We start from the raw sequence: 57,671 nt of genomic DNA, 5'->3' as shown, positions 1-57,671 counted from the left end.
CAGCGGTAAATCATTTTCCTGCAAGCCAAAAGGCTCTTCTAGCTCTGCACTTAACGCATCCAAACCTAAAAATAAATATGCAATCAAAGCCACAATAACAGGTGTCCAAATCCCTAAACTGGCCTCTAGGCTAAACGGCAAAATCAGACAAAATGAATACACCGCGCGATGTAAAAGCACCGAATAGGAAAATGGTAGTGGCGTGGTCATAATACGGTCACAGCCTGCATGGATATCACCCATTGCTACAGTATGACGTGTAAGCGTGCTGTAAATAATATCTGTAATCTGACCTTGTTTATAAGTTTTGACTAAATCTTTTTGAATAATTTCAAGTAAATACTGTGGCGCATTGATATTGTCTCGACATTGCTGCCATTGCTGATCCGTCAAAGCTGCACCATCTTTAAAATGTGCAATATCTTGTGATTCATGGCGTAAGCGATCACGTAACAAATTGCAAAACAGCATGATGCGGTAAATCAACACGGTTCTTTGCTCATCTTCAAGGACATGGCTATCACGAATCATGTGGCGTGTATTGGCAATCAATGAGCCCCAAAGCTTGCGACCTTCCCACCAACGGTCATAACAGGCAGTATTTCGAAAGCTCAAAAAAATCGACAGTATCACCCCAAAGATGGTAAATCCGATGGCAGGAACTTCGGGGGTATTCAGGTAGTGCGCAGCACTTAGATACACCAAAATCGCCGACAAACTCACCACGACGGCTAAAGCAGGCATAACTTTTGGGAGTATCGTGCCATGCCATGCAAATAAAAGTTTAAAGCTATTATTTTTATTTCGAATGATCACTTATTTTCCCTCTGTACTGCCTTAATGAACCATCTCAACCATGAAAAAAGCCCAACCGAAGTTGAGCTTAATTTTAACCTACTTGATCTTAATCTATATAGGATTCAAAGATGAATCCCTTTAAAAATCTAAGATTTTATTTACCCGGTTTGAAACTGTCTTTCAAATCTAGGATGCGGTTAAACACCGGTTTTTCTGCTGTATGATCAAACTGATCTGCAACAAAGTAACCCTCACGTTCAAATTGGAAACGGTCTTCAGGTTTAACTTCTGCCAATGCAGGCTCAATCACCGCTTGAACCACTTTCAGCGATTCAGGGTTTAAGTTAGCAAGGAAGTCATCACCCACTTCAGGGTCTGACTCAGTAAATAAACGGTCGTAGATACGAACTTCCGCAGCAATACCTTTGCTTGCAGAAACCCAATGTACAACGCCCTTCACCTTACGGCCTTCGGGGTTTTTACCTAAAGTTTCAGGGTCAATTGAACATTTCAATTCAACCACTTCACCGTTCTCGTCTTTAATCACTTCATCGCACTTAATCACATACGCATGACGTAAACGCACTTCACCGCCCGGAATCAGACGTTTAAAGCCTTTAGGTGCAACTTCTTCAAAGTCTTTACGATCAATGTAAATGTCTTGAGTTAACGGAATGATACGGTCACCCATGTCTACGTTTGGATGACGTGCATGCACCAAATCCATCGCTTCAGGCAAGTTAGTTAAAGTCACTTTGAGTGGATTCAACACAGCCATGCCACGCGAAGCAGTATTTTCTAAAGACTGACGGATGCAGTATTCAAGCATTGCAACATCTACGATACTGCCATCAACTTTCGTTACACCTACACGTTTGCAGAAGTCACGTAGACCTTCTGGAGTAAAGCCGCGACGGCGCATACCCACAACGGTCGGCATACGTGGGTCATCCCAACCATTCACAAATCCACCTTCAACCAATTTACGTAATTTACGTTTAGAGGTAATGGTGTAATCTACATTTAGGCGGCTTGATTCGTACTGACGTGGTACAGATGGTGATTTAACTTTCTCTACAACCCAGTCATAGAATGGACGATGATCAACAAACTCTAGTGTACACAGTGAATGCGTAACTCCTTCAATGGCATCTGATAATGGATGCGCATAATCGTACATTGGGTACATTTTCCATTTATCACCAGTTTGGTGATGTTCAGAATGCAAAATACGATACAAAATAGGATCACGCATATGGATGTTAGGTGAAGTCATATCAATTTTGGCACGTAGTACTGCCTGACCTTCTCCTAACTCACCATTACGCATTTGTTCAAAACGCGCTAAGTTTTCTTCTACGCTAGCATCACGTTGTGGCGAGTTTTTACCCGGCTCCACAAAATTACCACGGTTTAGTTTGATTTCTTCAGGGCTTTGCAAATCCACATAGGCATCACCTTGTTCAATCAATTGGACTGCCCAAGTGTAAAGCTGATCAAAATAGCTCGATGCATAACGTGGCTCGCCGTTCCACTCAAAACCTAGCCATTTCACGTCATTGGCAATACCGTCTACATACTCTTGTTCTTCGGCATCTGGGTTTGTATCGTCAAAACGGAGGTTACATAGACCCGCGAATTCTTGAGCAATACCAAAGTTCAGACAAATAGCTTTTACATGACCAATATGTAGGTAGCCATTTGGCTCTGGTGGAAAACGTGTTACAACTTGTTCTGTACGACCTGCAGATAAATCATCGGTAATGACCTGACGTACAAAATCTAAGCCTGGCTGTTGTTCCTGCTGCGCAGCTTCGACAGGGGCATTGTTCTTGGTTGTCGGATTGTTAGGCAGGGATGAAACAACATCGTTTGGCTTCATGGTAATAAAATCACTTCTATAAAGATAAAATTAGGATAATTAAAACGCTTTTCTTCATTTTTAACAAAGAAAGTAACGTTTTTACTTGCCTTGTAGTTTACAGTTTGCTTATGCTTCTCACAACCAAAAAACCCATGGCTTTCATGTCCATGTACAGGAGATTACACAATGAGTTTTCCTCAAGTCGAATTAAACACCAATAAAGGTCGTATTGTTCTTGAGCTTAACACTGAAAAAGCACCTAAAACTGCTGAAAACTTCTTACAGTATGTTCGCGATGGTTTCTATGACGGCGTGATTTTCCACCGTGTTATTGATGGTTTCATGATCCAAGGCGGCGGCATGGATGAAAACTTCAAAGAAAAAACAACTCGTGATTCTATTGAAAACGAAGCTGACAACGGTTTAAGCAATGATGTTGGTACGATCGCTATGGCACGTACTCAAGCACCTCACTCTGCTTCAGCTCAATTCTTCATTAACGTGAAAAACAACTCTTTCCTTAACCACACTGGTAAAACAGCGCAAGGTTGGGGCTATGCAGTATTCGGTAAAGTAACTGAAGGTCTTGACGTTGTTGACGCAATCAAAAGCGTTCGCACTGGTAACCGTGGTTACCACGCTGACGTTCCTCTAGAGAACGTTGTAATCGAATCAGCTAAAATCATTTCTGAATAAGAATCCCTCCTAACCTCCCTTTATAAAAGGGAGGAAAAGTCCCTCTTTTTTAAAGAGGGATTTAGGGAGATTCAAAGGAAAAGATTCGTGACCTATCTGTTTATCGCTGATTTACATTTGTCACCTGAACACCCTCGACTCGTTCGGGGGTTTTTAGCTTTGTTAGAACAATACAAAACTCAAAATACCCAGCTGTATATTTTAGGTGATTGGTTTAATGCTTGGATTGGTGATGACTTCACTGCCCCTTGGTTAGATGAAATCATTGCAGTGCTAAAAGATTTTACTGCTTTGGGAAATCAAATTTATTTCCAAGTGGGTAATCGTGACTTTGCATTGGGTCAAAAGTTTTTAAATAAATTTCACGGTCAATTATTACAAGACGTTGATTATCTCCACATTGGCAACTATAAAATTCGCCTCGAACATGGCGATTTACTTTGCACCGATGATGTGTCTTACCAAAAGTTTCGTAAAGTGATTCGTAATCCTTTGCTTTTAGGTTTCTTAAAGAGCTTACCGCTTAGCATTCGACAAAAAATCGCCAATGGCTTCCGCAAAAAAAGTACAGAAACCAAGCAAGTTAAATCCTATGACATTATGGATGTAAATGCCGAAGCTGTAGAAAAAGCTTTAGAGCATGCCGATCTACTGATTCATGGACATACCCACCGCCCCCAAATACACGATGTGCATGGCAAACCTCGTATCGTTTTAGGGGACTGGCGTACAGAACAAGCTCAAATATTAGAGATTGGTGAAAACCCATCTGTGAGTGATTTAAAATTAAAAATTTGGTCTTACTAGTCCATAGCTTTCTAATCGTTAGACTTTAGAAAAACTTACCATCATATCTGATTAATGTACGTATCCAGACCATGCAAACGTAGACTTTTAATTAAGCAAAAAAAAAACAGCAGATGATCTGCTGTTTTTTGCTTTTAGGCTAAGCGATATAGCTGGTTTGGGCCAGTATAGAAGCTTTTTCCATCTAGATTCAGGTTAAAGGTCTCGCCTGTTTCTAATTCAATCATTTGCCCAACATCAACCCAAATTAAACCAGCATTGGTATTTTGTTGACGTTTCAAAGGCACCAGTTTTACATTAATTTCGTCGCCATTTACGGCTTTGGCAGTTTGCCAAGTATTTAAAATATTCAAAAGATTTACTCAACATGTGAGCTTTTTGTGACAGAACAAAGAGATTAATCAATCGGGTTTGGAATAATAATTCTGTAGTTACAAAGATATGATTCAAGTCAGAAGCTTGAATACAGATAAATCACAATCAGCTAAATAAAAAAAGATAAGCAGGAACATTATTCGCTTCGAGTTAAGCAGAAGTATACAATATTGCGCTTTGATTAGCAAAAGTAGGGCTTATATATACTCTAAGCCACTACTTTTGCTAAAATTATTGAATTAATTTTTTTAACCAACGAGTAAATTAATTACCCACACAGTAAATAATATAACCAAGGCTGTACCACTTAGTAACCACCTTCTGTTTTCATTACTTGGGTATCGGTTTTATACTTCGATAAAAGCTCTCGTAACGAATTCATGAGCACACTGGTATCGACACCCACGGCAACAAATTCTGTGCCTAACTCGATATATTTCTGAGTCACATCATGTTGTGTCGACAAAATACCTGCGGCTTTACCCGCCTTACGTATGCGCTGAATCGCATCAATCACGGTTTTTTGTACTTCAGGATGGTTCGGATTCCCTTGATAACCCATGGTCGCCGACAAATCCACTGCACCAATAAACACCCCATCGATGCCATCAATTTTCAGTATTTCATCTAAGTTTTTAATCCCTTCAACCGACTCAATCTGAATCAGTAAACAGATATTTTCATGTGCCGTTGCATAGTAGTCAGGGATACTGTTCCAACGTGTTGCACGAGCTAAAGCTGCACCAACGCCTCGAATACCTTCAGGTGGATAACGTACTGCCTTAACCATAAGTTGAGCTTGTTCAACAGTTTCGACCATAGGTATCAGCAAGGTTTGCGCACCGATATCCAAGAGTTGTTTAATCAGTTGCACACTCCCAATTGGAGGTCGAACTACGGCTTGCGAAGGATATGCTGCAATACTTTGCAATTGCGACAATGTCGTCCGCAAGTCACTTGGCGCATGCTCACCATCAATTAGCAACCAGTCATAACCTGCATTTGCAGCTATTTCAGTCCCATAAGCATCGGCTAAACCGACCCACAAACCAATCTGCTGTTCGGTTTTTAATTTTTTCTTGAAATGATTGGTGTAATCCATCGCTGCTGTCTCATGCTTAAACTATGATTAACTACAATTGATTAAACGCCTTTTGGCAAAAACTACCAATAGCATTTATCTATCTTATGATTTTATATAACTCTAATTCGCACTTCATACAGCTTAAATCTGTTAATTTTTAGCCAATGTGTACAGCATATACGACTAAGATCTATCTTTGGAAAATTTTCTCCTTAGACCATTCGGCCGTTTATCCGCTAAACTACAGCAAACTATATCTGGAGATATTCGATGGATCTGTTAAACGTATCAAAACAACGCTATACCACGAAAGCTTATGATCCTGCTAAAAAAATTCCGCAGGAACAATTTGAGCGTTTATTACAAATACTCCGTTTAGCACCATCTTCTATTAATATTCAGCCTTGGCATTTTTTTATTGCAGATAATAATGCAGCCAAACAACGCATTGCTAAAGCCTTAGTGGGTAAATATGCCTACAATGCCCCAAAAGTTTTAGATTCATCACATACGATTTTATTCTGTACCAAAGCAGACATCACCACAGAGCATTTAGATAATCTTTTAAGTCAGGATGATCGTAGTGGTCGCTTTAAAGATGACAAAGCCAAACAAGGTCAAAAAGACAGCCGTACAGGTTATGTCGATTATTATCGTAATGAAAAAGGTGATATTCAACGTTGGGCTGAAAACCAAACATTTATTGCTTTAGGTCAAATGCTTTTGGCAGCAGGCATTGAAGGTGTGGATGCAACACCGATTGGTGGATTTGACGAAGCGATCATCACTGAAGAATTGGGCTTAGTTGAACAAAACTTGATTCCTTCTGTACTGATGACTTTAGGCTATCGTAGCGAAAATGATTTCAATGCGAAATTACCTAAATCACGTCTGAATGCTGAAGAAATTTTTACACACCTCTAAGCTTTCCATAAAACCGACGAAAGGGGCAATTTTGCCTCTTTTTTGTCATTTCGGGACTTATTATTTAAACAATTATCGAGTATATTCTGCTCAAAATATACTCAGGTCTCTCCCTATGCCTACAGCTATAAAATTACCCATGAAATTTCATTGCGAAGCGTGCAATACGGTTTATTTACAAAAATATGCGGGCGATATGCTCCATAGCTATCCAAACTGCCCAAATTGTAAACAACCGGGTCAATTACAAGGCACCATTGAAACTCAAGATTTTCTGAAGCACCCTGTTGCTGTGGGTAAATGTTATTTTGAAAATACCTTACAACGGTTTCAACAACTTACGCGTTAACTAAGCATCTAAAACTAAAAGCCCTCAAATCGAGAGCTTTTTTATAACGACATATTTAGCAACAATGTGAAAATAGAAAATTTATAAATTGGTCTGAACTTTGCTGAATAATTTGAATCAAAACAACAAATCAAGCAGAGGTGGGACATGTCATATTTACTACAAATGCCGATGAAGTTTGAATGCGGTCATTGCCATCAAATGTATCTGCATACTTATCAATATACTGATCATCACTGCCCTGAGTGTCCGACATGTCGAGATCAAGGACTGCTCATGGGCGTGGCTGAGTGGGATGATTTGCTACAACACCCGATCGTTTTTGCTAAAACTTATCTTAGACAGACATGGCATATGCTAAGCAAACCACACTCATGATCCCTGCAATCAAACCAAATACGGTTGCGACTCTCAATTTTTCTTTAAAGATGATAAGGCCCGCAACCACACCTAAAACTACAACCAAAATATTCATGCCAGCAAAGACGATTGCAGGTGTGTCTTTAAGCAACATGTGGGCTTTCACATACAGTGCAATATTGGCAAAGTTTAAGAGACCTAAGCCCAATCCAGCGAGGATATTTTTGGTCTGCCCCAAACTGCCGTGCTGTACGATGTTATAAATACTCGAAAGTAAAAATGCACAAATAAACACCAGATTTAAAGTCACTGCAAACTGCATGCCCAAACCTGAGGCAAATTTTAATAACACATCAATCAGTGCATAGCCTGCCCAAACGCTTAATAAAAATAAAATCCCCTGCTTTCCATCAATGTTTCCCTTACGCTGTGAAAATAAAATCAGTAATACCGCAAGTACACCAAGTGCAATACCAAGGAGCTTAATGGCATTAAAATATTCGCTAAAAATAAAATATGCTGCGCTAAGAGAAAGCACAACAGACAAACGCTGAGCCAATTCGGTTTTTAAAATACCCGCTGTTTGCAGTGAGCGTGCTAAGCAATAAAAAATCGTCGGCAGTAATACACCCAAAGCCGCAATTAAAACCCACGGCGTTTTATTAATCGAAATATGCGCTAGATCCGGCTTAAACCATAGAAAACATAAAATACTCGCTGATGCATAATTCCATGTGATCATTTGTGCAGGGTTAAAACCCCGATCACGACATAGTTTTAGAATTACTGAAACGAGAACACTGCAAATCGCGGCAGCAAAGATCAATTCCATGACACGCTCTTATTCTTGAGTTGTATTTAAAGCAATTTTTCTAAGTTCAAATCAAAGAAAAGCCCACTTAATTGTGGGCTTTTCCTCAAAAATAATCTATCTCAAGACAAATTATTTATAGTGACTCACCATTTTCTCTAAAGAAATTGGACGAATCTTGTCAGCATTACCCGCTGTACCAAAAGCTTCATAACGATCGATACAAATTTGTTTCATTGCATCAACAGTTGCAGAGAAGAATTTACGTGGGTCAAATTCAGCTGGTTTTTCAGCCATCATACGGCGCATAGCACCTGTAGATGCAAGACGTAAGTCAGTATCGATGTTAATTTTACGAACACCGTGTTTGATTGCGTCTACAAGTTGGTCTACTGGAACACCATAAGTTTCGCCGATGTTACCACCGAATTCATTAATTACAGCTAACCATTCTTGTGGCACAGAGCTTGAACCGTGCATTACAAGATGCGTATTTGGTAACGCAGCATGAATTTCTTTAATACGGTCAATCGCTAAGATGTCACCTGTAGGTGGGCGAGTAAATTTGTACGCACCGTGTGAAGTACCCACTGCAATTGCAAGTGCGTCAACATTGGTATCAGCTACAAATGAACGCGCTTCTTCAACTGAAGTTAAAAGCTGAGAATGATCAAGTACGCCTTCAGCGCCTACACCATCTTCTTCACCAGCCATACCAGTTTCAAGGCTACCTAAACAACCGATTTCGCCTTCTACTGAAACGCCACACGCATGTGCCATTTGAACAGTACGACGAGTCACGTCTACGTTGTATTCGTATGAAGTTGGCGTTTTACCGTCTTCACCTAAAGAACCGTCCATCATCACTGATGAGAAGCCAAGTTGAATAGAACGTTGACATACATCAGGGCTAGTACCATGGTCTTGGTGCATAACCACAGGAATATGTGGCCATTCTTCGATTGCTGCCAAAATCAAATGACGCAAGAACGGAGCGCCTGCATACTTACGTGCACCTGCAGATGCTTGTACGATTACAGGTGAATTTGTTGCATCTGCTGCAAGCATAATTGCACGCATTTGTTCTAAGTTGTTTACGTTGAATGCTGGTACGCCGTAAGCATGTTCGCCGGCGTGATCCAAGAGCTGGCGCAATGAAATAAGAGCCATAATATCCTCCCAGGTAATGCCGCATATTCTACATGCTCAATCATTTCAATTCAGCAACAAATAACACTATTTAAAAAAAAATCCCTGCATTTGCAGGGACTTTTTAAATAAAGACAACAATCTTAGTGAGCTGCTGCTGCTGAAGCGGCTGTTTCAGCGTCAGCTGTTGCTTCGTCTGCAGGTGCATTTGCAATTTCAGCAGGAACATCTTGGTTCTTTTCATCCAATACTGGCTTATCAAGTTCATCAATGGCTTTTTGTTGTTCTGGCGTTGTTTGAGCATTATCTACGGCAACAGCAGATGCTTCTGATTCCGTTGGTGCAGACTCTTTTTTAGCACAAGCTGTCAAAGTTAATGGTGCGATTAAAAGTACAGCAAGTGCAAGTTTTAAGTTCATCGTTGTTTCCTACTACTGCGAATTAGGTGTTGCGATGAATTTTATTGCAGAAATATTGCACTTTGATGACGGCAAAATGAATAGACCATAAAAAAAGGCTGACCGAAGCCAACCTTTTTTAATACTGTATTATCTTATTGATAATGCTTCATTAAGCACGTTCGATAAGCGCTGCTACAGCAGGAAGAGTTTTACCTTCAACGAATTCAAGGAAAGCACCACCACCAGTCGAGATGTAACCAATATTGTCTGCAACTTCATATTTATCAATTGCAGCAAGCGTGTCACCACCACCCGCGATCGAGAAGCCTTCAGATTCTGCAATCGCTAAAGACAATGCTTTGGTGCCTTCGCCGAATTGATCAACTTCAAACACACCTACTGGACCATTCCATAGAATAGTTTTTGAAGTTTTCAAGATTTCTGCAAATGCTTTTGCAGTTTCAGGGCCCACATCCAAAATCATGTCGTTGTCTGTTACATCTTCAACTTTTTTCACGACAGCTTTAGCAGCAGCTAATGAGCCGAGGAAGTCTGCAAAATCAATTTCAGCAGCATCAGCAACAACAACATCTGTTGGGAGTGGTACAGATACTTTTGCAGCAATGGCTTTTGCTGTGTCGATCAGGTCATTTTCACAAAGTGATTTACCAACATTAAAGCCCGCAGCAGCTAAGAATGTATTGGCAATACCGCCACCCACGATCAATTGATCACAGATGTCAGATAGTGAAGTTAATACATCTAATTTAGTAGAAACTTTTGAGCCTGCAACAATCGCAACCATTGGTTTTGCAGGAGTTTTAAGTGCACGACCTAGCGCATCAAGCTCAGCAGCAAGTAAAGGACCTGCAGCAGCCACTTTTGCACAACGTGCTACGCCTTCAGTCGATGCTTCTGCACGGTGAGCCGTACCAAATGCATCCATAACGTAGACATCACAAAGTGCTGCATATTTAGCAGATAATTCAGGATTGTTTTTCTTTTCACCTACGTTGAAACGGCAGTTTTCAAGTAAAACCACTTGACCTGGCGCAACGTCAACACCATCCAAATAGTCAGTGATCAGTTGAACGTCTTGACCCAAAGCTTCTGTTAAATAAGCGGCTACAGGTGCTAGAGACTGTTCTGCTTTAGGCTCACCTTCAACAGGACGACCTAAGTGTGAATACACCATTACAGCAGCACCTTTTTCTACAGCTGCTTTAATTGTTGGCAACGCCGCACGTAACCGTGCATCGCTTGTAATCACGCCATTTTTAACTGGTACGTTAAGATCTTCACGGATCAGAACACGTTTACCCGCCAAATCTAGGTCAGTCATACGCTGAAAGTTCATGCATTACTCTCTTTTATTGATATCAAAACGCGACGATTTTAAATGATTATGCAGAAAAACGTTAGCTTCTTTTGCAGAAAAGCTATGTAGAGCCAAAGTTTTGTTATGATAGCGAAAAGCCTTATAAAGATTCAGCGCTTATGTCGATTCATCCAGACCCAAATATTAATCGTTTAAATGTTTTAGGCGAACCCTTGGCAAGCTGTTGTTTTGATCCGATTACCGGATATTTTAGAAATGGCTTTTGCCATACAGCAACAACAGACCTTGGTCAGCATACGATGTGTGCACAAATGACATCTGAATTTTTAAACTTTTCCCAAAAAGTTGGCAATGACCTAATCACACCCTTACCCGAAGTTGGTTTTCCAGGACTACAACCTGGTGACTTCTGGTGTATCTGTGTGACTCGCTGGGTGGAAGCGTATCAAGAAGGATTTGCCCCACCTATTAAAATACAAGCGTGTCACCAAGCGGCGCTGTCTTATGTGCCGCTTGATGTACTTATGGAATATGCAGTGTAATGAGTACTCCCAAAATCATTTTGGCTTCTAGCAGCCAAACCCGTAAAGACCTGATGGACCGTTTACGGATTGATTACCACTCAATCGTACCAGATATAGACGAAACACCTCGCGGTGAAAACCACGCCGATGAGTTAGCAAAGCGACTGGCATTTGAAAAAGCTTCTGCGATTGCAAACCAACACCCAGACGCAATTGTGATTGGTTCTGACCAAGTCGCATGGCGCGAAGGCGCACCAGATATTTTTATTGGTAAACCGCTTTGCGATGAAAAAGCCGTTAAGCAGCTTCAAGCCAATTCAGACAAAATCGTTTATTTCAGTACTGCACTCAGTGTCCAACAAAAATCAACAGGTTTTGAACAAACCCTTGTCGAGCACTATAAAGTGAAGTTTCGCAAACTTAGCTTGCCTGAAATTGAACGTTATGTTCAGGTTGAACAGCCGCTACACTGCGCTGGCAGTTTTAAGTGTGAAAGTTTAGGGATTAGCTTATTTGAAGAAATGATCGGGCAAGACCAAACCACACTCATGGGTATGCCGATGATTAAACTCTGCAATATTTTGCGTGAGCTTAAGATTTTAGTCCCATAATTTTAAAATTATTATCTGTTACAGCATAATAAACACATCATTAGCTCTTTATGGGCTAATGATTAAAAAGTCACTTACTTATTTATTACAACCAAGAACTGAAAACATGAAAACGTTTAATTTAATTTCATCTAGCCTCATTAGCATTAGCCTTCTATTTTGTTCGACAAACGGTCATACCAATACAGTGAATCAAACTGTGACCAACTCTCAGCAATACAATAAAAACTTAGTCAATGAATGGGTTCAATATAAATTTATCTATGCTGAATTAGAACAACAAGGCGCTGCAATGCAGGAGCAAATCATTCAACAGCTAGGGACTAAAACCAAAACCGGTGGTAGTAGCACGCCAGAACAACAAATCAATAAACTGGTTGCTCTAGGCAAACAAAAATTTGAAAGCATTCAACCACAAACAGTTGAAGTAAAAAAACTTCTAAAACTACAAACCGAAAATGTTGAAATGATGGCAAAAGTCATGCCGAATCATTTCAAATTAATGTCGGACAAAGAAAATACTAAAATTGACACCAATGCACATTTTGAGCAATTCATGAAATTTTCAGCGACAACGGCTGCTGCCAATAGCTATGATTTGGAGGTTGAAAAATTAGTCATGCAATATCTCAAAGACAATCCTTTAAGATAGTCTCAAGTTAATCGAAATAATTTAATGAAATAGAGCCTTGCTAAAAACAGGAATCTCAAGGGACAATATATCCATTGAAATTGTATGTATTTAGCTATGGCTCATTCTCTTAACATCCTCGGCGGCATCAGCGCTGAACAATTCCTTGCCGAATATTGGCAAAAAAAACCATTATTGGTTCGTAATGCACTCCCTGAAATTGCCCAAATACTTGAACCGAAAGACGTTCTTGAATTGGCTTTAGAAGATAACGTCACTGCACGTCTCATCAAACAAAAAGATCGTGATCCTAACCAATGGACAGTGAAATCTTCTCCACTACTTAAAGCCGATTTTCAAAAAATGCCGAAACTGTGGACTTTATTGGTTCAAGCTGTCGATCATTATTCTTTTGACCTAGCCGAGCTATGGAAGCAGTTTTCATTTATTCCGCAATGGCGTCGTGATGACATCATGGTGTCGTATGCACAAAAAGGTGGCTCTGTCGGACAACATTTTGATTTTTACGATGTATTCCTTGTTCAAGGCTATGGTCACCGTCGTTGGCAATTGGGTCAGATGTGTGATGCAGATACTTCATTTGTCGAAGGTCAACCGCTTCGCTTACTACCAGAAATGGATGTTCATTTTGATGAAGTGCTTGCTCCCGGCGACTTACTTTATGTGCCACCAGGCCTATCACACTATGGTGTAGCTGAAGATGAGTGTCTGACGTATTCATTTGGCTTCCGCATGCCAAATGTCACTGAAATGATGGATCGAGTGACAGACAAATTCACAGACAATCCCCTACTTAAAAATCCATTAACTGATATTTTACGTGATCAAATCAGTGCGATTGGCCAAGTGACTGAAAATGAACTTGAGTATTTAAAAGAAAAGTTATTTGAACAATTGCAAAATTCAACCGTACTTGAAGATGCAATCATGAGCTTAATGTCAGAACCTAAATATCCTGACAATATTCCTGAAGCCGAAGAAATCGGCACTGGTGATCTTGAAGAGGCCTTAGATCAAGGCTATCAACTCATGTTAGAACCGGCTTCACGCTTACTATATACAGAGCAAGACGGTGATATTTTGTTTTGGGCAAATGGCGAAGGAATCTGTATCTCAGACGAATTTGCAGTGCATTTAAAAACCATTGCCGATGGCCAAAGTCTAGCGCTAGACGAATCTTTATATGATGCTGATATCTTAGAAAATATTGCCATGCTATTAAATGAATCTGTGCTGATGCTCGTCCCAACGGAAGCTGAATAAACTCAATAAAAAGGGAGCGTCATGCTCCCTTTTTATACTGCTGAATAGCATTATTTTCGCTTTCTACGATTTAAAAAATCTTCGACTTGATCGGCTTTTTTCTCCACGATGACGCGATAAACCCATACAATCAATAACACCAATCCAATAAACCAAAGATAACGCATTACGCCGTATTGACTACCTTTGCCTTGCCAAATTTGTAATTCAATACTTTGAAACTCCACATTCCTTGACTCTAACAAACTCAGTTGACTGGTCATACTATTTGGATCATTGGCAGCATTGACTGAGAAAGGCGCACCGTCCATAACAAAGTTAAAATCTTGTCCTGCATCTAATGTTTCTAATCGTTCAATCTGATCAACACCTGCGTCCATTTGCATGAGATTGCTTGAGGTTTGTTGAATAGCGGCATTGTAGTTATCAATTTGAAATTTAACGGATACCTCACCACTGGTCATTGCCCTACCTTTGACCAACAAGACTGCACGATATGGGTTTTGATTGGATGTCGCCGTGTAATCCACTGCAAAATTTTTAGTGTTTAATGTATTTGTATCGCTTTGACTTTCACTGAGTAATTGTTGAATTTCTTCGGTACTTAACACCGCATGCTGGAACAAAATCTGCCCATACTCACCTGGTTTAGGCGCATGATCCTGCGAACCACAAGCTGCTATAAAAGTGACACAGCAGAACAATGCAATGCGCTTTAGATGACTTAATATCGAATTGATCATCATTTTTATTATTTCAACATATTATTTTATGCAGCTGATTTTAAATTAATTTCTGTTTGAATAATGGTACAGCCTTGCTGAGAATGAATTTTGAAATTTCCGCCTATCCGTTCTACACGCATTTTCATACTTCGCATCCCAATACTCATGCCATGATTTGAAACACTCTCAACATCGAAACCGACACCATCATCTTCAATGGTTAATAGCAATGCGCCATTTTCGAACTGTGACAGCGTGACATTGACATGATTTGCTTGGCTATGTTTCACAATATTGGTCAGGCTTTCTTCAATCACTCGTATTAAAGTCAGACACTGAATTGCCGTTGGTTTGATCGCCCACTGCGAAGGAATACACCATTTGGCATTCATTTCCACTTCATCCATCAACTGACTAAAGCGATGTCGAACAGGTGCGATCCAGAGCAAAGGTGAATTTGGCACTTTACTGTCTAAAGATGATCCACTATCAATAATTTGCCTTAAATCATCGCGCAATAATTTCAACATCGACAAGAACTGTCTATTTGGAATATTACTTTCACACTGATCAACCAAGATCATCGAGCGCACAATGGATGCGCCCAGACCATCATGCAGATCATGTGATAATTTAATCCGTTCCTGCAGGCGTACATTACTCAGTTCAAGCTGATGTTTATCATTCAAGCTACTACATAGTTCATCACTGACTTTCTGAACTTCAAATGCCAAATCATCATTATATTTTTCAATCTTCTGTATATTTCGATTAAGTCTCGCCCCCAAGATCACCACTATAAATAAGGTGATAATCGGTGAAGTAAAGGGTGATAAAGGTGTAAAATTTTCTTTTGGAAAGAGCACCAAGACTGTGATATCACCTATGACTATCACAATTATCGCAGTCAAACAGATTGCTAATAAAATATAGTCTCTTCTTCGTTCTTTGAAACTAATTTTACACAGATAGAGGTAAGTGATAAAAAAGAATGCACAATATAAAAAGAAAATAAGGCTCGAAATATCTGCATTTTGTTCGAATGGCCAGATACACACCACACCAATCAGTGCAGCAGTCAACATAGTAAATGACAGCTCAATGCGAGGAAATTTACGCCCAAGAAAGCGCAAAATATAGATGCTAAAACACTGAAAGTACAGCATTGCAAAAATCAGATTGGCTTTGGTGGAAAATATTGAATCTGGGTACGGAAAGGTTTCAGTGGTCAGTGCATTACTGAGAAATAAAATCCATAACACCGTTGAAAGCGCAAACCAGCCAAAACTAGTATCCCGACGTCGCATCAACCAAATAATGAAGCAAATTAGACCCAAGACCCCAGAAAGAAAAATATTTAATTGTAATATGGTTCGACGAGTCCAAGTGGCTTCTTCGGCCTGCTCTATTGTTGCCATGACATTGTTAAATTTCACCGGACCCAAGCCAGCATTTAGACTCGAGTAGCCATAAACATAGATCAAGGTTTCATTATGATCATGCTTGATTCCACTTATCGGTAAAATCCAATAGCGTGCAACATTCCAACTTTTAGAGACCGGTTCTTGAAGATTTTTATTGGTCCACAGCAAGTCGCCATTCAGAAAGACTGAACCCGTATTAATAATGTAATCAACATATAGTGCGATGGGTTCTGCCAAACGCGCATTATTTTTACAGTACCAAGACCAGTCTAATTTATACCAAGCACCACCTTGATAACCCTCCCAGTCTTTATCTTCTTTCCAACGGTCAGGTAATTGCGTGGTTTTCCATCCAGTTCTGGGTAATTCTTGATTGGATGGTGTCTTCACCCGTGAAATGCTATTCACAGTTACATTACATTGATCATTTACAGGGAAAACTTGCTCTGCATGACTCAAGCTCCCCCATACTAAACAGAGGATAAATAAGAAAAAATATCCTCCTTTACGCATTATAGAATACCCATAGATCTTGCTGTACTCACGGCTTTGGTTCGTTTCGTTACGGCTAATTTGCGATAAATATGTTTAATATGGCTTTCTACCGTATAGCGAGAAACAAAAAGCTGTTCAGCAATCTCACGGTTACTCAAACCTTGAGCAACCAAACATAAAATTTCTTTTTCACGACTGGTCAAGAGGTTCAGGTCTGCTTCATCGGCGACTGTTTGTTCTGGACTTGGCGCTTCGGCTTCGGATATTTGTTTAAGGATTTCTCGTGCAATAAATGGGTCAATCGGCGCCCCACCACGTAAAATACTCCGAATAGATAAAAGTACTTCAGCATCATCACGTTCTTTTAATACATAGCCCGTTGCACCTGCTTTAATTGCGGCAAATAAGCTTTCTTGTGTACTCCATGCAGAGACAACCAAGATCATGGTATTACTTTCGAGGGAACGTATTTTTTCAATAATTTCGATACCACTACCATCAGGCAAACCTAAGTCAACTAAGGCTAAGGATATCGGTTGGGTCTCTACGGCTTGAATAGATTCTTTAACATTTTTGGTGAAGATAAGCTCTTCACGCTTATAACCCAGCTCTGTCAAAATTTGACGTAAACGTAATTGAATAATTTCCTCATCTTCAACGACGAGCACCGGTACGGGTAGTATGACTTCTTGTGGTGACATGATTTACTTCCCCCGAAAAAATGAAATGTCTTTTACATTAATCAGTTTAATCCTTTTAGGATATCCCTATAATTAAGTAAATTTCTTATTTTTTAACAATTTATTCTAATTCAATTGATGCAGCTATGATGCATTTTTCTTCTAATTTTAAATCCATTTAACATTACAATATGTGTATAGCCATCAGTCTGACTATACACTGTACTTAGCTTAAACTTGAGTGAGATTAGCTCAAATATTGCTTCTTCAGATATTTTACAATTTTTTCAGATTCGAAAAGTTCAACACCAGTATTAGGATCTTTCAAATATGGCACTTGAATATTGTTCCCCATGATTTTTAACACTTGTTCACGCTTACCGCCTTTCAGGGGTACATATTTACCAGGTTTTAGGCGCATTACCGCTAATCCCTGATCTTGCCAACGCTCCTTAGCCACATTATGAAAGGTATATGCCAACTCCATTTCAGACAATGCACTACGTACGATGCGTGTATATGGACTCGCTTCAAAACCCCATAGTTCTAAGAGTTGACTTGGAGCATCACGATGAATGACTTTACGGTGCACCCACACGCCTTGAGCCCCATTAATTAAGGTTCCAACATAGGCAACATACGGAATTTTAGGATAATTGGCATATTTCCTAGGAGTCTGACCTGTTTTGCCATAATGTTTAAATAGATGATGAATTATTTGCTGAGATTCGTACAAACGATCCCCAGTATTGTCATCCACCAAGAAAGGGAATTGCTGTTTTCCACCTAATTTCTGTACCTCTAAAGGTACTTTTTAGCCCCTTTGGGACATGGGTAAACCTCATAATCCAAATTAAGTGTGGTCAAAACTTCACGCACACGACGGCAATACGGAGAACCTTCAAATTCGTACAGTTTAAGGGCTTTATCAGGTTGTTTGGGATAAGACGTCCCATTTGTACCTCGTCCGCCCTCTGCTACGCCTGAGAGCAACGCTTGCGCCACTTTTAATTGATGCAACAACATATATTCTTCCTTTCTTCTTTTATTTCGTATTTTTATACAACAGCCGAGAGTCCTCAGCTGAAGTTTGTATTTTTTCCAGATTTATATCGTCGTATATAAGTAAGCAATGCCAACTGATTCCATGACTAAAAACTCAAACCCACTTAAAGAACAACCAATTGCTCTTTTGAAACAACAATGCCGTTATTGTCAGCATAAATAAAATCACCAGACTGAATGTTTACACCACCAAAACTTAATGGAATATCTGTTTCACCCACGCCTTTGCGGTTACTTTTTTGTGGAATCGCAGCCAAAGCATGCACACCTAAATCAAGTTCGGCAATCGCATCAACATCACGCACGCAGCCGTAAATAATGACGCCATTCCAATGATTGTTAACTGCAGATTCAGCAATCATATCACCCATCAAGGCACAGCGCATCGACGCACCACCATCCACAACCAATACTTTACCCGTACCATCGGTTGCCAATAATTCTTTAACACGAGAGTTATCTTCAAAACATTTGACCGTCATCACCTGACCGCCAAAACTTTTTCGTGCACCATAACTTTGAAAGAATTTACCATCCAACGACGGGATCACCACTTGTAATTCTTTATCTGGATGATCATCAAGTAAATCACAGGTGACGAATGGAACTGTAGACACGGTATTTCCCTCATTTAATTGTTAGTATGCGTAAATTATCATAAATCTCGAACTTTTCAGTCTGAGTTTGTGCTGCATCGACCATAGTATGAGCCACTTGCTGTGCTGTCACTGGCTTAAATTTGAAACGGTCTGGTACAAAATGCGAAAAGCGCATATAAAGTTTCTGTGTCGCATCTTCTAAACGTCGAGATTCATGACGCTCGCCAAGTAACAGCGAAGGCTTTAATATCGAAAGTTGATTTAACTTTAAGGTTTTTAAATAATATTCTAATAATTCAGCAAAATGCGCATTGATGCTAAAATCGATCTGATAAAAATGATCTTTAGACCCTGCTTTTTTAATGGTCGAGCCTAAACAACTAAAGGCATGACTATAATCTCTCACATCATCCTGAGTCAGAGAAAGAAAGTCACTGATCACCATTTGTTGAACTTTTGCCAGTCCATTCAGTTCATGGTCACGCTGACGTACCACAGCCGTAATATTCTTACATCTTGCATTTTGACTGAGCTGACGAACCAGCTCCCGCCCGACCAATCCTGTTGCTCCGATGACAATCGCATTCTCTATACTTTTAGTCATTTTTCATACAATCTCAATCACTTTAGACTAATCTAACGTTTTCTTTAAAATTTTTCTGCATCTAAAATGTTGTCAAAGCATGTCAAGACTTGACTTAAGCGCTTAGTTTAATCACAATATGGCACTTGTTTACGGGCTGGTGATAGTTCTTCTGATGTTGGTTTTCAGATGTAATTTCAGCCCGCCCAGACCAATCTATTTCAAGGAGTGCACGAGTGGCAAACTCTGCTCAAGCAAAAAAACGTGCTCGTCAAAACGTTAAAGCACGTCAACACAACGCAAGCTTACGTTCTATGGTTCGTACTTATCTTAAACGCACAGTAGCTGCTATTGCTGCTGGTGATTATGCTGTCGCTACAGAAGCTTACAAAAAAGCTGTTCCTGTTATCGATCGTATGGCTGATAAAGGCATCATCCATAAAAACAAAGCTGCTCGTCATAAGAGCCGTTTAAATGCACAAGTTAAAGCTTTAGCTAACTAATTTGTTGCGATAAAAAAAGCCCTTTTTAGGGCTTTTTTTGTACCTATAGGTTTTTAAAAGCAAAAAAATAAGGTCCTCGATGGACCTTATTTTTTTAATTATAGGCTATTTATTAATCAGTTTCATATTCGTCGCTGATAAATATGTCCATAATAAGTTTTGGCTTGCTGTCAAATTTGTCCAACGTTGATTGCCACCATTGGTACAGCTATATCGAATTAAATCCGCACGGTTATTTTGCAAACGTCCCGTATTTAAATCCATACATTGACCACTTTGACGAATCGTTGTAGTCGCAGGGTCCATGGTCCAAATTTGATTGGTTTGGTTTAACACGCAACGTTCTAGCGTCACTTTAGCTGAACCACCGTTGCCTGTTACGCATTGATCTGGATTTGACTTACTGTGTATACGACCAATGGCATCATATACCCACTGTTCAGTATCATCCGCAGTACATCCGCTTGGACCACTGATGTACAAATTTAATGCTCCATCAGTTAAGGTTTCAGATTTCAAACAGTTGTTTCCATTTTTGATCAATGTCGCCTGCTCGAACAGACCTTCTTGAGTGACTGAAAGCTTTTTCATAAATGCTTCGAGTGCGCTTTGCGCCTCAGGTATTTGATTGGTTAGGTCTTGTGCATACACATTCATCCAACGATTTAGTCGGTATGCTGTGTTTTGTTGCGACTCATAACGGGTTAATTGCTGACGCGCCACACTATTCATCAATGACATGTCATTTTTATATGACTCATACAGCATTTTTTCAGTTGGATTAAGAGCAACAACAGCATTTGCAGCTTGCGCTTCCAAAGCACTTTCTAATTGAGGAAGTTCGATAGCACGCAAAGCACTATAACCATGCTGACGTCCAATTTTGACGGCCGGCTTGATCGCTGTGCTGTAAACTGGAATATCAATATTTGCTAATAACTTGGCTTCTTCACCTGCTTTTTTACAATACAAATCAACTTTCTGTGGTTGATCTGCCAAAGCTAAATTGACATGCAGTTTATTGGCATTACTACCTAGTCGTACAGGTGCTAAAGCAATATTGTTGACTTTATTCGTGTATTGCACATTCAACCAACATGCAGCTTGGTCTAAGGCCGTATTGGCCGCCGTTAAATCATAAACATTACCCCAGTTTGAACGTGCAGCAGGATACAACAAACCGACTTGATTGACAGGATCATAGCCCCCTAAAATGGTAATTACGGGCTGACCAAAGACCCGTGGTCGTGGATAATTTTGATCTGCGTTATACCAAACCGGAGCCGTAGAATTTGGCATCTTCGGTTGAGCGACTTCCATTTCACGAGTGGTTTTATTCCACTTTTTGTAGCCGGTAGGTGATGTTTCATCCCAGACATAACGGTCAAAGTGCGGTTGAATTTTCAGGAATGTGCTGTAACCCGTATAGTGTGTGTAGCGTGATACATTACTATCAGGATACCCGCCGGACATGGCATCTTTTCCGTACGGGAACAAATTTTTAAAATTTGGGATACCATTCGCTCCATCCCACTTCCATGTCGCCGTCCATGATAGATTTCCGCGCATCATATTGCGATTGGCAATATAACCCCATCCACTGTCCGCATGATGTGCAGCCCAAAATAGATTGTCACCTACCTGACCAGGGTAATGTCCTAAACCATAGTGATGACCAATTTCATGGCTAAATTCATTCCCTACAGAATCATAAAGCGTGAGCATGCCATTACCACCACTCAGTCCATGAGTATGCACACCATTGGCATAGTTCCCCTTCGTATGATGGACAACTACTGTTTGGGTTAATTGTGGCTGACTTTGGTTGGCCATAGATGCACTGGTAATACCCCAGTTAGCAAGGTTTATACCAACACTAAAGGTTGATTTACCGACATCCTCACGCATGTCTCCTGCATAAACACCACCATCTCCGGCACTTTTACTGTCATAAATAACACCTGAAGATACCATTGCACGTGTTAACTGCATATCATCATATTGTGCAACCGTCATTTCTGCTGCAGGAATGGTTTGGAAATAATCTGTGCCCGCTTTTTCAGGCTCTAGTAGCATATAGTGGCCGGTAGAATTTGGCTTATCTGCCAACATACCAACACGGATATTATTTAAAACCAATTCACCTGGTGCAGCAAAATCGATTTTATCCTCAGCCAATTCACCGCTGACTTTATTTGCGTCAATAAATTTTAATCTTAGACCGGGTTTAACTTCATCCCAATTGAGCTTCGTGGCCCACGCGCGTTTACTGTACCAAACATCTGGACGACCTCTTTGCCCACTCTGGTCTGAAACAGGCATTTGCGTCGGATCATCCAATGTCGCGGTACGAATTAAGCGGTTGTTTTGATAGATTTCTACTTTGAGTTGCTTGATGTTTTGCATATCAAGTGTTGGCGTCACGATAAGCAGCGCTTCTTTTTCACTGGTTAACCGTGGCATTTTCTTGGCTTCGTTCGCATTCGGATCGACGACATGACTTTGACCAAATTGAACTTGCGCTGAAAAGTTGCCGACTAAATCATTTCGTATTTCACGAACAGCATCATTTGCATCGTAGTCATAAAAGCCAATACTGGTATCATCGACTATGTCTTGGGTCGGTTCTGGATAATTTGCAGTTGATGCAGAACCACTTGAACTATCACCACCGCCTCCACCACCACAAGCAACTAACATGAATGACACAATACAAATTGATAATTTGTCATATGAAAAATCTATCACACTTTTCACTACTATTCCCCAATTAGCCACAAAAGAATCCAATAAAGAGACTTACATAAAATATATAAATCAATAATTTACAACAAATTTAATGCTATTTTCTTTTTTTTAATCATTCAATTGCCGTGTTTTGTCACTTATTAACAATTCAAATAAAATCTAAATATTTTGTATTGGTAGAGTCATTATTAATGTGACAGGTACTTCACTTTTCAACTAAAATTAAGATGTAGACCTGTTAATACAATCGTATATTCCCGACAAAAATTGTCAGGATATTTTTAGAAACTTTGTAAATAAAATTTTAAGAAATGGTTTAATCCCATATATTTTTTATGGTATTTTAATTTTCATCCTAGGCAGCCATTGCTGTACAAATGAAAAGAGGGATAAAAATGTCGATTAACCAATTTTTGCCATCATTAGAAAAATTTGCAGAAGCAGAAAATCAATATATTGAATATTTTACATCGAAAGGTGAAAAAGACATTTTAGGTAAAGTCATTTCAAATATGAAATCGACCGCTGAGATTCAAGCCTCTCAAGGCGTAGACTCATGGTTAGCATATGGCGTGTACTTACCAGCTGTAGAACGTATTTTTGCACTGCATCAAGGGGAAACAGAAGCTGAATTTTTTGAACGCACACAATATCCAGTTGAAATCGTACAAGCGTATAGCATTAAAGATCATGACATTGCCACATTGATTGCCGCAGACAAATACAGTCGAATCCACCAACAACATCTCCCTGTCAATACTAGCCGCTGGCCTTATAGTGACGACGGTTCAAGTATTGATTTAAATCAGTATCCTGCACGAATTAAAGCCAATATTTAATCTTTTATTTAATGAAATATTGAAGCAGATAAAAAAGGCATCCCGTACATGGATGCCTTTTTTAAATATTTTGTATGCGCAAAAATACTTAGAGTTGCTGCTCAGCCTGCTGAAATTCACGAATATTTAATTCATTTAGTTCTCCACGCCAAATCCATTTCAGTTTTGACTCAAGGAATACATCTCCTTCAAACCAAACAAATAAACCTTCCATCATTTTAGGCCAATCTTCGCGTGTCACGATATTTTTACCTGAAATAATGGCAAGAATTGCAGCCAAAATCGTATCATGACTCACCGCTAGACTCAGACCATAATCATTGGTTGGATGAGTGTTGTAAATCAACTCCAAAACATCTACCACCCCATGAATGGGCTGTTTCATACCCGGCAAAGCATTATTCACAAAACTATTGATAAAGCCTAAAGCACCTTGCTTTTGAAAGTATGGTCCTGCTTTTTTAATATCGAGCACAAAACTTCCCGGCTCGACCAATAATCCTTGTTCAATGATCTCGATATGGTGGGTATTCGGTTCAATCGTGACATTATCTGCACCTTGAATCATCAATGCCGCCGTATCCACACAGCGCTGAATTGGACTCGAAATACAGTGCTGAATAACACGATCGGTATTTTCAACCAAATAGCTGCCCCACGCTTCGGCTAAATCACGTCCTTGATGGGTCAGTTGCAAGTCATAACCGGCCAAGCCTTGTCCTTGTACAACTTCACGAATGGAATGACGTGTAAACAATGTTACAGGCGTCTTTTCATCCGGCAATAAGTCTATTGCTTTCAGCATACTAGGAGGGAGCAAATCTAGGGCCATAATTGACAGTTCTTAAATGCAGGAGATTTAACGGAGTGTGCTGACACTATAGCATGAACCCGATTTAGCTCAAGTTTTGTCAGGCATGTTTGCCAAAGCATTTAAGGCCAATTCTTTCATTTCGGCATTTTTAAATGCAATAAATCCACCATTTAATAAAGTCGTGCGTTGGTTATATAGAAATGCGCGACCTTTAAAATCAACCAAACCACCACCAATACGCTCGATTAAACATTGTCCAGCGCTGGTATCCCATTCACAAGTCGGATGAAAACGCGGATAAATATCCACTCGATCTTCTAACATCATACAAAACTTATATGCACTACCAGCATGGTAGGCCTGAAAAGGAGTGAGTTTTTCTAAAGCGTCTAGATAGTCCGTATAAATCGGCTTATTTTTGGCACTTTGACTCAAGCCAACGTGTACGACACTCTCTGCAGAGGTTTGAACATATTCATACCATGCAGTGGACTGGCTATCATATTTCAGCGGCAGTCCCGCAAAGGGGCAAATATATACGCTATATTCCCCCGGGATCGCCAATATGGCAAAAGTGGTATTGGCCCCATCTACCAAACTCAGATTAATGGTAAATTCAGGTCTTTTATGTAAAAACTCTTTGGTACCATCCAAGGGATCAAGCAGCCAAAATTTTTGCCATTGCATACGTTCAGACTTGTCACCTTCTTCTGACAATACAGGCAAGTTAGAAACTTTGGATAATGCTTGAGTAATATAGCTATTTGCACGATAGTCAGCTTGCGTTACAGGTGAATCATCACTTTTACGTTCCACATCAAAATCCGCACCTGAGCAATAACGCTGATATTCTTCTCGCAAAATTTCGCAAGCTTGTGTCACAATGGGAACCAACTGCAAAATCAGTGGGTCTTGCGGTGCTGTTGTTGTTTTAAACATAGAATACCTTTATATGCCAAATTACTCAGAAAAGCCGACGATCATTTTCGATATGGACGGTACTTTACTCGATCTTGCCTATGATGATTTCATTTGGAATGAGCTGCTGCCAATTCGCTATGCTGAACAGCATCAGTGCTCACTCGAACAAAGCAAGCAAACGCTATTTAGTTTTTATCAACAGCATAATCATACCCTAAAATGGTACTCCTCTCGCTTTTGGACGTCACAAGTTGGCGTTGATGTTCTGGAAATGCAAATAGAACAAAAAGCCAAAGTGGCTAAACGTGAAGGTTGCATTGAGCTGCTTATCTATCTAAAAGAAAATGGCTATCCTATTTGGCTTGCGACCAATGCCGACTATGCTGGCTTACAATTCAAACTTGAAGAAACCGGTCTTCGTGATTTTTTCGATGTTATCGTCAGTTCAGAAACGCTCGGTCATGCCAAAGAGTTTATTGAGTTTTGGCAAATATTAGCAAGCAAACATTCCTTCGATGCAAAAAACTGTTATTTCATTGATGACACAGAAAAAGTACTTAATGGCGCAAAACTTTTTGGGATCGAACAGCTCTATTCGATTCAGCAGCCTTCATCTGCCAAAGCGCCTCGCGAGACTTGCAATTACCCAATGCTGTCCGCATTAACAGATTTAATCCCTATTTTAGAAGCTCAAATGATTGAGCAAGCCGAGGAACAGAAAAAATATGCGTAAATCAAATCTAGCCGAAGATGCGGTTGGTATGCGTATAGACAAATGGTTGTGGGCTGCACGTTTTTTTAAAACCCGCTCTATTGCCAAAAATGCGATTGAAGGCGGTAAAGTTCATCATAATGGTGAACGCGTTAAAGTCTCTCGTGAAGTTCGTGTAGGCATGGAATTAACCATTGCACAAGGCCTTGAGAAAAAAACCGTGGTGGTGAAAGCACTGTCGGATGTTCGTGGGCCTGCCCCAACCGCTCAGCTACTTTATGATGAAACTGAAGTCAGTATTGCAAAACGGGAATTGCTCGCATCACAAAGAAAGTTGCATAATCTAGCTCGGCCAGATCATCGACCAAGTAAAAAAGATCGTCGAGATATTGGTAAATTTAAAAGAGAAAATGATCAACAGTTTGACCAGCAATGGTCTTATAATGATGATTAAGTTAAAGCGTCACAACATGTCGCACCTGTTGTGATTTTCATAGAACAAAAGGATGATTTCTGTCACTATACCCTCGTGGAACAGATTTAAACTGAATACATCCACTTGAGTATATTGTTTCGTGACATCGTATTGAGGTTGTAAGATGGATGATAATAAAAGCAAGGCGTTAAATGCGGCCTTAAGCCAGATTGAAAAGCAGTTTGGTAAAAACACCGTTATGCGTCTTGGTGATAATACTGTACAGGCGGTTGAAGCTGTCTCTACAGGTTCTTTAACACTAGATATCGCACTAGGTATTGGTGGTTTGCCTAAAGGCCGTATCGTAGAAATCTACGGTCCTGAATCTTCTGGTAAAACAACCATGACATTACAAGCCATTGCCCAATGTCAAAAAACAGGCGGTACTTGTGCATTCATCGATGCTGAACATGCATTAGACCCTCAATACGCACGTAAACTTGGCGTAGATATTGATAACTTACTTGTTTCACAGCCAGACAATGGTGAACAAGCGCTTGAAATTGCAGACATGCTGGTACGTTCAGGTGCCATTGACCTGATCGTTGTCGACTCCGTAGCTGCACTTACCCCTCGCGCCGAAATTGAAGGCGAAATGGGTGACTCACATATGGGCTTACAAGCTCGTCTGATGAGCCAAGCACTCCGTAAAATTACCGGTAATGCAAAACGTTCTAACTGTATGGTGATCTTCATTAACCAAATCCGTATGAAGATTGGTGTAATGTTTGGTAGCCCAGAAACCACAACGGGCGGTAATGCACTTAAATTCTATGCATCTGTACGTTTAGATATCCGCCGTATTGGTCAAGTGAAAGAAGGCGACGAGATCATTGGTTCAGAAACCAAAGTGAAAGTTGTGAAAAACAAAATGGCTCCTCCATTCCGTGAAGCGATTTTCCAAATTCTTTATGGTAAAGGCGTGAACCATTTAGGTGAACTTGTTGACCTCGCTGTACAACAAGAAATTGTTCAAAAAGCAGGTGCTTGGTATTCATACCAAGGTGACAAGATTGGTCAAGGTAAAAACAATACCATTCGCCACTTAGAAGAACACCCTGAACTTGCACAAACCATTGAAAAACTGATTCGTGAACAACTTCTGACTACAGGTACAGCACCTGCAGAAGACAAAGACGAAGAAGAACCAGACTTTTTAGATGCTTAATTACAGCATGCTTTAATAGCAGACGAAACGCCCTACGGGGCGTTTTGTTTTGCACTCAAATTTTGTATTAAAATATCCCCATGACTAAAGACCATTTTCCACTCTTGCTCGACTATGAAGCACTGAAACAACAGTTTGCAGAAGCTGAAGAAACTACCTGCGCAATTCATGCTGCACAAACTGACATTTCACATGACAATACTTCGGTGACCGATCACTCTGCGTTGCATTTTGATGCCAATGGTAAAGATGTTCATGCTGAAAAAAAACCAGGACTGCGCGGCTCTCGTCTACGCTCCTACGCCTTTGCAGTACTCACACGTAAAGAATACTCAAAAGCGGATTTAATCGAAAAATTAGCACTGTATGCGGATAGCCGCGAAGAAGTCATAGACTTAGTGGAAGAACTTGCGCGTGAGAACTATCAAAGCGATCAGCGTGTAGCAGAGATGCTGCTGTCGAGTCAAAAACGTAAAGGTAAAGGTCCCAACCGTATAAAGCTCGCGTTAAAAAATAAAAAAGTAGACAGTGAATTAATTCAGGATGAATTAAAAGAAACAGATTGGGTCGCTGAAGCCTACCAGCTCAAGATCAAAAAATTTGGCAAAGCTGTTGAACGTGATCCAAAACAAAAAGCCAAACAAATACGTTTTTTACAATATCGGGGATTCGATCTCGATACGATTTTTAAAGTGATTGCACGTAAAGAATTTGATGCCGAATAACAAAGATATAGATCTAAATGAAGAATTAATAAAAATAAAATAAAGAAGAATCTAGGATTAAAAAAAATGAGAGGAAGTTTAATTTATTATGATTGAAACTGGTGGCAACCCTACCAGCAAGACTTCGGCACATCATATTTCTACTACCGTTGCTACCTTCCGGTCCTGGCGGGGTTTGTAGAGTACAATTGCGAAGTAACCGGCAGGGCTACCATTGCAAGAACAGAGTATAGAGATTTTTGATAAACATGCAAGCCTAAAACCAAGAATTCCTGAGTAGAAAACACTGTTTGATTATTTATAAATCAATATGATGGTCGATGATGTAGAAAACGTGAAACATCATCACTATATTTTTACTTTAATACACAACAAGATTGTAAAAGCTTATTGCAATTCAGAACTTTGGCGTTTTTAATGTGCTTATCGTTTTATCTAAAGCAGTCTGTAATAAAACTATTCAATACGGACATGCTTGCAACTACATGGAATTTTTATGATGTTTAAACAGCATGTATTGTGTGCCCTTACATTGACTTGCTCAGGTACGCTATTTGCCAATATTCCAATTGAATCTCGCGGTTTGAGTGGCGCAGATAATGGCACTGTGTATACAGCAAATAATACAGCCATTCAAACAGGTGCTGGCTCTACCCCTACGCCAACCAATTTGAATTGGCAGCTCATGCAGAAGAACCAACAGCTCGAAAATGAATTGCGTAGCTTACGCGGTAAAATGGAAGAGCAAGACAATATTATCGAACAATTAAAAAGTGAACTTACAAACCGCTATGCAGATTTAGATCAACGTTTAGAGCTACTCCAACAAAAAGTAGATCCGAGTGAAGACACAGAGGCTGCGGAGGATAACCAACAAGGTACTGCACCCAGTAGCAGCTAATATAGCCCCTACACCAGCTAAACAACCTACGACCCAAGCAACATTAAGCTCATCTGCAAAACAACCTGTAAATGCAGGTGGTGACTCACTTGAGCTTGAGAAAGCAGCTTATACCGTTGCTTTAGATGCATATAAACAAGGTGGTGCGAAAAAAGCCATCGCACCGATGAAAAATTTTATTAAAAATAATCCTAACAGTGTTTATATTAGCAATGCATATTTTTGGCTAGCTGAGTTCAACCTTGCTGTTGAACCGACCAACTACGTGGAAGCGAAAAAGAACTATAGTATCGTGGTAGATCAATACCCTGAATCGACCCGCGCGCCTAGAGCGTTATATCAACTGTATAGCATTGCAAAAGATGTCGATCGAAATAGCAATTTAGCAACGCAGCTCAAAACCAAGCTCACCCAAAAGTATCCAAAATCTGAAGAAGCAGGCTTTGTTAAAAAATAGAACTATTTTTTAATGCAAAAAAAAGACACCTTATAAGGTGTCTTTTTTTATTCGCAGCATTTAGCGCACAATACCGCGCTTAGACTGCTCAAGTGAGTCAATCAACAATTGCGCTTCTGCCACTTCAGGCAAAATTTCAATGCGAATACGCTCAATCGCTTCATTCGTCGTTAAACCATCTTTATAGATCAATTTAAAAGATTCACGTAAACCTTGAATCACATTTTTAGACCAACCTTTACGACGCATACCTTCAATATTCATGGCAAAAGCATGGGCTGGATTACCAGATACCATGACATAAGCAGGTACATCTTTCAAAATAAGCGATGCACCACCAATCATACTGTATGAATCGATTTTACAGAATTGGTGAATACCAGAGTTACCACCTACGATGACGTAATCACCAATGTGGACATGACCTGCAACGCCGACGTTATTAGCAAAAATATTATGATCACCTACCACACAGTCATGTGCAATATGTGTATTTACCATCAATAAATTATGACTACCAACTTTAGTTAGGCCCTGATCTTGAACAGTACCACGGTGTAAACTACAGTGTTCACGAATCGAGTTGTGATCACCAATTTCTAACCAGGTTTCTTCACCAGCATATTTCAAGTCTTGGCAGACTTCACCAACACTGGCAAATTGAAAAATTTCGTTATGTTGACCAATACGGGTATAACCACCCACCACAACATGTGAATGCAGTTTAGTGCCCGCTCCAATTGTGACTTTAGGACCAATAATACAATATGGTCCAATTTGCACATCCGGAGCAATTACTGCTGATGAGTCAATAATGGCGGTAGGATGAATTAATTCGTTATTGCTCATGCTGTCTCTGTTTTCTGATGCGAAACCATAATTTCCGCGGTTGCTGCGACTACGCCATCTACAGTGGCAACACAATTATATTTGTAAATGCCACGCTTTTGCATCACTAATTCCGATTTTAATACAAGTTGATCGCCTGCAACGACTTGTTTTTTAAATCGAACCTTCTCTGCACCAGCAAATAAGAACAGCGAACCCGCTGAAGGTTTCTCATTATTCATAATGAAACCTAAAATACCCGATACTTGCGCCAATGCTTCAACAATCAGCACACCCGGCATAATTGGGTATTCAGGGAAATGGCCTTGTAAAAATTCTTCATTAATCGTTACATTTTTATAGCCTACAATCCCGTTGTCAGTCACTTCAACAACACGATCAACCAATAAAAACGGATAACGATGTGGCAAATATTCACGAATAGTCTGAATAGTCATTGGTAATTCAGGTTTTGTGAAAGCTGGGGTATTCGACTCTGTCATCATAATTATTTACGCAATTTAAATGTTGATTCAAGGGACTCAATTTGAGACTGCATATGATCAAGTCGTTTGACCAATTGGGTCAATGGCACATCTGCTAATTGTTTAAAGCGGATTGCTGCCTTTTTCCAAGAACCACTTTCAAGCATTGGCGTACCTGAAGAATAACTTCCAGCAACGGAAATACTTTTTGTGACCATTGACATACCGGTAATTGTCACATTATCTGCAATATTAATGTGACCTACGATACCAACAGCCCCTGCTAGCACACAATTTTTGCCAATAGTTGTACTACCTGCAATGCCACATTTCGCTGCCATTGCCGTATTTGCACCTACTTTGACGTTATGCGCGATTTGCACAAGGTTATCAATAATGACACCATCTTCCAAAATTGTGTCATCTAAAGCACCACGGTCAATACTACAATTTGAACCAATACGCACATCATTCCCGATACGTACAGAACCTAATTGAGCAATACGATGCCATTTCCCTTGATAAGGCGCAAAACCAAATCCTTCACCACCGATCACCGTATTTGCATGGATACGTACACGATCACCTAACTTGGCTTCACCAGTAATCGTCACATGCGAATCGATAAAACAATCTTTACCAATTTCTACACCGTGATCAATTTTGACTTGTGATTCAATGCGCGTTCCTTCACCCACCACACTATTCGCACCAATCACCACATAATGCCCAATATAAGCAGTATCAGAAATGATTGCGGAAGGATGAATTTGAGCAGTACTTTCAATTCCTATTTCTACAGATTTTTTTTCAAAAACATGCGTTAGAATAGCGAAAGCCAGATACGGATTGGGTACAACAATGAAGTTTTGCTGCGAAGGGATTTGTGACTGCATGTCTGCAGTCACAATCAGCGCACCAGCCTGAGACTGTTGAGCTTCATTCAGATATTTATCTGCGTTTAAAAATGCAAGCTGATGCGGTTGAGCACTCTCTAAACTTGCCATTCCGCTGAATTGCAAGTCTAGCTGGCCAATACATTGACCTTGAACAAGTTGAGCAAGCTTTTCTAAACTGAATTTTTGAGAATTCATTGATTATTTAATTGCATTAACCTTTTGAATCATTTTATCAGTTAAATCAAACTTAGGGTCATACGCAAGTGCTGAATTTTTATTCAAAACAACATCTAACTTATTTTCTGTGCGCAATTGTTCTGCAACTTGTTTAATTCGAGTATCCATCGTGCGATTTAACACCTGAATATTCCCTTGAACTGAAGTTTGAACTTTTTGCTGCAAATCAGTCAACTCTTTGAGTTTAGCTTGATACTGTTGACCCATTTGCTGTTTTTGCGCAGCCGTCAATTTATCACCGCCTTGCTGAGCTTTTTGCTGCATTGTTTCCAACTCTTTAGCCAGTGATTCAATTCTAGTGGTTTGTGGTTTCAACTGCTGTTGAATTTGAGCATTTTGTTGTTTTAGATAAGTACTTTGATCCACCACCTTTTCTAAATCAACCACACCGTAACCTGCTGCATTTACCACAGCAGAACACGACATACCCAATACCGCCAAACTAGCAAATAATTTATTCATCTTATCAACCTGTAATTTTGTTATTCCCAGAAGGGTCGTACTTAGAACGTACGACCAATCTCGAATTGAATTTCTTTTGTTTCATCGCCAGCTTTATCATTAAGCGGGAATGCATAACTGAGTGAAATTGGACCAATCATCGTAATCCAAGTAAAGCCTGCACCAACGCTATAACGCATATTGTTCATATCAAAGCCGTAGTTATCTTTACAGTATTGACGGTCTTCACTAGATTTAGGAACGTCACATTGCGTATCAAATACTTGCGCACCTTCAGCAAATAAAACTGGACGGACTTGACGAGCCCAATCGCCTTTAAATGGCACAGGTAAAGCTAATTCAGTACCAAATTGAATTAAAGCATTACCACCCACTTCTTCTGGATCATAGTCAACCTTATTTTGCGCATCATAATACACACCAGGATATTTAGGCCCTAAAGTACTGTTATCATAGCCACGTACCGAACCAAAACCACCTGCATAGAAGTTTTTATAGAACGGCAAATCATTACCATAGCCTAACTTACCGTAACCACGTAATACAAAGTCTTTACCCAGTGGGAAATAGGCTTGTGCATCGTAAGTGATTTTTTGATATTCAACATCACTACCTGGTAATGCAATTTCGGCATTGACGCGGTGTGACATACCCGATGTAGGGAATACCGGGCGATTCAAGGTATTGTATGACCAACCCAAGTTAAGGTTATAAGTTAAGAAATCACCTTTAAACGCACTATCGTATGATTCTTCAGGTACTGCGCAAGTGTTGTGAGTAACAATTTTATTACCTTCACTATCTAGTACAAAATCTCCATTCGCATCAGTTTTGTATACAGGCACAGTTAATTGTGAGTTACCAGACGCATCCGTAGGACAGAATGATGTGGTATCCGTCGCCTTCCCACCATTTGCTAGTAAATAATCACGCACATAAGTAGAAACATATGGGCCTGTAGTTACTTCGGTATTATCAATATTCAAGCCCATACTGATACTTTGGTTTTCATCGATCGGATAACCAAAGTTGATACCACCACCAAAACTGTCAGTGACGTAGTTGTTAACGTTATAGTCGTCATCTAACTTGGTTTTACGGTAGTACATATTATAACCACGACGTACACCATCAATAGTGAAATACGGGTCAGTTACACTGAGGTTGTAGTAATCTTGAGTCTCAGAACGTGACAAATCGATAGAAACTGCATTACCTGTACCCAAGAAGTTGGTTTGACTCAAACCTGCTTGGAAAGTTACACCGCCACTTTGTGAGAAACCAACAGCCAAAGTACTTGTACCTGAATGCTGTTCTTCAACATTCACATTTAAATCAATTTGATCTGGCGTGCCCGGAATACGTGCAGGCTTAACATCAACGGTTTTAAAGAAACCAGTACGTTCTAAACGCACTTTAGACAAATCAATTTTTTCGTTACTTGCTAAGGCGCCTTCCATTTGACGCATTTCACGACGTAGAACTTCATCAGCTGTTTTCGAGTTACCTGTGAAATTAATACGGCGAACAGTGACTTGCTGGCCCGGATTCACATAGTAATTTAAATCAACCAATTTGGTGTCTTTATTGATTTCAGGAACAATGTTCACTTCTGCAAAGTAGTAACCTGCATTACCATATTTACGAAGTAAAAGCTGTTTCACACCATTCACTTTTTCTTGTGAATATAAATCGCCATCTTTATAAAGTTTTAAAGCGTTTAAATCTGTTTGCGTATAAAGCGTATCACCTAAAAAATGGGTTTCACCAAACTTAAATTGTTCACCTTCATCCACCGAAACTTCGATAAAGACGTGTTTTTTATCTTCACTCAAATTCAGACTTGAATTGGTAATGTTAAAGTTGATGTAACCTTTATTGAGATACATCGCACGTAAAGCTTCTAAACTCGCAGCCATCTTTTCACGTGCATAGCGGTCATTTCGAGAAATGATCGAGTTCCAACCACTTTCTTTTAATGCAAAAATTTGTTTAATTTCGCTTTCTTTAAAGACCGTATTACCAATGATATTAATATCAAATACTTTGGCAGATTGACCTTCTTCAAACTCGATTAAGACATTGACACGGTTATTCGGTTGAGCGGTTGTAATCACTTTGACATCAGCATCGTAGCGACCTTGCTGCATGTACTGTTGTTCTAATTCAGTTTCAACCGTTTGCAAAGATGATTTCTTTAAAACTTCACCTTCGGACAGACCCATTTTCTTTAAGCCTTCTTCCAAGGCTTCTTTAGGAATAAGTTTATTGCCTTTTAGCTCAACTTTAGAAATTACTGGGCGTTCAACCACTGTATATACAAGGGTATTACCGACTTGTGAAGACTTCACATCATCAAACAAACCCGACGCAAACATGCTACGAATTGAGTTTGAAATGATTTGATCATTGACACGATCACCAGCGGAGAATGGGATCATTCCGGCTACATTGTCAGGAGTTAAACGCACTAAGCCATCAACACGAATATCTTGTACTACAAAATCATCTGCTGCATATACTTGTTGTGCTACGGCCATAGCACTAACCAGTGCCAATGGCATAAATAAATGTTTGTGCTGCATGCCAGTCTTTTCCGCTGTTAATTTATTTCGTATAACGTTCTTATAAACGCATAATGTCATTGAATAGAGCCAGTAGCATCATGCTACCCAGCAATACCATACCAATTTTTAATCCAACCAATTGTATTTGTTCAGAAACAGGTTTACCACGAATTAATTCAATAAAATAGTAAATTAAATGACCGCCATCGAGCATAGGAATCGGTAGTAAATTTAAAATACCCAAACTTACACTCATCAGTGCCATAAATGAAATGAAGGTTTGCCACCCCATTTCAGCACTTTGTCCAGCCACTTTCGCAATAGTAATCGGACCAGATAAATTATCTAAACCCACCAAACCACGCACCATTTTTACAATAGAATTCAGGATCATACTAGATATCTGACCTGTTTTTTCTACCGCTTTGCCCATCGCCTCTACAGGCGTGTATTGAATGGTTTGTTTGTATTCGGCTGGAATATTGACTTTACCCGGATCACTTTGTACACCTAAAAGCCCTGTGACTTTACCCATTTGGTCACGCTTACCTTGCGGCATCACGTTTAAATGCACAATTTTATTTTGTCGTAAAACATCAATTTTAAGTAACTTTTCTGGAGAAGCTTGTACAACTTGTACAACATCAAACCAGTCTTTCATTTTTACGCCATCAATCGAAACAATTCGATCACCCACTTGCATCCCTTGGCGAATCGCTGCGCCATCTTCACTGAGTTTTGAAACCACTGCAGGAATTTCAGGACGATATGGCGTAAAACCAAGAACATCGAGTGGTGACTGAGTTTGATCGCGTAAAAAACTCTGAATTGGTAAACTGAAGTTTTGAATTTGCCCTGCACGTTCAGCTTGAATTTGAATGTTGCCAGTTTCACCCACACGATCAACCAAGGCATAATTCAAGCGCTCCCAAGTGGATACTTGAGTACCATCTACGGCAGTAATTTTATCACCAGACTGCATTTGCGCAGCCGCTGCTGGTGTATTTGGTAAAATTTTACCTACGCGCGTATTGAGCTGTTCCTGTGCAGGTAAAAATAAAATCCAAAACAACACCACAGCAAAAGCCAAGTTGATGAGTGGCCCTGCAGCAACAATTGCAATACGTTTCCAAGGGTGTTGTCTGTTAAATGCTTTCGGTAAGTCTTCTGCTGCGACATCACCTTCACGCTCATCTAACATTTTGACATAACCACCCAGTGGTAATGCAGACAGTTGATATTGAATACCCGACTTCTTTGACGTCCACTTGAGCAGTGTTGGGCCAAAACCAATCGAATAAACTAAAACCTTTACGCCCAGTTTACGTGCAACGAAATAATGCCCAAATTCATGAATCGCTATCAGCGGTCCAAGTAGCAATATTGCTGCAATAATCATAAACAAGGCATTCATGTCTTAACTTCCTGAATTCAATACTGCTTTTTCAGCAACCATACGTGCCGATTTATCTGCATGCAAAATAACATCAATATTATTTGCAGCTGAGTTTTCAACTTGCCCCAACACATGTTCCACAATTTGAGGGATTTGAGTAAAGCCAATTTTCTCATGCAAAAATGCTGCCACGGCGATTTCATTGGCTGCATTTAAAATCGTTGGAGCTAAGCCACCTGCCTTCATGGCTTGACGTGCTAATTTTAGTGCTGGGAATCGCTGTATATCAGGCTGTTCAAAGTTTAACTGTGAATGAACAAATAAATCTAATGGAGGCACATGTGTTTGAATACGCTTCGGCCATGCTAATGCATGAGCAATAGGCGTACACATATCAGGATTACCCATTTGCGCCAAAGTCGAACCATCTACATATTGAACCATTGAATGAATGATACTCTGTGGATGGACAACAACTGTTACAAATTGTTCTTCAACTGCAAAAAGATGACAGGCTTCGATCAATTCCAAGCCTTTATTCATCAGCGTTGCAGAATCAACAGAAATTTTTTGCCCCATCGACCAATTTGGATGCTTACAGGCTTGTGCAGGCGTCACACTTTGCAATTGTTCTAAACTATGATGCAAAAATGGACCACCAGAAGCGGTAAGTAAAATTTGTTTGACACCTAGCTTTGGCTGACCATGACGCTCACCTTGTAGATAAGTTTCAGGCAAGCATTGGAAAATTGCATTGTGTTCAGAATCGACCGGCAGCAACAAAGCATTATTTTCACGTGCGGTCTGAATCATGATGTCACCCGACATCACCAGCGCTTCTTTATTTGCAAGCAACACGCGTTTACCTGCTTTCGCAGCAGCCAATGTAGGTAGCAACCCTGCCGCACCCACAATAGCTGCCATGACCACATCAACCTGTGGATGTTCTGCTACTGCAATCAATCCTGCTTCATCATGCAGGATTTCAATATCAGTTAATTTTTCAGCTACGAGTAATTGGCGCAGTTCATCCACTTTATTAAATGGAACAACTGCGATTTTCGGTCGATATTGTTTGCATATTTCGACAAGTTCTACAATTCGGCTATGTGCAGTGACTGCAAAAACTGAATACTCTTCGGGGTGCTGTTGCAGAATCTTTAAAGTACTTTGACCAATGGATCCTGTTACACCCAATATACAAACAGATTGTGACATCTATAAATCTACGCCAATTAATTTTAAAACATACATACCTGCTGCAAAGATAGGTGCTGCGGCAAGCAACGAGTCGATACGGTCCAGCACACCACCATGTCCCGGAAGAATACGACCAGAATCTTTGATCCCTGCACGACGCTTGATCATCGATTCAAATAAATCACCAAGTACTGAACTAAATACCGTTATTACTGAAAGTATTAAAAATAAGATATGTTCAGCGATGCTTAAATCTAGATAAATAATTTCAACAACAATGACAATTAGCATTGCAGTGAATAGACCGCCGTATAAACCTTCGATCGATTTATTCGGGCTCACATCTGGTGCAAGTTTTTTCTTACCGAATTTACGCCCCACGAAATATGCACCACTGTCTGCACCCCATACCAAAAGGAACAGATACATGAGCCACCACGGTGAGTTCATCCACACAGAAAAAATAGCAGTTACCGCAGCAGGAACTAAGACTAAACCAATACCACTCAGACTCGCGTTATACCAGTTGTCGTATTCAGGATAAGACTTCACCCAATAGACACTTAAGATCCAAGTAAAGATCGAAGCCGCCCAAAGCAGTAATGCAACATCTGTAAAATGCAATGCTAGTGCTGAAAGAATAGCAGTGACTAGACCATAGCCCCAAGCGAAAGGTTTAATCACATTTTGTATATTCCGCGGCATGAGTTTGAACCACTCATAACCCGCGACAGCTGATGCAATAATCATCAGCACAAGCATTGGGTATTTAGACTCGGTTGCAAACATGCAACTCAGTACAACTGAAACCAGTACCAATGCGGTTATTATCCGCTCTAACATTTATTTATTCTCAAACTGCTCTTGTTGAATCTGCTCTGAGGTCTTACCAAAACGACGTTCACGACCACCAAATACTGCTAGTGCGTCGTCAAATTCTTCAATGGTAAATTCAGGCCATAATGTCTGGGTAAAATAAAGTTCTGCATAAGCAGCTTGCCAAAGCAAGAAGTTCGAGAGACGGAAATCACCACCTGTACGAATTAACAAATCTACCGGAGGTAGATCACTTAAACTGACATATTGACCAAAGACTTCAGCATCCACTGCTTCAAGATCTATTTTGTTAGTTAAAACATCTGCTGCGATTTGTTTTGCAGCCTGTGCCATATCCCACATACCACCGTAACTAATTGCAATAGTTAAAGTCATGCTGTCGAAATTAGCAGTCCTTTGTTCGGCTTGCAACATTAAGTCACGTAAGTTAGGAGATAAACGAGAACGATCACCAATAAAACGTAGGGAAATGTTAAATTTTTCCATGCGTGGCAACTGCTCATGAATGGTTTCTTCGAGAAGAGCCATTAACAAATCAACCTCAAACTGAGGACGATTCCAATTTTCACTCGAAAAAGCAAAAACGGTCAGTGCTTGGATATTTCTTTTACGACAATGTTCAACGATGGGATCTAGGATGTCCTTTCCAGAACGATGCCCTTCACCTTTTTGCATTTGATTCTTTTTTGCAAAACGATTGTTGCCATCCATAATGATGGCAACATGTTTTGGAAGACGGGAAGTTTCTTCAGATGAGGTCATTAAAACTTAGACCTTCATCAATTCAGCTTCTTTTGCAGCCAGACGTTTTTCAACTTCAGCAACGAATTTGTCTGTGATTTTTTGAATGTCATCACCCGCGCGACGCTCATCATCTTCAGAAATTTCTTTTTCTTTTAACAATGCTTTGATATCACCCAAAACATCACGACGGATGTTACGGATCGCAACTTTTGCATTTTCAGCTTCGTTACGTGCAACTTTCTGCATGTCTTTACGTGTTTCTTCTGTTAATGCAGCCATAGGAACACGGATGGCATCAGCAGTAATCGGGTTTAAGCCCAAGTCAGATTCACGAATTGCTTTATCAATTGCAGCAACCATTGAACGTTCAAAAGGCTGAACAAGTAGAGTACGAGAGTCTTCTACACCCACGTTCGCTACTTGGTTTAATGGCACATCAGAGCCATAGTAAGGAACCATAACACCATTTAAAATTGATGGGTGCGCGCGGCCTGTACGAACTTTGGCAAAACCATGCTCTAGAGAATCTAGAGATTTGTTCATACGGTCTTCTGCGTCTTTTTTAAGATCGTTAATCATGTGATCTTCCTTACTTAATTCGAAAAGATGTAAATTCTAAAATAGCTTGTAGTATAAAGAGCTTTAGGGCCCACGTACATTAGTTCGTAACGTGAGTACCCTCTTTTTCACCCATTACCACTGAAAGTAATGAACCTGATTTGTTCATATCAAATACTTGAAGTGGAACGTTGTGGTCACGGCACAAGCAAATCGCTGTCAAATCCATCACACCCAGTTTTTCATCTAAAACTTGGTCAAATGTTAATGCATCGTATTTCACTGCATCTTCATATTTGCTTGGATCTTTGTTGTATACGCCATCAACCTTAGTCGCTTTAAGGATAAGATTGGCTTCAATCTCAATACCGCGTAAGCATGCTGCTGTATCTGTCGTAAAGAATGGGTTACCCGTACCTGCAACAAATACACAAACTTCGCCACGAGTTAAATGACGAATTGCATCACGGCTAGAGTATGATTCAACTACTGCACCAATGGGTAAAGCTGACATTAGACGAGTTTTGATATTACGACGTACCAAAGCATCACGAAGTGCCAAACCGTTCATTACAGTGGCCAACATACCCATTTGATCACCTGTTACACGGCCAACCAAACCATCTTTTTGTAATTGGCTACCACGGTAAAGGTTACCACCACCGACAACGATACCCACTTGAACACCCAAACCAACAAGGTGCGCAATTGCGAGTGACATTTGATCGAGCACTTGTGCATCGATACCCATCTCTTTATTGCCCGCTAAAGCTTCACCTGAAAGCTTAAGCAGGATGCGACCAAAACGTGGTTTTTTAGAATCAAGCATCATCAACTCCGAATTATTTAATTTCAATTATTTTTAATGAATCGTTTAAGCAGACTTAACCGAGATTAGTTTTGCAAATAAGTCATATTCATCTGCATCTGTGATTTCTACTTCAAGTAAATCACCTGCTTTAATCACTGACTTATCGATATCTTCCACAAAAACATTACCATCAATTTCAGGTGCATCTGCATAAGAACGCGCAACAGCAACTGGGAACTCTTCTTCAAGATCATCCACAAGTACTGTCATTTTCTGACCGATACGACTTTGCAATTTCGCAGCAGAGATTTCTTGCTGAACTTGCATGAAACGTTCATAACGCTCTTGTTTGATTTCTTCAGGCACATGATCTGGCAAATCATTTGCAGTCGCGCCTTCAACTGGTGAGTAAGTAAAACAACCCACACGATCAAGCTGCGCTTCTTTTAACCAATCAAGCAACATTTGGAAGTCTTCTTCAGTTTCACCCGGGAAGCCCACAACAAATGTAGAACGAATCACAAGATCAGGACATTTCTCACGCCAAACTTTTAAACGCTCTAGTGTATTTTCACTGTGCGCAGGACGTTTCATGAGTTTCAAAATCTTAGGACTTGCATGTTGGAATGGAATATCCAAATAAGGCAAAATTTTGCCTTGCGCCATTAAGTCAATCACAGCATCCACATGTGGATATGGATATACATAGTGCAGACGCACCCAGATACCCAATTGACCCAATGCTTCACACATGTCATAGAATTTGGTTTTAACGGGCTGACCGTTCCAGAAGTCCAATTTGTATTTGGTGTCTACGCCATAAGCCGATGTATCTTGAGAAATCACAAGGACTTCTTTTACACCTGCTTTTTTCAGCGCTTGAGCTTCAGTCAATACTGAACCTACTGGACGAGAAACTAAATCACCACGCATGCTCGGAATAATGCAGAATGTGCAACGATGGTTACAACCTTCTGAAATCTTCAAATAAGCATAATGTTTTGGTGTTAATCGAATACCTTGTTCAGGTACTAGATCAATAAACGGATTGTGTTTCGGTGGCTCAGGCACGTATTCGTGCACAGCTTCCATCACTTCTTGATATGCCGCAGCACCTGTCACTTTTAAGACATTTGGGTGCATTTGGCGAATTTTGTCTTCGTCTTTACCTAAACAACCAGTCACAATTACGCGACCGTTTGAACTCATCGCTTCGCCAATGGCATCTAGCGACTCTTGTACTGCAGATTCAATAAAACCACAGGTATTTACAACTACTAAATCGGCACCATCATAATCTGATGCTACATCATAACCTTCAGTCTTTAACTGAGTTAAAATTCGTTCGGAATCTACCAATGCCTTAGGACAACCTAAAGAAACAAAACCGACTTTGGGGGATTTCATGAATCTGCGCTCCACTATAATCCGCGTATTGTATGTCTTTTCAAAACATAAAAACAGGTGAAAAGGTCACTCTTTATATCACGCACCAAAATAATGCTATAAATTCATCCATATAATTTCATTTGCACCATTTTAATGCATTTTAGATTTACAGCCTGTTTTTAATCAGCTATACACTTTATTTAAAGTCTTAAATAAGCGCATTTATTCAAATAAGCATCAAAACTTAGCGTATTTCTGAAATAGTTGGCTTATATCTTGCATAACTTGCATCAATTCGAACCTTATTAGATTGAACGATTTGCTTTATGAAGATGCCATTGCGCCATTTTAAGACAGGAACCTCTCGCTAATGGATCAGACTATGACGATTGATTACCGGCTTTTAGTGGATAATTTAACCACTGCCATTTTATTGGTCGATAGCAACCTGAATATTTTTTATTTAAATTCATCTTGTGAAGCGCTTTTTGACATCAGCTTACTCCGTGCATCAGGTCAGCCTGTATTAAATTTACTCCATATGCCCGATGATGAATTCAATACTCATGATGCATTAATGAATACACTAACTTCTGGTCAGCACTATACGCGCCGAGAAGCAACGATTAATGTCAACTTTAAAGACATTCATGTTGATTACACCGTGTCACAGCTCAACTCTGGTAAACCCTACCACCCGTTGCTATTGATTGAGCTGAATCAAATCGACCGAATGTTAAAAATCTCTAAAGAAGAAAACCTGATTCAACAACATCAAGTTGCACGACAACTGATTCGTGGTGTTGCCCATGAAATTAAAAATCCACTCGGTGGTATCCGTGGGGCGACACAGCTTTTAGCACGTAGCTTAAATGATCCGAAGTACAGCGAATTCACCGACATTATTATTAGTGAAGTGGATCGATTAAGAAATCTTGCTGACACCATGCTTGGTTCAAGACAATTACCGAGTTACGAACCAGTCAATGTACATGAACCACTTGAACGTGTTCGTTCACTGATCGTCAACCAAACTAAAAAGAAAATTAAAATCACCCGTGATTACGACCTTTCTTTACCAGATGTACTGGCAGATCGTGATCAATTAATTCAGGTCATGCTGAATATCAGTGTTAATGCTGTTCAGGCGATGACTGAAAATAAAGAGTTCTTTGTTGAGCATCAACCAGAACTGACCTTGCGCACACGTATTCAACGCTTAGTCACCATCAATGGTGTATTAAAACGTTCTGCGGTACGCATTGACATTGAGGACAATGGACCGGGTGTCCCACAAGAAATATTAGAATCCGTATTTTATCCTTTAGTGACAGGACGAGCGAAAGGCACAGGTCTCGGCCTTAGCATTGCACAAAATATTATGCATCAACATAACGGAATGATTGAATGCCAATCAGTTCCTGGAAAAACAGTATTTAGCCTATATTTACCTTGGGAGTCAGATCATGTCGCGTAATAAGATTTGGGTCATCGATGATGATCGCGCCATGCGTTGGGTGCTGGAAAAAACATTCAAAGAAGAAGGTTTTGATGTTACCAGTTTTGAAGAAGCACAATCCGCTTTAGATCAGTTAAGTGTCGATGCGCCAGATGTTATTTTGACAGACATCCGTATGCCGGGTATTGATGGACTGACCTTTTTAGGTAAAGTCAAAGGCAACTACCCTGACTTACCTGTGATCATTATGACTGCACATTCAGATTTAGAATCTGCTGTGTCGAGCTATCAAACGGGTGCTTTTGAATATCTACCAAAACCTTTTGATATTGATGAAGCCTTAGCACTTGTAAACCGTGCAATTTTGCATATTACCAAATTGCAACAACAAGAATCTGCTAAAACCGTTCAACCGATTCAATCTACAGAGATTATTGGTGAATCACCTGCTATGCAGGAAGTCTTCCGTGCCATTGGTCGTCTTTCTCAATCACACATTACTGTATTAATTAATGGTGAATCAGGCACGGGTAAAGAATTGGTTGCGCATGCGTTGCACAAACACTCACCACGTGGTAACAAACCTTTTATTGCGCTCAACATGGCGGCAATTCCAAAAGATTTGATCGAAACTGAATTATTTGGTCATGAAAAAGGCGCGTTCACAGGTGCCAACACACAGCGTCAAGGCCGTTTCGAACAAGCCAATGGCGGAACACTTTTCCTAGATGAAATCGGCGACATGCCATTTGAAACCCAAACACGTTTACTGCGTGTTTTAGCGGATGGTGAATTCTACCGTGTCGGTGGTCACATCCCAGTCAAGGTGGATGTCCGTATCGTTGCAGCAACGCACCAAGACTTAGAAAAGTTAGTACATGAAGGTCGCTTCCGTGAAGACTTGTACCATCGTCTAAACGTCATTCGTATTCATATTCCAAAACTTGCACATCGTAGTGAAGATATTCCGATGCTTGCACAGCACTTCCTAGCAAGTGCAGGTAAAGAACTTGGGGTAAGCCCTAAAATTCTGCGTCCTGAAACGCAAGAATACATGCAAAAACTGCCGTGGCAAGGTAATGTGCGTCAGCTTGAAAATACCTGTCGTTGGTTAACGGTTATGATCACGGGCCGTGAAGTTTATCCAGAAGATTTACCGTCTGAATTAAAACAGATTCCAATCCAAGGCATAGATGGCAACCCTGCTGCTCAAGGGATTGATCGTATTGGTGTGCATCATTGGGATGAATTACTTGGTCAATGGGCCGTACAAAAACTTAAAAATGGTGAGATGAAAATTCTCGACATTGCCACACCAATGTTTGAACGCACCCTCATCAATGCAGCACTACAGCAAACACGTGGGCGTAAGCGCCATGCAGCAGAACTTTTAGGTTGGGGTCGTAATACCTTAACCCGTAAACTTAAAGAACTCGGTATGGACAGTGCCGAAGATGATGTCGAAGAAGAATTAGAAAGTTAATTTTCTGATTAACATTAAAAAAGCCAGTCACTTGACTGGCTTTTTTAATGTTAAGATTTTTTAGCAAAACTTTATGCCGTAAAGCCGACATAGCGTGAATAACCTTCCACCCCTAAATCAGACTTATAAATGAGAAACTCAGGGAAACTTGAGGCGGTAATTTCAGTAAACATATGATACTGATCATCATTGGCATGCAAGTCATCGACTGTATGCTGCATGGTTTGCTCAAATTCATCGGTAATAAACTCAAAACCAATATCCATTGCAATAAACAACACATGCTCACAAGGCTGCACATACTGCTCTTCTGACCAATCAATCACTTGCTGCTGGCAATATGGACACTGAATGTTATCTGAAGGAGAAATATCAAGTTCGATCAATTGATAAGACATAGAAGTAAATTTATTCATAAATATTAGATTTATTCTAACAAAACTTAGTTTCAGCTAAAGATATTTATTCAATAAAAAAGGAGCCGTAGCTCCTTTAAATTTGACTGATTTCGATTATCTCTTAAGGGATGACTTATAGGCAGATAATGCAGCCACCGCGATAGCTGACAAAGCAATACCCGGCGCACTTGCAATTAAAATACCTGTCGTTCCTAGACCTAGCGCCAAAATCTTGCCTGTAAGTAATGGACCTGTCATTGCACCCAAACGTCCCCATGAAATTGCACTTCCCACACCTGTCACTTTCCCAGCTGGTGTATAGAAAATTGGAGAGATCCCATACAAAATCGATTGACCACCTGTAGAGAAAATTCCGCCCATGATGCCTGCAGCAATGAGTACAGGAATGGAATTTGTTGTAAACAGCACAAACAATGCCACAAACAAACCTGAATAGATAATCACTGCCATTTGCCATAATTTTAGGCGATCCAGCAAGTAGCCTAAACCCAGCGTACCAATCACTGCGCCCACTTGGAACATCAACATGATCATAAAAGCTTGTTGCTTTTCCAACCCTTGCCCCATAAGCAAGTTAGGCAACCAACTGATCAGAATATAGTTCACCATTAAGGTAAAGAAGAAACTCAGCCAAAGCGGCAATGTATACTTATAACGCTGTTCAGCAAAAAGGATTTGCCCCATCGGAGGAACCGCTTCTTTGCTTTCTGCCTGAACTTTTTCTGTACGCTTATCTTTTAAAATAATCGCCATGAATGGAATCAAGATTAAAGGCGTTAAACCACCAATTAAAAATAGTGTATGCCATGAGATATCTTTAAAAACAATACCCAAGCCAGCAACAAAGATTGCACCTACGGGTAAGCCACAGTACATCAAACTATTTAAGCGCCCACGGTTAGCATCCGTCGCTTCATCACCCACCACCGAGATCATCGTTGGCATCGCAGCACCCAAACCTAAACCTGTAAAGAATCGTGCGATATATAAAATTTCAATACTTGGTGCAACTGCCGTGATAGACATAAATACACCGAAGATAAAAATCGACAACATCAGGACTTTCTTCTGTCCCAAATAGTCAGCGACACGCCCCCCAAAGAACGCGCCAAATAACATACCAAACACACCTAAGCTAAACACATAGCCCATTTGCACTTGATCTAAGGAAAATGTCGCTGCGATTCCTTTTGCTGCGATACCGGGCGCTTGCAGGTCAAAACCTTCAAAAAATGCTACCCAGAAACACAAAAATACCGTTAGAAATTTTTGCATTTTTCCCGATTGTTGATTTACCATAATCGAACTCCATTCATGTAGCGTAAACCCACTTGTACGCCATGCCCTGAAGTTTCGGCTTTATTGGGTAGAATAAATACCACTACAAAGGTCGGAATTCACACGACCAAAAGCCCACCATTAAGACCTAAAACTTTGTATATCAATAGTTTTTAGATCTTATTTTTTATATTTATAATTAATTATCAATCACTTAAGTTTATGAAAGATTTTAATAATCAAACCATAGCTAAAACTAATGATGATAAAAATATTCATTTAATCCGATCAAATACCAATAGCCAATAATTTTTAAGCAATAAAAAAACCCGCAACTGAGCGGGTTTTTTGTTTAACTCAAAATCTTATGCAGATTTTTTCGCTTGGTTATTCTTACGAATCGTAATCATTACCAATTGAACAGCCGCAGGTGTAACACCCGGAATACGACTTGCTTGTGCCAATGTTTCAGGCAATACATTTTTCAGCTTCATGGTGATTTCACGTGAAAGACCAGAAACGACATCATAATCAAAATCAGCAGGAATACGCGTATCTTCCAAACGCTTCATTTGCGCAACATCTTCTTGCTGACGGTTAATATAACCTGCATATTTCACAGCAATTTCAATTTGCTCACCCACAAATGCCGAAACTTCAGAACCCGTCAATTCAGCAATTTGCGCAAAGTTGATATTTGGACGTTTGAGCAAATCAATTGCATTGGTTTCTTTTGACAGGTCATCGCCAGTCATTTCAACGAATTTTTTGCCTAGTGGATTGTTTGGCGCTGCCCAAAGGTGTTGTAAACGACCTTTTTCAGTTTCAACAGCTTCCATTTTTTGACAGAAAGAATCCCAACGTGCGTCATCCACCAGCCCCATTTCACGGCCAATCGCAGTTAAACGCTGATCCGCATTGTCTTCACGAAGCATCAAACGGTATTCCGCACGTGACGTGAACATACGGTACGGTTCTTTAGTACCGAGAGTAATCAAGTCATCAACCAACACGCCCATGTACGCTTCATCACGTTTTGGTGTCCATTGCTCTTGATCCCATGCACGACGTGCTGCGTTTAAGCCTGCAAGCAAACCTTGCGCTCCCGCTTCTTCATAACCTGTTGTACCGTTAATTTGACCTGCAAAATACAGGTTATTAATCGATTTGGTTTCTAAAGAGAATTTCAATGATTGTGGGTTGAAATAGTCGTACTCAATTGCATAACCCGGACGCAAAATGTGCGCATTTTCCATACCACGAATCGAGCGAACCAATTCAAACTGAACATCGAATGGTAATGAAGTTGAAATACCATTTGGATAAAGCTCATGTGTATCTAGACCTTCAGGTTCCAAGAACACTTGATGCGAATCTTTATCGGCAAATTTATGAATTTTATCTTCAATCGATGGGCAGTAACGTGGACCCACACCTTCAATCACACCAGTATACATTGGTGAACGGTCTAAGCCGCCACGAATGATATCGTGAGTTTTCTCGTTGGTATGTGTGATATAGCAATTGATTTGCTCAGGATGCATCGACGCATCACCCATGAATGACATAGTCGGAGATGGGAAATCCCCCGGCTGTGGCGTCATCACAGAGAAATCAACTGATCGTGCATCGATACGTGGTGGTGTACCAGTTTTTAAACGACCTACAGGTAAGTTCAATTCACGAAGGCGCGCAGCCAATGAAATTGAAGGAGGATCGCCCGCACGACCGCCTGAAGCATTATTTAGACCTACGTGGATCACACCACCTAGGAATGTACCTGTAGTCAATACAACAGTTTTCGCATCAAAGCGAATACCCATTTGGGTGACTACACCTTTAACGGTATCGCCTTCAACAATAAGGTCATCAGCGGCTTGTTGGAAAATATCCAAGTTCGCTTGATTTTCTAAGGTTTCACGAATCGCAGCTTTATAACGAATACGGTCAGCCTGTGCGCGAGTCGCACGAACAGCCGCACCTTTACGTGAGTTTAAAATACGGAATTGAATACCACCTTTGTCAGCAGCCAATGCCATTGCACCGCCAAGCGCATCAATTTCGCGGACTAAATGTGATTTACCAATACCACCGATGGCTGGATTACAGCTCATCTGCCCTAAAGTCTCAATATTATGAGTTAAGAGTAAAGTCTGTCGACCCATACGTGCCGCAGCAAGAGCTGCCTCAGTACCCGCGTGACCGCCGCCGATAACAATGACATCGTAAACTTTAGGATAATGCATAGTGGTAAAGGAGATTAAAAAAGGATGACGGAAGATTATAGCAAAAATTCACCGATAAGTTGACTGATTAACTCGATTTTATTGTTATTGACTACTGTTTTATGCCTATATATTTCTTTATGAACATACATACTTTGCATATTCCATATAAAAATATACATTTCTCAAGCAAATGTTACTCGAAGAGTGTTGTTTTATTCTGATGATTTTTTATTCTGTTATAGATCCCATGAGAATCATAAGGACTATAAGCATGAATAAGAATATTTTGCTATCCACGGTTTTATGCGGTTTATGTTTATCACCACTTGCTGCCTCAGCCAATGATAAAGTTGAGAAAGTGTATGATGCACAGCGATATCAACAAGTCTGTAAAGGTAAAAGCCAAGGCGCTCAAGTATCATTTGCCTATCGCGGTATTATCTGGAATGGTACCTGCGAACCACAATTTTTTAGCTCTTCCAAAAATGCAAATCTTCATGGTGAAGAAGCCGAATTATTAAGCACATGTAGTGCAGATGCAAAAGCCACTACTGCAACGATTAATGGACAAGAAATAAAAGGAAAATGTGCTTTAGGGTTCACTCCTCCTCGTCCTAAATAAACAGTTGTCGATGAAAATATCGACCAATTAACAGATCAAAAATAAAGCGGGTAAAACATCAGTTTTTACTCGCTTTTATTTATTGCTTATTTATTAAACTGAGATAAACTCAAAAACACTATAAGGATAAAAATATCAGGAAATTCCATGGATTCGGGATTATTTGCATTTTTTCTACCCATTGCTTTAGCCATTATGATGATGGGTTTGGGACTTGAACTTTCAGTCAAAGACTTTTTACGCGTTGGACGCTATCCAAAAGTTATTTTCATCGCTTTATTTACTCAGCTTATTCTACTGACCAGCATTGCGTTTTTCCTGTGTAAGTTGCTTGAGTTACCCCCTTTACTCGCGGTCGGGCTCATGTTGCTTGCGGCTTCACCCGGCGGCCCCACTGCTAACCTTTTTAGCTACCTATATAAAGGTGATGTTGCATTAAATATTAGCTTAACGGCCATTAACTCAGTTGTTTCGTGCTTTACACTGCCTTTTATTGTCAACCTTTCTATTTTGCATTTTGTTGGTGAAAGTACCAGTATTGGCATGCCTATCGATAAGATCACCCATGTATTTTTGATTATTTTGATACCGGTATGTTTCGGTATGTTTATTCGCAACTCCTTTCCGACCATTGCGTATCACATCAACAAACCGATGCGAATGTTGTCTATTTTCTTATTAATTCTTATCTTTACACTCGCAGTTTTGCGTGAACAATCCAACATCATTACGTATTTTGCCAGCGTCGGCATTGCGACCTGTTTACTCTGTTTCAGTGGCTTATTTTTGGGTTACTTAATTCCATTCCTCGCGGGTGTGCCGGAAAAGCAGGCACGTGCGTGTACCTTTGAGATTGGCATTCATAACACCAGTATCGCCCTAACCATCGCACTGAGTGTGCTTGAAAACACCACAGTGGCGATACCTGCCGGTGTTTATTCTATTTTTATGTATTTATTGGCGACCTTATTTGGTTTTATTTTGACGCGCCGTGGCAGTCACTTGATTCAACAAGTGAAAACCTAAACTATTTTTTCTAACGCAATCACCATAAGGACTTTGGTGAAAAACCATTAAATATGCTCAAGGAGAATAAATACGATGGATTCTGGAATTATTACGGTTCTTTTGCCATTAGCACTGGCCTTTATTATGATCGGGCTTGGGCTAGAACTTACCCCCAAAGATTTCGCACGTGTCACCAAGCACCCTAAAGCCGTGTTGATCGCATTATTTTGCCAGCTCGTGTTGCTTGTCGGTATCGCCTTTCTACTATGTAAACTGCTAGCATTACCACCACTGCTTGCTGTCGGCTTGATGCTACTTGCAGCCTCACCTGGTGGTAGTACAGCGAACTTATTTAGCTATCTATTTAAAGGTGACTTGGCTTTAAATATTACCCTGACCGCCATCAACTCAGTCATTGCAGCATTAACCCTTCCATTGATCGTGAATTTTTCGATCATGCACTTCATGCAAGAAGGGCAACAAATCAGTCTGCAGTTTGGAAAAATCCTCCAAGTTTTCGGCATCATTATCATCCCAGTCTGTATAGGTATGCTGCTTCGTCACTATTCACCTAAACTAACTGAGAAACTGCATAAACCACTCCGTATCTTTGCTGTGGTCTTTCTCATCTTAATAATTATTGGTGCTATTTACTCTGAACGACATAATATTGCGGCTTATCTAACCCAAGTTGGCTTGGCAACGGTTCTATTCTGCATCTTCAGCTTATGTATCGGTTATTTTGTTCCGCGACTTTTCGGCATCAATAGTGCTCAGGCACGTGCATGTGCATTTGAAATCGGGATTCATAACAGCACGTTGGCCATGACCATCGCCTTAACAGTGATGGCCAGCTCTGCAGTTGCAATGCCTGCGGCAGTATATTCAATCTTTATGTACATCTTTGCCGCTGTATTTGGCTTCCTAATTACACGTTTTGCACCAATCTCGACAACGACAACCGAAACAATTAAAAGTTAAGGCACTGAAAAGTTAAAAGGATGCCACGTGCATCCTTTTATTTTTTGTCAATTTTGATAATCGCTAGCTGCAAGTTGCCGAGTTCCGTTACAATAGCTTTTTATAAAACTCATTTAGGTTATGTCCGTGAAGTGGTTACAAATTCATATTACTGTTGAAAAAGCTCAAGTTGATTACACTGAAACGCTGCTCAGTTCTTTAGGTGCAGTCAGTGTCACGCTAGATGATGCAGAAAATCAGGATTTACTTGAACCACTTCCAGGTGAAACACCACTTTGGAATAAAGTGATCGTAACTGGTATATATGCACAAGAAGATGATGAAGAAATTGATGTTGCAGCATTAGAAACATTTATTAAAGCGCAACTTCCTGATGCGCCAATGCGTAGCGAATTCATTGAAGACCAAGAATGGGAACGCACATGGATGGATGCTTACGAGCCTATCCAAATTGGTGAAAAATACTGGATCGTACCAGAATGGATGGAAGCGCCAGAAGCAGACGCCGTAAACATCAAACTAGACCCAGGTCTTGCTTTTGGTACTGGTAACCACGCATCAACATTCTTATGCCTACAATGGTTAGGTAAAGTTGATCTTAAAGATAAAATCGTAATCGACTACGGTTGTGGTTCTGGTATTTTAGGTGTTGCCGCTTTACTTTTGGGTGCAAAAAAAGTTTATGCCACTGATATTGACCCACAAGCCGTTTTAGCAACACAACAAAATGCCGAATTGAATGGTGTACTGGAAAATTTGTATGTAGGCCTACCTGAAGAGTTCAACCAAGAACTCGCTGGACAAAAAGCCGATGTGTTTGTTGCTAATATTCTTGCAGGCCCTTTAATGGCCTTGGCTGCAGAATTCTCAACTTTAATTAAATCTGAGGGCGAGTTCGCACTTGCAGGTGTAATTGAAGAGCAAGTTTCTGATGTTTCTAGTGTTTATTCTGATTTTTTTGATATATTAGACGTAGAAAAACGTGACGAAACATGGTGCCGAATTTCGGGTAAACGCCAACAGTATTAAAATTTAAAATGTGTACTTATGAGCGACAAATTAACTAACTGCCCTACTTGTTTTACAACATATAAAGTAACTGTTCCGCAGCTTACTGTCGCTCAGGGCATGGTTTGTTGCCCAAAGTGCTCTACATCTTTTAATGCACTGTCTCATTTGGTGGTAGATAAAGCATTGTCTTTTTCTACCCCTGAGCCAGAAAATGCACCGCAAAAAAAAACCAATACCATTATTAATGTTAGCGAATTTAATAATACGCTTACACCAGTGACTGTTGAAGAAACACCAACCCACCATTTATTAAAACTATTTGATCAAAAAGTCGAAAACTCTAATATCGATCTAAAAACTTATTTAAATAACTTAAATTATTTCAGCACCGAACCGATCGGCAACCTGCCTGCTGTAAATTGGGCAGAACAGGCTGAAAAAGATAAAAAACGTACACCACTGAATTATTTTATGTGGTTCTGTATTAATGCTTTCTTATTTGGTGCACTTATATTCCAGTTTTTCTGGTTCAATCCTCAATATTTAAAAAATAGTCCAGTGATGGGTGCTGCATTTACTGCGGTCTGTGATGTATTCAATTGTTCACGTCTCGAAGAACATTACAGTTTAATTAGTACCAAAAAAGTCAAAATTCGTAGCATTGGAAATAATGAAACACGTTTTACAGGTGAAATGATCAATTTTCATGACCGTAGCCTTGCCTTACCCAATATGAAAATTTCACTAAAAGAAAATGGTACTGAAATAGCAAACTATACGCTTTTACCTGAAGAGTATTTGGACAAAAGTCTGCATGGCATCCAACGGATCCCAAAAAGTAGTCCTTTTAAATTCCAATTTAGTCTACCAATTGCACGCAAAAGCTTCGATAATTATTCAATTGAGTTGATTCGCCCCTAATATTGGAAAAAACTATTAAAAAAGTAAAAAAAACATAAAAAAAATGCAGTTTTCTTGCTCACTTTTTCCTAGACAATGGTATGATACGCGCCACGAAAGCTTTGTGCTGCAAACTCCTCGCTAATTTTTCACAACAAATACAATCCCAACCGTGCGCTTTAATATTTATTGCGTATTGAGTAGATTTTTTGTTTGTTTTTTAGGCTGTAACAATTATTAATCTATTGTTACGCTTATTTTTCGAACAATTTTGCGAGTTGTGTCAAGCTACAAGTAATGTACAAGTTTTAGAACTCCGCATTAGGAACTAAAACGGAGTTCATTCAAGTTTATAGACCACTTTTAACAAATCACTTTACCCAAGTGATATTTGATTTTTCGGATTAATTCGCATGAATAGCAAATCTCCTATTTTTACTGCACAATCTGATGTCGCTCTTCGTATTCACGTAGATCGCGCAGTTCGCCATTACTTTGCACAATTGCAAGGCGAGCAACCATCTCAGGTATACGATATGGTGCTGGCGGAAATGGAGAAGCCTCTTCTATCTGTAGTTCTTGAATATACACGTGGTAATCAAACCCGCGCTGCTGAGATTCTCGGCTTAAACCGTGGTACTTTACGTAAAAAGTTGAAAGCTCACGGTTTAATGAGTGAATAAATGATAAAATGCTTGCGGCTTCCGCAGGCATTTTTTTTGACCTGCATTTTGCTAATTTTGTTTTAATCTGTTCCTTGAAAACTGTGACGAAGATCATGACTATTAAACGCGCTTTAATCTCTGTGTCTGACAAGACTGGAATTGTTGAATTTGCACAAGAACTTGCTGCTCTAGGGGTAGAAATTTTATCTACTGGCGGAACATACAAATTGTTGAAAGACAATAATGTTGCCGTAGTTGAAGTTTCAGAGCACACAGGTTTCCCAGAGATGATGGACGGCCGTGTAAAAACGCTACATCCGAAAATTCATGGTGGTATCTTAGCTCGTCGCGGTCTAGACGAAGCTGTGATGGCTGAACACAACATCGATGCAATCGATCTTGTAGTTGTTAACCTTTATCCGTTTGCTGCAACTGTGGCTAAACCGAACTGCTCACTTGCTGATGCGATTGAAAACATCGACATCGGTGGTCCGACTATGGTTCGTGCTGCTGCGAAAAACCATGCATCGGTTGGTATCGTGGTAAATGCTGCTGATTATGCAACTGTCGTTGCTGAGCTTAAAGCTGAAGGCGCATTATCACATGCAACTCGTTTTGACCTTGCAGTTAAAGCATTTGAACATACTGCACAGTATGACGGCATGATTGCATCTTACTTAGGCGCTCGCGTAGGTAAGGAAGAAGGTCAAGCAGATAAATTTGCGCGTACTTTCAATACTCAATTGAACAAAGTTCAAGACTTACGTTACGGTGAAAACCCGCATCAATCTGCTGCTTTCTATGTAGAAGACACAGCAACTGAAGCATCTGTTTCTACTGCGAAACAACTTCAAGGTAAAGAATTATCTTATAACAACATCGCAGACACTGACGCAGCACTTGAATGTGTAAAATCATTTGCTAAGCCTGCATGTGTCATCGTAAAACACGCGAACCCATGTGGTGTTGCAGTTTCTCTAGACGGCATCAAAGCGGCTTATGACCTTGCTTATGCAACTGACCCTGAATCTGCATTCGGCGGCATCATTGCATTTAACCGCGAATTAGATGTTGCAACTGCGCAAGCCATTGTTGACCGTCAATTTGTTGAAGTGATCATTGCTCCAAGCGTTGCTGAAGGCGTGCTTGAAGTGACTGGCGCGAAGAAAAACGTACGTGTACTCGTATGCGGCGAGCTTCCTGCAATTACTGAACGTAAAGCTCAGTTAGATTACAAACGTGTGAATGGCGGTTTGTTGGTTCAAGACCAAGACTTAGGCATGATCACGAAAGATGACCTTAAAGTTGTGACTAAACGTGCGCCAACTGAAGCAGAAATTGATGACTTGATCTTTGCTTGGAAAGTTGCGAAATACGTTAAGTCTAACGCTATTGTTTATGCGAAAGGCCGTCAAACCATTGGTGTTGGCGCAGGTCAAATGAGCCGCGTAAACTCTGCTCGTATTGCTGCAATTAAAGCTGAACATGCTGGTTTAGTGGTTGAAGGTGCGGTAATGGCGTCTGATGCATTCTTCCCATTCCGTGATGGCATTGATAACGCTGCGAAAGCGGGTATCAAATGCATTATCCAACCGGGTGGTTCTATGCGTGATGAAGAAACGATTGCTGCTGCTGATGAAGCTGGTATTGCAATGGTCTTCACTGGCATGCGTCACTTCCGTCACTAAGTTGGCGACTTGATCATGACAATTAAGCACAGTTTTTTGCTTAATACACTAGATTTATAATCTTGCATAAAGTCCTCTCCTGCTTTCAGGTTGAGGACTTTATGTCATTTTCGATTCATGGAGTATGAACCGATGAATATTTTAGTTTTGGGTAATGGCGGTCGTGAACATGCATTGGCATGGAAAATCGCGCAAGATGACAAAGTCGCAAAAGTATTTGTAGCACCAGGTAATGCGGGTTCTGCAACTGAAAATAAATGCGAAAATGTTGCACTTAACATTTTAGACAATGCTGCAATTATCGACTTTGCAAAAAACAATGCCGTTGATTTAATCGTAGTTGGCCCTGAAGCACCACTAGTCAATGGTGTGGTGGATGCTTGCCGTGAAGCAGGTGTAAAAATTTGGGGTCCAACTCAATTTGCAGCGCAGCTTGAAGGCTCTAAAGCATTTGCTAAGCATTTCTTAAAACGTCACAACATTCCAACTGCTTTCTATGATGTATTTACAGAAGTAGATGCGGCTAAAGCATTTGTAGAAAAAAATGGTGCGCCGATTGTAATCAAGGCTGACGGTCTTGCAGCAGGTAAAGGCGTAATCGTTGCGATGACCAATCAAGAAGCATTTGATGCGATTGATGACATGCTGGCTGGCAACAAATTTGGCGATGCTGGCTCACGTGTAGTGATCGAAGAATTCTTGGCAGGTGAAGAAGCATCTTTCATTTGTATGATTGATGGCGACAACATTTTGCCAATGGCGACTTCGCAAGATCACAAACGTATTTTTGAAGGTGACCAAGGTCCAAATACGGGCGGTATGGGGGCTTACTCACCTGCGCCTGTAGTAACGGCTGATGTATTTGAAAAAACTATGAATGAAGTGATGCGTCCTACCGTTGAAGGTATGAAAAAAGACGGGCACGTTTATACAGGTTTCTTATACGCAGGCTTGATGATTGATGAACAAGGTCAACCGAAAGTGATCGAGTTCAACTGCCGTTTTGGCGACCCTGAAACTCAACCAATTATGATGCGTTTAAAATCATCTTTAGTTGACCTTGTTGAAGCTGGTATTGCAGGTAACTTACCTGCGGAAGCTGAATGGGATGAGCGTAAGACTGTAGGTATCGTACTTGCATCTAAGGGCTACCCTGAAACGTCTAGTAATGGTGATGTAATTTCAGGTTTAGACACTGAAATGGCTGATGCGAAAGTGTTCCATGCTGGTACTAAAGCACTTGAAAATGGTGACATTGTGACTGCTGGCGGTCGTGTGCTTTGCGTGACTGCACTTGGTAATACAATTGGTGAAGCACAAGCTAAAGCTTTAGAGCTTTGCCAAAAAGTGACTTTTGATGGTGTTCAATACCGTAAAGATATTGGCTACCGTGCAATTGCACGTGAAAATGCTTAATCATTCATTTGATTAAATAAAAACCCCGCTGTGTGCGGGGTTTTTTTTATTTAATTAAAAGTTATTTCTACAAAATCTTGATAACGTATAAGATACTTTGCATTACAGTAAGCGTCCGCTGAACACACCTTATGAATTCATCCTATAAGCCTTAATTTAGTCCCCACTTAGAAACAAGTGGGGACTTAAATTTATGACTACAAATCATCAGACATCCATCGCATCTCTTGCGAAAAAACGAAGAACATACAGTGCTGAA

The 57,671-nt window shown here is 40.2% G+C and carries 56 protein-coding genes, 1 other RNA gene and 2 pseudogenes (1 of these 59 running past the window's edge); 25 read left to right on the top strand and 34 right to left on the bottom strand.

Annotation, left to right across the window (positions count from 1 at the left end):
* A protein-coding gene (locus FTU05_RS11485) for a bestrophin family protein (protein WP_180165384.1) crosses the window boundary here: on the bottom strand, positions 1 to 816 show its 5' portion. The gene continues 96 nt to the left of window position 1, outside the view; only the first 816 of its 912 coding nucleotides appear in the window; it begins with the start codon at positions 814 to 816; the stop codon falls past the left edge of the window.
* A 136-nt stretch (positions 817 to 952) separates the two neighbouring features.
* On the bottom strand, positions 953 to 2,680 hold the full coding sequence (locus FTU05_RS11480; protein WP_180007837.1) for a glutamine--tRNA ligase/YqeY domain fusion protein: 1,728 nt from the start codon (positions 2,678 to 2,680) through the stop codon (positions 953 to 955).
* A 168-nt stretch (positions 2,681 to 2,848) separates the two neighbouring features.
* Between FTU05_RS11480 and FTU05_RS11475 the strand changes: the two genes are divergently transcribed.
* Both FTU05_RS11475 and FTU05_RS11470 read left to right on the top strand, forming a co-directional pair.
* Entirely contained in the window at positions 2,849 to 3,358 is a 510-nt protein-coding gene (locus tag FTU05_RS11475; protein ID WP_180054407.1) for a peptidylprolyl isomerase, read from the top strand.
* 87 nt (positions 3,359 to 3,445) lie between these two features.
* Complete coding sequence (locus tag FTU05_RS11470) at positions 3,446 to 4,165, top strand: UDP-2,3-diacylglucosamine diphosphatase (protein WP_180165383.1); 720 nt, start codon at positions 3,446 to 3,448, stop codon at positions 4,163 to 4,165.
* Positions 4,166 to 4,299: 134 nt separating this feature from the next.
* Here FTU05_RS11470 and FTU05_RS11465 read toward each other — a convergent pair whose 3' ends face one another.
* Complete coding sequence (locus FTU05_RS11465; protein WP_111883736.1) at positions 4,300 to 4,518, bottom strand: transposase; 219 nt, start codon at positions 4,516 to 4,518, stop codon at positions 4,300 to 4,302.
* A gap of 329 nt (positions 4,519 to 4,847) precedes the next feature.
* On the bottom strand, positions 4,848 to 5,642 hold the full coding sequence (gene hpaI, locus FTU05_RS11460; RefSeq protein WP_180124295.1) for a 4-hydroxy-2-oxoheptanedioate aldolase: 795 nt from the start codon (positions 5,640 to 5,642) through the stop codon (positions 4,848 to 4,850).
* 252 nt (positions 5,643 to 5,894) lie between these two features.
* Between hpaI and nfsB the strand changes: the two genes are divergently transcribed.
* Complete coding sequence (gene nfsB / locus FTU05_RS11455) at positions 5,895 to 6,548, top strand: oxygen-insensitive NAD(P)H nitroreductase (protein WP_180165381.1); 654 nt, start codon at positions 5,895 to 5,897, stop codon at positions 6,546 to 6,548.
* A 115-nt stretch (positions 6,549 to 6,663) separates the two neighbouring features.
* Positions 6,664 to 6,897 carry a hypothetical protein gene (locus FTU05_RS11450; protein WP_078188692.1) on the top strand — a complete coding sequence of 78 codons (234 nt, stop codon included), beginning with the start codon at positions 6,664 to 6,666 and terminating at the stop codon, positions 6,895 to 6,897.
* 130 nt (positions 6,898 to 7,027) lie between these two features.
* On the opposite strand, the gene FTU05_RS17945 is transcribed toward FTU05_RS11450, so the two are convergent.
* The 5 genes from FTU05_RS17945 to FTU05_RS11430 all read right to left on the bottom strand — a co-directional run bounded on the left by FTU05_RS17945 (position 7,028) and on the right by FTU05_RS11430 (position 10,975).
* Entirely contained in the window at positions 7,028 to 7,153 is a 126-nt protein-coding gene (locus FTU05_RS17945) for a hypothetical protein (RefSeq protein ID WP_257230117.1), read from the bottom strand.
* A gap of 81 nt (positions 7,154 to 7,234) precedes the next feature.
* A complete protein-coding gene (locus tag FTU05_RS11445) occupies positions 7,235 to 8,089 on the bottom strand; it encodes an EamA family transporter (RefSeq protein WP_180165379.1) in 855 nt (284 codons plus the stop codon).
* Positions 8,090 to 8,200: 111 nt separating this feature from the next.
* Entirely contained in the window at positions 8,201 to 9,238 is a 1,038-nt protein-coding gene (gene fba / locus FTU05_RS11440) for a class II fructose-bisphosphate aldolase (RefSeq protein WP_078193509.1), read from the bottom strand.
* Between the two features lie 122 nt (positions 9,239 to 9,360).
* On the bottom strand, positions 9,361 to 9,636 hold the full coding sequence (locus FTU05_RS11435) for a hypothetical protein (RefSeq protein ID WP_078193510.1): 276 nt from the start codon (positions 9,634 to 9,636) through the stop codon (positions 9,361 to 9,363).
* Positions 9,637 to 9,787: 151 nt separating this feature from the next.
* On the bottom strand, positions 9,788 to 10,975 hold the full coding sequence (locus FTU05_RS11430) for a phosphoglycerate kinase (RefSeq protein ID WP_180049405.1): 1,188 nt from the start codon (positions 10,973 to 10,975) through the stop codon (positions 9,788 to 9,790).
* Positions 10,976 to 11,115: 140 nt separating this feature from the next.
* On the opposite strand from FTU05_RS11430, the gene FTU05_RS11425 reads away from it, so the two are divergent.
* The 4 genes from FTU05_RS11425 to FTU05_RS11410 all read left to right on the top strand — a co-directional run bounded on the left by FTU05_RS11425 (position 11,116) and on the right by FTU05_RS11410 (position 14,007).
* On the top strand, positions 11,116 to 11,499 hold the full coding sequence (locus FTU05_RS11425) for a DUF2237 family protein (protein ID WP_078188698.1): 384 nt from the start codon (positions 11,116 to 11,118) through the stop codon (positions 11,497 to 11,499).
* Positions 11,499 to 12,092: a nucleoside triphosphate pyrophosphatase gene (locus FTU05_RS11420; protein WP_078188699.1), complete on the top strand. Its 594-nt coding sequence runs from the start codon at positions 11,499 to 11,501 to the stop codon at positions 12,090 to 12,092. Before FTU05_RS11425 ends, FTU05_RS11420 begins: the two co-directional genes overlap by 1 nt.
* Positions 12,093 to 12,198: 106 nt before the next feature.
* Positions 12,199 to 12,744 carry a hypothetical protein gene (locus tag FTU05_RS11415; protein WP_180165377.1) on the top strand — a complete coding sequence of 182 codons (546 nt, stop codon included), beginning with the start codon at positions 12,199 to 12,201 and terminating at the stop codon, positions 12,742 to 12,744.
* 96 nt (positions 12,745 to 12,840) lie between these two features.
* Positions 12,841 to 14,007 (top strand): cupin domain-containing protein, encoded by a 1,167-nt coding sequence (locus tag FTU05_RS11410; RefSeq protein ID WP_180147398.1) that lies wholly within the window; start codon positions 12,841 to 12,843, stop codon positions 14,005 to 14,007.
* A gap of 50 nt (positions 14,008 to 14,057) precedes the next feature.
* Here FTU05_RS11410 and FTU05_RS11405 read toward each other — a convergent pair whose 3' ends face one another.
* The 6 genes and pseudogenes from FTU05_RS11405 to FTU05_RS11380 all read right to left on the bottom strand — a co-directional run bounded on the left by FTU05_RS11405 (position 14,058) and on the right by FTU05_RS11380 (position 19,599).
* On the bottom strand, positions 14,058 to 14,753 hold the full coding sequence (locus tag FTU05_RS11405; protein WP_180041092.1) for a hypothetical protein: 696 nt from the start codon (positions 14,751 to 14,753) through the stop codon (positions 14,058 to 14,060).
* A gap of 23 nt (positions 14,754 to 14,776) precedes the next feature.
* Positions 14,777 to 16,669 carry an ATP-binding protein gene (locus FTU05_RS11400; RefSeq protein ID WP_180165375.1) on the bottom strand — a complete coding sequence of 631 codons (1,893 nt, stop codon included), beginning with the start codon at positions 16,667 to 16,669 and terminating at the stop codon, positions 14,777 to 14,779.
* Positions 16,669 to 17,352 carry a response regulator transcription factor gene (locus FTU05_RS11395; protein WP_078188703.1) on the bottom strand — a complete coding sequence of 228 codons (684 nt, stop codon included), beginning with the start codon at positions 17,350 to 17,352 and terminating at the stop codon, positions 16,669 to 16,671. Before FTU05_RS11395 ends, FTU05_RS11400 begins: the two co-directional genes overlap by 1 nt.
* A 226-nt stretch (positions 17,353 to 17,578) precedes the next feature.
* A pseudogene (locus tag FTU05_RS11390) lies at positions 17,579 to 18,357 on the bottom strand (glutathione S-transferase N-terminal domain-containing protein).
* Positions 18,358 to 18,500: 143 nt separating this feature from the next.
* Positions 18,501 to 19,013, bottom strand: a complete 513-nt coding sequence (gene rraA / locus FTU05_RS11385) for a ribonuclease E activity regulator RraA (RefSeq protein WP_168377554.1) — start codon at positions 19,011 to 19,013, stop codon at positions 18,501 to 18,503.
* A gap of 10 nt (positions 19,014 to 19,023) precedes the next feature.
* On the bottom strand, positions 19,024 to 19,599 hold the full coding sequence (locus tag FTU05_RS11380) for a nucleoside-diphosphate sugar epimerase (protein ID WP_180165373.1): 576 nt from the start codon (positions 19,597 to 19,599) through the stop codon (positions 19,024 to 19,026).
* A gap of 215 nt (positions 19,600 to 19,814) precedes the next feature.
* Here FTU05_RS11380 and rpsT point away from each other — a divergent pair, with 215 nt between their 5' ends.
* Complete coding sequence (gene rpsT, locus FTU05_RS11375) at positions 19,815 to 20,081, top strand: 30S ribosomal protein S20 (RefSeq protein ID WP_078188707.1); 267 nt, start codon at positions 19,815 to 19,817, stop codon at positions 20,079 to 20,081.
* A gap of 105 nt (positions 20,082 to 20,186) precedes the next feature.
* On the opposite strand, the gene FTU05_RS11370 is transcribed toward rpsT, so the two are convergent.
* On the bottom strand, positions 20,187 to 22,781 hold the full coding sequence (locus FTU05_RS11370; RefSeq protein ID WP_180165371.1) for a M66 family metalloprotease: 2,595 nt from the start codon (positions 22,779 to 22,781) through the stop codon (positions 20,187 to 20,189).
* A gap of 443 nt (positions 22,782 to 23,224) precedes the next feature.
* Between FTU05_RS11370 and FTU05_RS11365 the strand changes: the two genes are divergently transcribed.
* Entirely contained in the window at positions 23,225 to 23,668 is a 444-nt protein-coding gene (locus FTU05_RS11365) for a hypothetical protein (protein WP_180066534.1), read from the top strand.
* Positions 23,669 to 23,756: 88 nt separating this feature from the next.
* Here FTU05_RS11365 and FTU05_RS11360 read toward each other — a convergent pair whose 3' ends face one another.
* Both FTU05_RS11360 and FTU05_RS11355 read right to left on the bottom strand, forming a co-directional pair.
* Positions 23,757 to 24,500 (bottom strand): histidine phosphatase family protein, encoded by a 744-nt coding sequence (locus tag FTU05_RS11360; protein ID WP_078188709.1) that lies wholly within the window; start codon positions 24,498 to 24,500, stop codon positions 23,757 to 23,759.
* 69 nt (positions 24,501 to 24,569) lie between these two features.
* Entirely contained in the window at positions 24,570 to 25,421 is an 852-nt protein-coding gene (locus FTU05_RS11355) for a 3'(2'),5'-bisphosphate nucleotidase CysQ (protein ID WP_180021720.1), read from the bottom strand.
* A 13-nt stretch (positions 25,422 to 25,434) separates the two neighbouring features.
* Here FTU05_RS11355 and FTU05_RS11350 point away from each other — a divergent pair, with 13 nt between their 5' ends.
* The 4 genes from FTU05_RS11350 (at position 25,435) to FTU05_RS11335 (ending at position 28,483) form a co-directional block, all read left to right on the top strand.
* Positions 25,435 to 26,136 (top strand): HAD-IA family hydrolase, encoded by a 702-nt coding sequence (locus FTU05_RS11350; protein WP_180165369.1) that lies wholly within the window; start codon positions 25,435 to 25,437, stop codon positions 26,134 to 26,136.
* A complete protein-coding gene (locus tag FTU05_RS11345; protein ID WP_168377604.1) occupies positions 26,129 to 26,569 on the top strand; it encodes an RNA-binding S4 domain-containing protein in 441 nt (146 codons plus the stop codon). The genes FTU05_RS11350 and FTU05_RS11345 overlap by 8 nt, the downstream gene beginning before the upstream one ends.
* 145 nt (positions 26,570 to 26,714) lie before the next feature.
* Positions 26,715 to 27,758, top strand: a complete 1,044-nt coding sequence (gene recA / locus FTU05_RS11340; RefSeq protein ID WP_180109129.1) for a recombinase RecA — start codon at positions 26,715 to 26,717, stop codon at positions 27,756 to 27,758.
* An 80-nt stretch (positions 27,759 to 27,838) separates the two neighbouring features.
* Complete coding sequence (locus FTU05_RS11335; protein WP_180109130.1) at positions 27,839 to 28,483, top strand: regulatory protein RecX; 645 nt, start codon at positions 27,839 to 27,841, stop codon at positions 28,481 to 28,483.
* Positions 28,484 to 28,591: 108 nt separating this feature from the next.
* On the opposite strand, the gene ffs is transcribed toward FTU05_RS11335, so the two are convergent.
* Positions 28,592 to 28,688: signal recognition particle sRNA small type (gene ffs / locus FTU05_RS11330), an RNA gene on the bottom strand.
* A 291-nt stretch (positions 28,689 to 28,979) separates the two neighbouring features.
* On the opposite strand from ffs, the pseudogene FTU05_RS11325 reads away from it, so the two are divergent.
* Positions 28,980 to 29,841 (top strand): annotated as a pseudogene (locus FTU05_RS11325) (YbgF trimerization domain-containing protein).
* Positions 29,842 to 29,901: 60 nt separating this feature from the next.
* On the opposite strand, the gene lpxA reads toward FTU05_RS11325, so the two are convergent.
* From lpxA to rimO, 12 genes are all read right to left on the bottom strand, one after another.
* Positions 29,902 to 30,690, bottom strand: a complete 789-nt coding sequence (gene lpxA, locus FTU05_RS11320; RefSeq protein WP_180034788.1) for an acyl-ACP--UDP-N-acetylglucosamine O-acyltransferase — start codon at positions 30,688 to 30,690, stop codon at positions 29,902 to 29,904.
* Positions 30,687 to 31,172, bottom strand: coding sequence for a 3-hydroxyacyl-ACP dehydratase FabZ (gene fabZ, locus FTU05_RS11315; RefSeq protein ID WP_171263789.1), 486 nt, complete (start codon positions 31,170 to 31,172; stop codon positions 30,687 to 30,689). Before fabZ ends, lpxA begins: the two co-directional genes overlap by 4 nt.
* A 5-nt stretch (positions 31,173 to 31,177) precedes the next feature.
* Positions 31,178 to 32,248 carry a UDP-3-O-(3-hydroxymyristoyl)glucosamine N-acyltransferase gene (gene lpxD, locus FTU05_RS11310; protein ID WP_180165368.1) on the bottom strand — a complete coding sequence of 357 codons (1,071 nt, stop codon included), beginning with the start codon at positions 32,246 to 32,248 and terminating at the stop codon, positions 31,178 to 31,180.
* Positions 32,249 to 32,251: 3 nt separating this feature from the next.
* Entirely contained in the window at positions 32,252 to 32,752 is a 501-nt protein-coding gene (locus FTU05_RS11305; RefSeq protein ID WP_180165366.1) for an OmpH family outer membrane protein, read from the bottom strand.
* A gap of 41 nt (positions 32,753 to 32,793) precedes the next feature.
* Positions 32,794 to 35,337 carry an outer membrane protein assembly factor BamA gene (bamA, locus tag FTU05_RS11300; protein WP_180165363.1) on the bottom strand — a complete coding sequence of 848 codons (2,544 nt, stop codon included), beginning with the start codon at positions 35,335 to 35,337 and terminating at the stop codon, positions 32,794 to 32,796.
* A 40-nt stretch (positions 35,338 to 35,377) separates the two neighbouring features.
* On the bottom strand, positions 35,378 to 36,733 hold the full coding sequence (gene rseP, locus FTU05_RS11295) for an RIP metalloprotease RseP (RefSeq protein WP_180021708.1): 1,356 nt from the start codon (positions 36,731 to 36,733) through the stop codon (positions 35,378 to 35,380).
* 3 nt (positions 36,734 to 36,736) lie between these two features.
* Complete coding sequence (gene ispC / locus FTU05_RS11290) at positions 36,737 to 37,933, bottom strand: 1-deoxy-D-xylulose-5-phosphate reductoisomerase (protein ID WP_168377611.1); 1,197 nt, start codon at positions 37,931 to 37,933, stop codon at positions 36,737 to 36,739.
* Positions 37,934 to 38,758, bottom strand: coding sequence for a CDP-archaeol synthase (locus FTU05_RS11285; RefSeq protein ID WP_180165361.1), 825 nt, complete (start codon positions 38,756 to 38,758; stop codon positions 37,934 to 37,936).
* Entirely contained in the window at positions 38,759 to 39,514 is a 756-nt protein-coding gene (uppS, locus tag FTU05_RS11280; RefSeq protein WP_078188723.1) for a polyprenyl diphosphate synthase, read from the bottom strand. It lies immediately after the preceding gene.
* A 6-nt stretch (positions 39,515 to 39,520) separates the two neighbouring features.
* Complete coding sequence (gene frr / locus FTU05_RS11275) at positions 39,521 to 40,075, bottom strand: ribosome recycling factor (protein ID WP_078188724.1); 555 nt, start codon at positions 40,073 to 40,075, stop codon at positions 39,521 to 39,523.
* A 79-nt stretch (positions 40,076 to 40,154) separates the two neighbouring features.
* Positions 40,155 to 40,883 carry a UMP kinase gene (gene pyrH, locus FTU05_RS11270; protein ID WP_078193535.1) on the bottom strand — a complete coding sequence of 243 codons (729 nt, stop codon included), beginning with the start codon at positions 40,881 to 40,883 and terminating at the stop codon, positions 40,155 to 40,157.
* 45 nt (positions 40,884 to 40,928) lie between these two features.
* A complete protein-coding gene (gene rimO / locus FTU05_RS11265) occupies positions 40,929 to 42,272 on the bottom strand; it encodes a 30S ribosomal protein S12 methylthiotransferase RimO (protein ID WP_111883759.1) in 1,344 nt (447 codons plus the stop codon).
* Positions 42,273 to 42,624: 352 nt separating this feature from the next.
* Here rimO and glnL point away from each other — a divergent pair, with 352 nt between their 5' ends.
* Together glnL and glnG are read left to right on the top strand one after the other, a co-directional pair.
* The gene (gene glnL / locus FTU05_RS11260) at positions 42,625 to 43,731 is read left to right on the top strand and encodes a nitrogen regulation protein NR(II) (RefSeq protein WP_078188727.1); all 1,107 of its coding nucleotides are present in this window, start codon (positions 42,625 to 42,627) and stop codon (positions 43,729 to 43,731) included.
* A complete protein-coding gene (gene glnG / locus FTU05_RS11255) occupies positions 43,721 to 45,196 on the top strand; it encodes a nitrogen regulation protein NR(I) (protein ID WP_180054438.1) in 1,476 nt (491 codons plus the stop codon). The genes glnL and glnG overlap by 11 nt, the downstream gene beginning before the upstream one ends.
* Positions 45,197 to 45,267: 71 nt before the next feature.
* Here the strand turns inward: glnG and FTU05_RS11250 are convergent, their stop codons facing one another.
* The 3 genes from FTU05_RS11250 to mnmG form a co-directional block, all read right to left on the bottom strand.
* Positions 45,268 to 45,594 (bottom strand): hypothetical protein, encoded by a 327-nt coding sequence (locus tag FTU05_RS11250; RefSeq protein ID WP_180165386.1) that lies wholly within the window; start codon positions 45,592 to 45,594, stop codon positions 45,268 to 45,270.
* Between the two features lie 114 nt (positions 45,595 to 45,708).
* Positions 45,709 to 46,914, bottom strand: coding sequence for a 3-(3-hydroxy-phenyl)propionate transporter MhpT (mhpT, locus tag FTU05_RS11245; protein WP_180165359.1), 1,206 nt, complete (start codon positions 46,912 to 46,914; stop codon positions 45,709 to 45,711).
* A gap of 344 nt (positions 46,915 to 47,258) precedes the next feature.
* On the bottom strand, positions 47,259 to 49,139 hold the full coding sequence (gene mnmG, locus FTU05_RS11240) for a tRNA uridine-5-carboxymethylaminomethyl(34) synthesis enzyme MnmG (protein ID WP_180003879.1): 1,881 nt from the start codon (positions 49,137 to 49,139) through the stop codon (positions 47,259 to 47,261).
* Positions 49,140 to 49,392: 253 nt separating this feature from the next.
* Here mnmG and FTU05_RS11235 point away from each other — a divergent pair, with 253 nt between their 5' ends.
* From FTU05_RS11235 to purD, 8 genes are all read left to right on the top strand, one after another.
* Entirely contained in the window at positions 49,393 to 49,743 is a 351-nt protein-coding gene (locus FTU05_RS11235; protein ID WP_078188731.1) for a hypothetical protein, read from the top strand.
* A 147-nt stretch (positions 49,744 to 49,890) separates the two neighbouring features.
* A complete protein-coding gene (locus FTU05_RS11230; protein ID WP_078188732.1) occupies positions 49,891 to 50,769 on the top strand; it encodes a bile acid:sodium symporter family protein in 879 nt (292 codons plus the stop codon).
* A gap of 75 nt (positions 50,770 to 50,844) precedes the next feature.
* Positions 50,845 to 51,732 carry a bile acid:sodium symporter family protein gene (locus tag FTU05_RS11225; protein WP_180102152.1) on the top strand — a complete coding sequence of 296 codons (888 nt, stop codon included), beginning with the start codon at positions 50,845 to 50,847 and terminating at the stop codon, positions 51,730 to 51,732.
* 126 nt (positions 51,733 to 51,858) lie between these two features.
* Entirely contained in the window at positions 51,859 to 52,761 is a 903-nt protein-coding gene (gene prmA, locus FTU05_RS11220; RefSeq protein ID WP_180165357.1) for a 50S ribosomal protein L11 methyltransferase, read from the top strand.
* A gap of 18 nt (positions 52,762 to 52,779) precedes the next feature.
* Entirely contained in the window at positions 52,780 to 53,664 is an 885-nt protein-coding gene (locus FTU05_RS11215; protein ID WP_180165355.1) for a DUF3426 domain-containing protein, read from the top strand.
* Between the two features lie 392 nt (positions 53,665 to 54,056).
* Positions 54,057 to 54,326 carry a DNA-binding transcriptional regulator Fis gene (gene fis, locus FTU05_RS11210; protein ID WP_001086304.1) on the top strand — a complete coding sequence of 90 codons (270 nt, stop codon included), beginning with the start codon at positions 54,057 to 54,059 and terminating at the stop codon, positions 54,324 to 54,326.
* Positions 54,327 to 54,421: 95 nt separating this feature from the next.
* Positions 54,422 to 55,996, top strand: a complete 1,575-nt coding sequence (purH, locus tag FTU05_RS11205) for a bifunctional phosphoribosylaminoimidazolecarboxamide formyltransferase/IMP cyclohydrolase (protein ID WP_180115188.1) — start codon at positions 54,422 to 54,424, stop codon at positions 55,994 to 55,996.
* 132 nt (positions 55,997 to 56,128) lie between these two features.
* Positions 56,129 to 57,412: a phosphoribosylamine--glycine ligase gene (gene purD, locus FTU05_RS11200; RefSeq protein ID WP_120365368.1), complete on the top strand. Its 1,284-nt coding sequence runs from the start codon at positions 56,129 to 56,131 to the stop codon at positions 57,410 to 57,412.
* The last annotated feature ends 259 nt before the right edge of the window (positions 57,413 to 57,671 follow it).

This window comes from Acinetobacter sp. YH12049 (genome assembly GCF_013419875.1).
In the GTDB taxonomy this organism is placed as follows: domain Bacteria; phylum Pseudomonadota; class Gammaproteobacteria; order Pseudomonadales; family Moraxellaceae; genus Acinetobacter; species Acinetobacter amyesii.
The sequence above is the reverse complement of the archived record's forward strand: the minus strand, read 5'-3'. Positions and strand labels throughout refer to the sequence as shown.

What these genes read in the sequence shown, in the direction of transcription:
- ispC (WP_168377611.1), bottom strand. Translation starts at nt 37,933, where the DNA reads ATGTCACAATCTGTTTGTATATTGGGTGTAACAGGATCCATTGGTCAA.
- FTU05_RS11445 (WP_180165379.1), bottom strand. Translation starts at nt 8,089, where the DNA reads ATGGAATTGATCTTTGCTGCCGCGATTTGCAGTGTTCTCGTTTCAGTA.
- FTU05_RS11480 (WP_180007837.1), bottom strand. Translation starts at nt 2,680, where the DNA reads ATGAAGCCAAACGATGTTGTTTCATCCCTGCCTAACAATCCGACAACC.
- FTU05_RS11230 (WP_078188732.1), top strand. Translation starts at nt 49,891, where the DNA reads ATGGATTCGGGATTATTTGCATTTTTTCTACCCATTGCTTTAGCCATT.
- purH (WP_180115188.1), top strand. Translation starts at nt 54,422, where the DNA reads ATGACTATTAAACGCGCTTTAATCTCTGTGTCTGACAAGACTGGAATT.
- FTU05_RS11360 (WP_078188709.1), bottom strand. Translation starts at nt 24,500, where the DNA reads ATGGCCCTAGATTTGCTCCCTCCTAGTATGCTGAAAGCAATAGACTTA.
- uppS (WP_078188723.1), bottom strand. Translation starts at nt 39,514, where the DNA reads ATGACCTCATCTGAAGAAACTTCCCGTCTTCCAAAACATGTTGCCATC.
- bamA (WP_180165363.1), bottom strand. Translation starts at nt 35,337, where the DNA reads ATGCAGCACAAACATTTATTTATGCCATTGGCACTGGTTAGTGCTATG.
- fabZ (WP_171263789.1), bottom strand. Translation starts at nt 31,172, where the DNA reads ATGACAGAGTCGAATACCCCAGCTTTCACAAAACCTGAATTACCAATG.
- lpxA (WP_180034788.1), bottom strand. Translation starts at nt 30,690, where the DNA reads ATGAGCAATAACGAATTAATTCATCCTACCGCCATTATTGACTCATCA.
- FTU05_RS11235 (WP_078188731.1), top strand. Translation starts at nt 49,393, where the DNA reads ATGAATAAGAATATTTTGCTATCCACGGTTTTATGCGGTTTATGTTTA.
- FTU05_RS11335 (WP_180109130.1), top strand. Translation starts at nt 27,839, where the DNA reads ATGACTAAAGACCATTTTCCACTCTTGCTCGACTATGAAGCACTGAAA.
- FTU05_RS11355 (WP_180021720.1), bottom strand. Translation starts at nt 25,421, where the DNA reads ATGTTTAAAACAACAACAGCACCGCAAGACCCACTGATTTTGCAGTTG.
- FTU05_RS11380 (WP_180165373.1), bottom strand. Translation starts at nt 19,599, where the DNA reads ATGACTAAAAGTATAGAGAATGCGATTGTCATCGGAGCAACAGGATTG.
- FTU05_RS11475 (WP_180054407.1), top strand. Translation starts at nt 2,849, where the DNA reads ATGAGTTTTCCTCAAGTCGAATTAAACACCAATAAAGGTCGTATTGTT.
- FTU05_RS11400 (WP_180165375.1), bottom strand. Translation starts at nt 16,669, where the DNA reads ATGCGTAAAGGAGGATATTTTTTCTTATTTATCCTCTGTTTAGTATGG.
- FTU05_RS11395 (WP_078188703.1), bottom strand. Translation starts at nt 17,352, where the DNA reads ATGTCACCACAAGAAGTCATACTACCCGTACCGGTGCTCGTCGTTGAA.
- FTU05_RS11415 (WP_180165377.1), top strand. Translation starts at nt 12,199, where the DNA reads ATGAAAACGTTTAATTTAATTTCATCTAGCCTCATTAGCATTAGCCTT.
- lpxD (WP_180165368.1), bottom strand. Translation starts at nt 32,248, where the DNA reads ATGAATTCTCAAAAATTCAGTTTAGAAAAGCTTGCTCAACTTGTTCAA.
- frr (WP_078188724.1), bottom strand. Translation starts at nt 40,075, where the DNA reads ATGATTAACGATCTTAAAAAAGACGCAGAAGACCGTATGAACAAATCT.
- FTU05_RS11450 (WP_078188692.1), top strand. Translation starts at nt 6,664, where the DNA reads ATGCCTACAGCTATAAAATTACCCATGAAATTTCATTGCGAAGCGTGC.
- recA (WP_180109129.1), top strand. Translation starts at nt 26,715, where the DNA reads ATGGATGATAATAAAAGCAAGGCGTTAAATGCGGCCTTAAGCCAGATT.
- FTU05_RS11285 (WP_180165361.1), bottom strand. Translation starts at nt 38,758, where the DNA reads ATGTTAGAGCGGATAATAACCGCATTGGTACTGGTTTCAGTTGTACTG.
- purD (WP_120365368.1), top strand. Translation starts at nt 56,129, where the DNA reads ATGAATATTTTAGTTTTGGGTAATGGCGGTCGTGAACATGCATTGGCA.
- FTU05_RS11365 (WP_180066534.1), top strand. Translation starts at nt 23,225, where the DNA reads ATGTCGATTAACCAATTTTTGCCATCATTAGAAAAATTTGCAGAAGCA.
- FTU05_RS11370 (WP_180165371.1), bottom strand. Translation starts at nt 22,781, where the DNA reads ATGTTAGTTGCTTGTGGTGGTGGAGGCGGTGGTGATAGTTCAAGTGGT.
- FTU05_RS11420 (WP_078188699.1), top strand. Translation starts at nt 11,499, where the DNA reads ATGAGTACTCCCAAAATCATTTTGGCTTCTAGCAGCCAAACCCGTAAA.
- FTU05_RS11250 (WP_180165386.1), bottom strand. Translation starts at nt 45,594, where the DNA reads ATGTCTTATCAATTGATCGAACTTGATATTTCTCCTTCAGATAACATT.
- FTU05_RS11350 (WP_180165369.1), top strand. Translation starts at nt 25,435, where the DNA reads ATGCCAAATTACTCAGAAAAGCCGACGATCATTTTCGATATGGACGGT.
- FTU05_RS11405 (WP_180041092.1), bottom strand. Translation starts at nt 14,753, where the DNA reads ATGATGATCAATTCGATATTAAGTCATCTAAAGCGCATTGCATTGTTC.
- rseP (WP_180021708.1), bottom strand. Translation starts at nt 36,733, where the DNA reads ATGAATGCCTTGTTTATGATTATTGCAGCAATATTGCTACTTGGACCG.
- FTU05_RS11435 (WP_078193510.1), bottom strand. Translation starts at nt 9,636, where the DNA reads ATGAACTTAAAACTTGCACTTGCTGTACTTTTAATCGCACCATTAACT.
- glnG (WP_180054438.1), top strand. Translation starts at nt 43,721, where the DNA reads ATGTCGCGTAATAAGATTTGGGTCATCGATGATGATCGCGCCATGCGT.
- nfsB (WP_180165381.1), top strand. Translation starts at nt 5,895, where the DNA reads ATGGATCTGTTAAACGTATCAAAACAACGCTATACCACGAAAGCTTAT.
- FTU05_RS17945 (WP_257230117.1), bottom strand. Translation starts at nt 7,153, where the DNA reads ATGTCGGACACTCAGGGCAGTGATGATCAGTATATTGATAAGTATGCA.
- fis (WP_001086304.1), top strand. Translation starts at nt 54,057, where the DNA reads ATGAATAGCAAATCTCCTATTTTTACTGCACAATCTGATGTCGCTCTT.
- mhpT (WP_180165359.1), bottom strand. Translation starts at nt 46,914, where the DNA reads ATGGTAAATCAACAATCGGGAAAAATGCAAAAATTTCTAACGGTATTT.
- FTU05_RS11410 (WP_180147398.1), top strand. Translation starts at nt 12,841, where the DNA reads ATGGCTCATTCTCTTAACATCCTCGGCGGCATCAGCGCTGAACAATTC.
- fba (WP_078193509.1), bottom strand. Translation starts at nt 9,238, where the DNA reads ATGGCTCTTATTTCATTGCGCCAGCTCTTGGATCACGCCGGCGAACAT.
- FTU05_RS11345 (WP_168377604.1), top strand. Translation starts at nt 26,129, where the DNA reads ATGCGTAAATCAAATCTAGCCGAAGATGCGGTTGGTATGCGTATAGAC.
- FTU05_RS11425 (WP_078188698.1), top strand. Translation starts at nt 11,116, where the DNA reads ATGTCGATTCATCCAGACCCAAATATTAATCGTTTAAATGTTTTAGGC.
- mnmG (WP_180003879.1), bottom strand. Translation starts at nt 49,139, where the DNA reads ATGCATTATCCTAAAGTTTACGATGTCATTGTTATCGGCGGCGGTCAC.
- hpaI (WP_180124295.1), bottom strand. Translation starts at nt 5,642, where the DNA reads ATGGATTACACCAATCATTTCAAGAAAAAATTAAAAACCGAACAGCAG.
- FTU05_RS11430 (WP_180049405.1), bottom strand. Translation starts at nt 10,975, where the DNA reads ATGAACTTTCAGCGTATGACTGACCTAGATTTGGCGGGTAAACGTGTT.
- glnL (WP_078188727.1), top strand. Translation starts at nt 42,625, where the DNA reads ATGGATCAGACTATGACGATTGATTACCGGCTTTTAGTGGATAATTTA.
- FTU05_RS11305 (WP_180165366.1), bottom strand. Translation starts at nt 32,752, where the DNA reads ATGAATAAATTATTTGCTAGTTTGGCGGTATTGGGTATGTCGTGTTCT.
- rimO (WP_111883759.1), bottom strand. Translation starts at nt 42,272, where the DNA reads ATGAAATCCCCCAAAGTCGGTTTTGTTTCTTTAGGTTGTCCTAAGGCA.
- pyrH (WP_078193535.1), bottom strand. Translation starts at nt 40,883, where the DNA reads ATGCTTGATTCTAAAAAACCACGTTTTGGTCGCATCCTGCTTAAGCTT.
- FTU05_RS11215 (WP_180165355.1), top strand. Translation starts at nt 52,780, where the DNA reads ATGAGCGACAAATTAACTAACTGCCCTACTTGTTTTACAACATATAAA.
- FTU05_RS11225 (WP_180102152.1), top strand. Translation starts at nt 50,845, where the DNA reads ATGGATTCTGGAATTATTACGGTTCTTTTGCCATTAGCACTGGCCTTT.